The sequence below is a fragment of the Nitrosomonas oligotropha genome, assembly GCF_900106555.1.
GTDB classification, from domain to species: domain Bacteria; phylum Pseudomonadota; class Gammaproteobacteria; order Burkholderiales; family Nitrosomonadaceae; genus Nitrosomonas; species Nitrosomonas oligotropha_A.
The window spans coordinates 1-57,671 of sequence record NZ_FNOE01000017.1 but is presented as its reverse complement, the minus strand read 5'-3'; the positions used below and the strand labels follow the sequence as shown (position 1 = coordinate 57,671).

Below are 57,671 nucleotides of genomic sequence, written 5' to 3'. Positions count from 1 at the left end.
CGGCACACCGACGCTGTACGATTATCAGATTCACGCCAAGAATGACTCGATGTACAACACCCCGCCCACTTACGCCATGTACATTACCGGTCTGGTATTCGCCTGGTTAAAAAAACAGGGCGGGCTGGCGGCGATGGAAAAAATCAACATCGCCAAAGCCAAATTGCTGTATGACTTGCTCAACAGCACTGATTTTTATCACTGCCCGGTGGCGATAGCTGACCGGTCGCTTATGAATGTGCCGTTCACGTTGAAAGATTCCGCGCTGGACGGTGAATTTCTCAAACAAGCGCAACACAACGGTCTATTGCAGCTGAAGGGGCATCGCTCGGTCGGCGGCATGCGGGCATCGATTTACAATGCCATGCCGGTCGAAGGTGTCGCGACGCTTGCCGCTTTCATGAAGGAGTTTGCCAGCCGCCATGCCTGAACAACAACTCTTTAAAATTCTGACACTCAATTCGATTTCTTCGCACGGACTCAACCGTTTTCCCGCGGAGCGTTATCAGACCGGTCATGATATCGAGCAACCGGATGCCATCTTGGTACGCTCGCATAACATGCTGAATAGCGTCATCCCGGAAAGCGTGAAAGCGATCGGACGCGCCGGAGCGGGTACCAACAATATCCCGGTCGACGCGATGAATGCGCGCGGTGTGCCAGTTTTCAATACACCCGGCGCTAACGCCAATGCCGTCAAGGAATTGGTGCTGGCCAGCTTGTTCCTAGCGGCGCGTAATCTGGTACCGGCATTGCAATTCGCCGGCAGCCTGCAGGGTGACGATGCCGCGCTCAACAAGCAAGCCGAAGACGGCAAAAAACGTTTCTCCGGTATCGAATTGCCGGGACGCACGCTGGGCGTGATCGGCTTGGGCGAAATCGGCCGCCTGGTTGCCAATTCGGCTATCAGGCTGGGTATGAAAGTCATCGGTTTCGACCCGAAAATCACCGTCGAATCGGCCTGGAGCTTGTCGGCGGAAGTCAAGAAAGCCAACAGCCTGGAAGATTTACTGCGCCACAGCGAATTCATCAGCGTGCATGTGCCGCTGCTCGATTCGACGCGGCATTTGATCAATAACGCTAGCATACAATTGATGAAGCATCATGCAATTGTGCTGAATTTCTCGCGTGGCGCGATCGTCGATGAAGATGCGATCCTGCAAGCCATCGCCGCCAACAAAATCAAAACTTACGTTAGTGATTTCCCCAGCGAGAAACTGCAACACCAAAAAAATGTGATTACCTTGCCGCACCTCGGCGCATCGACTACCGAGGCAGAAGACAATTGCGCCGTGATGGTGGTGGATCAATTGATCGATTACCTGGAAAACGGCAATATCACCAACACCGTCAACTTTCCGGATACGCAGATGGAACGCGAAGTGCCTTACCGCGTCGCGGTCGCCAACGCCAACGTGCCGAATATTCTGGGACAGATTTCGACCAGCATGGCGCAGGCCGGACTGAATATTCATACCATGATCAATAAATCGCGCGGTGGCATGGCTTATACGCTGGTCGACACCGACAGTCCGGTCCCGCCGCATGTTTTGCATGAGATTGCATCGATCAGCGGCGTGCTAATGGCGCGTTATCTGCATCTTCCCGGATAAACACCAAGCACTACCGAATCGCCCAATGTTCAATGATTAACTAACCATGTCCGAAGAACTCAAACAACTCCGCGATCAAATCGACGCCATCGACAACGAATTGCTGCAATTGGTCAGCAAGCGCGCCGGATTGGCGCAGCAAGTCGGCAAAATCAAGAAAAGTGGCATTGTCTATCGCCCCGAACGCGAAGCGCAAATATTAGCGCGCATGCAGGAACAGAATCCCGGGCCGGTCAGCAACGAGCACATTAAACAATTATTCACCGAGATCATGTCGCTATGCCGCGCACTGGAAAAACCCATGAATGTGGCGTATCTCGGTCCTAACGGCACCTTCTCCGAAGAAGCGGCGCTGAAACGTTTCGGCAGCGCCATCACCGGAATGGCATGTGATTCGATCGACGACGTGTTCCGCATGGTGGAATCGGATGCAGCGAATTATGGCGTGGTGCCGGTGGAAAACTCTTCCGAAGGCGCGATCGGCAGAACGATGGATTTACTGCTGCAAACGCCGCTCACCATCTGCGGTGAAATTCAGTTACCGGTGCATCAGTTTCTGATGGCGCAGCAAACCGATCTGGCGCACATCAGCAAAATTTACTCGCACCCGCAATCGCTGGCACAGTGCCACCATTGGTTGAAAACCAATTTGCCGCATCTGCCCGATTCCGCGCTGATCAACGCCGCCAGCAATGCCGATGCAGCCCGGCAAGCCGCCGCTGACAAACAGGCCGCGGCGATCGCCAGCCATAGAGCCGCCGAATTGTTCGGGCTCTCCATCTGCGCGGAAAACATCGAGGACGATCCGAGAAATACCACGCGTTTTCTGGTGATCGGCAAACAAACCGTAGCGCCTTCTGGAAAAGACAAGACCTCACTGGTCATGACGACCAATAATCGTTCCGGCGCGATCTATACCTTGCTCGAACCGCTGGCGCAGCATGGCGTCAGCATGAGCCGCCTGGAATCGCGCCCATCGCGTACCGGTCTGTGGCAGTATGTTTTCTTTGTTGATCTTGAAGGACACCAGCAAAACGATAACGTCGCCGCGGCAATGACAGAGTTGCGTGACAAAGCCGCTTTCTTGAAAATCCTGGGATCATATCCGGCCGCCTGACGGCTCACCACTGCTAAATAGCCGCATTATTCAATTCACACCATTTTCTCTATTCTTTTTTATTCATTAACACATTTAATCTTATGAATCTTTGCGATTTTGCTCCGGAATATATCCGCTCGATCCAACCCTACCAGCCCGGCAAACCGATTTCCGAACTGGCACGCGAAATCGGACTGGATGAGTCCTACATCATCAAACTGGCGTCCAATGAAAATCCGCTCGGAACCAGCCCGCTCGCACTCGACGCGATGATCAATACACTGCATGACATCGCGTTGTACCCGGACGGCAGCGGTTACGAATTGAAAGCCGCGCTATCGAAACGCTATGGTGTTGATCCGGCGCAGATCATTCTGGGCAACGGCTCCAACGACGTACTGGATCTGGCCGCACGCGTATTTCTCAAACCGGGTGCCGCCGCAGTGTATTCACAGCATGCCTTTGCGGTGTATCCGCTGGTAGTGCAAATGATCGGCGCCAACGGCATTGCGGTTCCCGCCCGCGACTACGGGCACGATTTGCCCGCGATGCTGGACGCCATCACGCCGGAAACACGCATCGTCTTTATCGCCAGCCCCAACAACCCGACCGGCACCTTATCGGGCGAAGACGAATTGTTCCGTTTCATGGAACGGGTATCGCGTGATGTGCTGGTCGTCATGGACGAAGCGTATTACGAATACCTGCCCGAAGCCAACAAACCGGACAGTATCAAATGGCTGAAGCAATTCTCCAATCTGCTGATCACGCGTACTTTTTCCAAAGTTTACGGTCTTGCGGGCGTGCGTGTCGGATTCGGCTTGACGCATCCGGACGTGGCCAACCTGATGAACCGCGTGCGCCAGCCGTTCAATGTCAGCAGCATTGGCCTGGCCGGTGCACTGGCCGCGCTGCAAGATGCCGAGTTTGTGCAGAAATCGTATGCCTTGAACCGCGCAGGCATGCTGCAACTGACCGACGGCTTCCGCAAAATGGGCGTGGAATACATTCCGTCGTACGGCAACTTCATCAGTTTCCGTGTCAAAGGCGATGCCGCCAACACCCCGAAAGTGTATCAAAGCTTGTTGCGTCAAGGTGTCATTGTGCGTCCGTTGGGAATCTACGAAATGCCGAACCACCTCCGCGTAACCGTCGGACTCGAATCGCAAAACAAACGATTCCTGGAATCGCTGGAGCAAGCCTTAAGCGAATTGAATTAATTACCATCAAACAGCAATAGTCATGGCAACTATCACGGCACTGAATAAACTGGTCATTGTCGGCGTCGGCTTGATCGGCGGGTCATTTGCGCTAGCGCTGCGTAAAGCGGGTTTGGTCAAGCACATTACCGGCGTCGGGCGCAGCCAGGCCAATATGCAGCGTGCCATTGAATTGGGCGTGATCGATGAAATTGCCACTGACATCGCCTCCGCGTTGAACGGCGCCGATCTGGTGTTTCTGGCTATGCCGGTCGGGCAGACTGCCAGCACCCTAGAGAAAATCGCGCCGCATCTGCACGCCAACACCCTTGTCACCGACGCGGGCAGCACCAAACAAGACGTCATCGCCGCAGCCCGCCACCATCTTTCCATGCAGAACCGGCACCACTTCGTTCCCGGCCACCCGATCGCCGGTGCCGAGCACAGCGGCGTGCAAGCGGCGCAAGCGGATTTGTATGCCCACAAACATGTGATCCTGACGCCATTGCCGGAAACCAGTATGGCAGCTGTCGAACGCGTGCAACAATTATGGCAAGCCTGCCATGCCCAAGTCTCGCTGATGCCCCCGGACGAACACGACCGCGTACTCGCCGCCACCAGCCACCTGCCGCATATTCTGGCGTTTACCCTGATGAATCACCTCAACCACAGCACCGATGATCCGGAAAGCTTACTGCGCTTCGCTGGCAGCGGTTTCCGCGACTTCACCCGCATCGCCAGCAGCTCCCCGGAAATGTGGCGCGACATTTGTTTGGCCAATCGTGAGGCGTTGCTTACGCAGATTGAGGCGTATCAGACCGAGTTGAACAGCTTGCGAGAATTATTGAAGAAGAATGATGCTGACGCACTGGAACAGGCTTTTTCGCAGGCAAGAGATATACGGGAAGGTTGGTTAAAGAAAAAAACTAAAGATTAAAATACATACAAATTCTTTCAATACACAGAAGCTAGCACATGAATCTCTGGGAGATTATTCTCATTTCATTTAGCAGTAACACAATCCTCCTAGGCGTATTAGGTTGGCTTGCTCGATCATTACTTGGTCAGCTCGTTGCAAAAGACCTGGAGCGCTTCAAGTCAGAGCTAACCAATACATCAATTGTCACTGCTGAGAAACTGAAACATGAACTTCATCTTATTGCTCAAGAACAGCAAGTCTTAGTCTCTAAGCTTCATGAAAAGCGCGCGCAAGTTATAGCAGAAGTCTATGGTTTACTCGTCGAAGCTCAATGGGCTGCGCAAGACTTTGTATCACCAATGGAATTGGTAGGAGAACCGAGTAAAAGAGAAAAGTATATTACCGCAATGAACAAAGCTGCAGAGTTCTACCGATGCTTTGACAAAAACCGAATCTATCTTCCTTCCAGCTTATGTGAAAAGCTCGATGCTTTTATTAAAGCAATGCGAACTAAAGTAATAGATTTTGGAGTGTACATTCGTCTAGATGAATCCAAAATGTCAGAACGGACTCTTGAGAAAAAGTATGAAGCTTGGGACAATGCTTCAGAATATTTCAACACTGAAGTCCCAAAAGCACGTACCGCCCTAGAATTAGAGCTCCGAATTATCATTGGTGTGAATCAAAAAGGGAACAATGAAGCATGTTAAATGAACTATGCAAGCAAATACACCTCCACTGTTAACTACTATCACTCCAAGTTGAATGTTTGGAATTGACTAGAATTCCTATGCTATTGATTATATTTCAATGATCAGCGAACAAAAAACTAAACTTCAACCTGTTCTCATCTATTGTCCGCCAGATTTAGCAGGCTGCTTACCCGCCGCCCGCAAATCGACAATCTTATTCAGCAACTGAAACCAGAATGGTGCACCGAGGGATCCGGCGAAAGTTGTGATCAGGATGCCCATAATTTTGACGATCCATCCCATTAAATCTAATTCCTTACATATCCAAACTTCCTTTCCGTTTTTCATTTCTTTCCAGCCAATCGGCAAATTTAATCCTCGGATTTGCTCGACTAGGGCACCGGCAGCCTTCGCAGATTGCTCAATTCCTTTGATTTCCGGTGCGTTTGAGATAGCAGTATCTACTTTTGTTTGATCGTTAGATTGTGCTGCTGATTGATCACCCTCGGCTATTGGCGGCTGCTGTTCCGATGACTGTCGCGGCATCAAACCAACAATATCCGTCGAAGAAGCCGCTTCAACCAACGCTTGCCTGAGTGCGATATCGGTCCACAAGGTCTGAGAAATTTTGATGGAATCGATGTTCAGGGCGATACATACGATCAGCGCAACGATAAAAATGACAGCCTGCGTTTTCTGCTTGTACCAGCCGCCCACACGATCCATCGCATCGTTGTACCAGCCTTCTAAGTTCTTGCGCGCTTTTTCAACATCGTCTCCGGCTTCATGCAATAACAGGATGATCGACTTGCCCGCTTCAGTTTTCGCAAACAAGCCTTGCTTCTCGATGGTCTCGATTAACGCTTTGTTGTCAGACGGCAGCTTACCGGTGTTGCCGGTCATGATGTCCATCAATGCCAAGGTAAAATTCTTCGGCGGGATATACGACGGTTTCTGCCCTGGTTTTGAAAGCCCGTTGATCAACGGATGCTTGTAGAGATCGTCCGCCAGTTTATTTCCCTCGCCCGATTGCAGCAGATTTCCCAATCCCGCCTCAAGATTCTTCGAACGCATGCGAAAAACTTGCGCGAGCATCTCGTTGACCGCGGAACACAACAAACTGACTAAAACAAACAGAAACACCATGCCCAAAGCAATATCCAGAATTGAAGAATTCAGCATTTTTCCTCCCGCAATTGATAGTCGTCACACGTCATCGATCAGTTTAGCGCACGGAACCGGAGATGGGTTGCTTCGTTTGACAGCTTTCCGGGTTTTCAGTATATTCTGGATTGAAGCGGGGTTATTATTTTTCTATTTCAACAGAAAAATGAAATACGAACAAAGGGTTAATGTTTCATCAATAAAAATTAATAACACGCATACCCACCTAAAAAAACCCTACACCGGAACAAGTATCCAGTCGGCAAATCGGTTGCTGATTAGTAAGGATTAGTAAGTTCAGTCAAATTAGAAACGTAGTAACAAAATCCACCCATAAGGGGGATTTCCGTACCAGCATCACCGCATCTGATCGTTTCAAGTCATCTTTGATGATAAGCGTAAGTTGAATAATTAAGCGCATCACTGAGTGTATCTCATCAGTTATGGCTTTATTAATAGGTGGTTACTATGACTGCAAATGCCTCGTTCAAATTGACCGGCCACTCGGGCGCTTTGGTTGAGCATCACCTTGATGCCGCTTTGCCGCGTGTCGGCGCAGCCATTAGCAATTTAAAAGGCATTTATCAATTCCACCACATCAACGTAGGCCTGGGCACGCTGGGTTTCCTGGCAGTCAAACGTAACGCTCCGGATGGAGAATCGCTGGTGCTGGTATCCAACCAGCATGTTCTGTTCGCCAACGATGCGGAACACGACGAAATTATTTTTCAGCCCGATTACGAAGAACAAGATGATCATGTCATTTTCGACGCGCCGCACTTAAATGCCATTGCCAAAATCGACGGCGAAGGGTTGTGCGGACATTTCTCCTTTGCTTATCCGGGAGAACCGGAAAAACCCCATTACATCGATTGCGCAACAGCCAGCCTGCTGCTGAAGCAAAGCAAAAACCCGCAGCGGATTCAAGGAAGAACCCGCCACTTCGCAAAGATCGGCCGAGTGCATCCGCTGGATACGCTGAGAGGACGGGAACTCAAAGTACGCTTGTTAGGCCGCCCTGATTCAACGTGGGGAAAAATCATTGACAGCGCAGCCACGGTCGAGACTATCCATGGCGAACTGTGCCGCAACACGTTGATCATCGAAGCGTTACCCGATCGCCACGGCGTTAGACAGCCGTTCTCACGTAAAGGCGATTCCGGCGCTTTACTCGTCGACCAATACCAGCGCGCGGTAGGATTGCTCTGGGGCCATCACATGCACAATCCCTATATTTCTTATGCGTGCCACATTCATCCGGTACTCAGTTGTTTGCGGATTACGCCTTGGTACTTCGATTTTTGCGCGCCCCGGTCTATCAATAAGGACTAACGCTATGCCACAGAAAAAATGCATTGTATTCGCACACTGCTGGCCGACTGGATGGAGGTAATGTAATGGATCAAAAAGAACTGGCTGCATTACACGCGGAAGCCGAAGTCGAATTGAAAAAAATTCCCGGCGTGATCGGTGTCGAATTCGGTCTGAAAGAAATCGGCGGTAAAACCACGAACCAGATTTCGTTTCGTGTATTCGTCAAAGAAAAACGCAAACCGGAAGACTTGAATCCCGCCGAGATCATCCCGAAGGAATACAAAGGCATTCCAACCGATGTTCTTGTAGTGCCGGATATCACACCTGTACATTGCCAGGATATGGATCATCACTCACCACTGATTGGTGGCATTTCCATTTCAGGCTTTAGAACCGACTCAAATAATCTGTACGACAATGGAACTCTGGGTTTTTTTGCCACTTTGAACGGTGTCAGCGGACCGGAAAATGTAGTATTAGTGTCGAACAATCATGTATTGACCTTTGGTGGAGCGACTGTAAGTGATACCGTATATCAACCAAAATTTGTTGAACAAAATGGCCAGGTGGCCATAGTACTTGACCAAGAGCAGCGGCACCCGATCGGCAAAATTAATAATGCTGGCAAAGAGGGCATCCACTCATACGCTTATCCCAGCGAAGCTGCCGTAGATTTTTTTGTAGACGCTGCTACCGCAAAACTCGATATTTGTATCTCAAGCTGGTGCAACACCAATTGCGGGGTTTCGTATAAGAACGAAATCCGTGGCTTGAACATCGGCGGTAACAGCAAACTGGAAGACGTGGATCGTGTTAAGCAAACTGATCTTGGCGTCAGCGATTATGTCGTCTATAAAGTTGGCCGAAGAACCAGCAAAACAAAAGGTAAAGTCATTGGTATCGGCGATCCTACCGGTACAAAAGGATGGCACATCACAATTGAAGCGACTGAAGCCGACTGTGATGGCATTATTCGCTTTGTCGAACATGGCGATTCCGGTTCGGCCCTGGTAAATGCGCAAAATAAGCTGGTTGGCATAGTCTTCGCTAAATCCGGCAGTAATCCGGCAATTGCCTATGCTTGTCATATTCATCCAGTCATCGATTTACTCAGTATCACCCCCATCACCACCGCCAACCCGCCAGTCGGTCCCGCCGGGCAAACATTAAACGATGTCGAAGGTATATTCACCGGCATCAACCACACCACCGAAGTACGCGAGCGTTTTCTGAACACGCGCAAAGGCGCTGAGATTTACCAGCGGATTCTCGATCATCGCCAGGAAGTCGTCGCGCTCGTCAATCACCGTCGGCCTGTCACCGTGGCTTGGCATCGCAGCAAAGGCCCCGCATTCCTGGCGCACTTCGTCAACAATGCGCGCGATCCCGCGCATCTGATTCCGTTTGAAGTGGAAGGCATCACGCGTGACCAGATGATCCGGCGTATGGCCGAGGTGCTCACGCAGCATGGCAGCGAGTCTTTGCAGCAAGTCATTCAGCGTTACTTTGGCGAAGTAATGGGGTTCATCAACAGTTTTGACAATCTGCACGAATTTGTTAAGCAGTTTGAGAATGCATCCGGCTCCAATGAATTCAGCGATCACACCGCACGCATGGAGGAAACCATTGATGTCAAATGAAGTGGATACCTTACAGCGTGTTTTGCTGCAAATCTCCAACGTATTGGAGCCGCTGGAGCGTGAGCTGAATAGTACGCGCGCGGTGCAAACATTCGCCGAACTCGGCATTACGCTCAACAGCGGACAGGTATCGTCGCTGGCTTCACCGATGCAAGCGCTGGTTGCCAGCAGCAAAACCGTGTTGCAAAAAGCCGGGGATCTGACGGAAGCCATCGAAGCGGAAAATATCGAGCAAATTGTCACCATCAGCGTAAAACTGATCAGCCAAGTCATCACCGCGATCCAGAAAATCGACCAGTTGCAGACCGCCTTGCAGGGAATCGGCGGTATTCCGGCCAGCGTATCCAGTCATTTTGCCGAACGGCTGTTCAACTACTTGCTCGTCCGCGCACTGGATGCCGCCAACGGCGTCAACGAGTTTCTCGAGTTGCTGGGCATACTTGAGCGGCAGCGTAACAATGTCGGCTCCACCGACCCGGGCAACCCGGAATTCACCATCTCCACTTTTCATTTCAACGAACTGGGCAAATGGCTGGAATCGCCGGTGACCGCCTTGCAATCACATTACAACTGGGGCGGCAACAGCCTCGACGCGGCGAATTTGTTGCAGCGGCTCGAACGCTTGCTGCTGCATCTCAAAGCACCGGTCTTCTATGACGACACCGCACCCACGCCGATTCTCGAGGCAGTCATTTTTCAACTGCGGCCGCGCACCGACCTCAATCCCAATGGCTTGAGCCTGTCGGTCCGGCAGAATCTTAGTCCCGGTAAAATCGAATTTGCCGCCGACGATTTAAAAGTCATCCTGGATTTGCAAGCCACATTGCCGTTCGGCGCTGAGTTAGTCATCCAGCCGCCCGCCAAATTCACTTTTCATACCTCCGCAGCAGATACGGTTTCCGGTTCATTGAACCTCAGCGTCAACGCCGACCGCACGCAAGCGGCAACACCGTATCTATTGATTGGCGATCCGGACGGCAGCCGATTGGAAGTCGGTAAATTCGGCGTCAACTTCGGCGGCCGGATTCAAGGCAACGGCGGACAGTCGGCCGCCGATTTTACCGTCGGCGGTGAAATCGGCGCTGGCAAACTATCGATCTCGTTTGCCGATGGCGACGGTTTTATCACCGACATTTTGAGCGGTGTCCAGCTCAATTCCGATTTCGGCGTGGCGTTCGGTTACAACAGCAAGGACGGTCTGTTTTTTACCGGCAGCAGCGCACTGGAAATCCAATTGCCGCTGCACTTGAATCTCGGCCCTGTGGAAGTCAGCGCATTAACCTTTTCCGTCGGTATCGAAAACAATAAATTCCCCACCGCCATTTCAACGGATATCAAAGCCGCGCTGGGCCCGCTCGCCGCTGTCGTGGAAAACATCGGCTTGGCGATCGATTTCGCCTTGGTCGATAACCGCAGCGGCAATGCCGGACCGGTCGACATCAGCTTGGGCTTCAAACCGCCGAATGGTGTCGGATTGTCGCTCGATGTCGGTATCGTCAAAGGCGGCGGTTATCTCTACTTTGACTTCGACAAGGAAGAATACGCCGGTGCATTGGAATTGATGTTCAGCGGCATCGTCACCGTCAAAGCGATCGGCCTGATCACGACGCGCATGCCTGATGGTTCCGAAGGTTTCTCGTTGTTGATCATTCTCAGCGCCGAATTCGGCACGCCGTTCCAATTGGGTTTCGGTTTTACGCTGAACGCCGTCGGCGGATTGCTCGGTCTGAACCGTACCATGGAACTGGAAGTGATCGCCGCCGGAGTGCGCACCGGATCGATCAACAGCATCATGTTCCCGGACAATATCATCGAAAATGCGCCACGCATCATCAGCGATCTGCGTCAATTCTTCCCACCCGCGCAGGATGTGTTTCTGATCGGCCCGATGGCTAAGCTGGGTTGGGGAACACCGACATTGGTCAGCGCATCGCTCGGCATCATCGTCGAAATACCGCCGGGCAATATTGCCATTCTCGGCGTGCTGAAGGTCGCGCTGCCCGATGAGGACGCAGCGTTGATCATCATTCAGGTCAGTTTCATCGGCGCGTTGGAAGTGGATAAACAGCGATTGTGGTTTTATGCCAGTCTGTACGATTCGCGGGTGATTTTTCTGACCATCGACGGCGATATGGGGTTACTGATCGCTTGGGGTAACGATGCCAATTTTGTCATCAGTGTGGGCGGCTTTCATCCCTCCTTCAAGCCGCCTCCACTGCCTTTTCCTAATCCCAACCGGATTGCGATCAATATCCTGAATGAATCCTTCGCGCGCATCCGCGTGGAAGGTTATTTCGCCGTCACCTCCAACACCGTGCAATTCGGCGCCAAGGCGGAAGTTTATTTCGGCCTCAGTGCGTTCAATATTTCCGGCCATGTCGGCTTCGACGCGCTGTTCCAGTTTTCGCCGTTTTATTTCATCATCACCATTTCCGCATCGTTCGACGTCAAAGTGTTCGGCGTCGGTTTGTTCGGTGTGCACATGCGGGGCGAGCTGGAAGGCACATCGCCGTGGCACATCGAAGGCGAAGGCTCCATCTCCCTGCTATTCTGGGATATCGACGTACCCTTCAGCCACACCTGGGGCGAGGACGAAAACACCACGCTGCCGTCCATCGATATCATGCCGCTGATCACGGCGGAATTCGACAAACTGGATAATTGGACGGCCGAATTACCGGCATCCAGTCAATTGCTGGTATCACTACGCGTCATCGAAAGCACGAGCGATTTGATTTTGCATCCAGTCGGCGTGTTGCGCGTCAACCAGCGCGCCATCCCGCTCGATCTCGATCTCGATAAAGTCGGCAATCAGAAACCGAAAGACGCCAAACGGCTGACCGTCGAAGTGATCGACACCGGCTTGGCCAAGGTGGCGGATACCAAGGAATCGTTCGCCACCGCACAGTATAAAAACTTGAGCGATGCCAATAAATTGAACGCGCCCTCCTACGAAAAACAAAACGCCGGTATCGAACTGTCGGTGAGCAACCAGCAACTAAAATCGTCCGCGGCGGTTAAGCGTGTGGTGCGTTACGAGCAAAGTATCATCGATAACAATTTTGTTTCATTGCTGATCCGTTTTGTCGCCATCGGCGCCGAATTCTTCAATCACTTTTTAGGCCGCAACGCCGCGTCGAAATCAGCACTTTCGGCAAATTACAAGGCGCAAAAAGCACCAGTCGAGCAGAAAGTCATCGTAAAAGAAACCGGTTACGTGGTGGCTTCGACCATAAATAACAGTCCGCATAGCAAAGACGCTTATTTTGCCACGCACGCGCAAGCGCAAGACTTCCTGCGTAAGCAAGTCAATCAATCGCCCACGCTGCAAGACAATCTGCATGTCATCCCGAGCACGGAAGCAACACCTTTGCAGGAGGCGGCATAATGGCGATCGGCACGTATACCTTTCTACCGTGGCTGCGGCAAGGCGTCGCCAATAATATCCAATCAGCGGATCTGGATGCTTCGGTCAAAACACGCACCAGTGTCGCCGTCAGTCTGAATATCAAAGGCAGCGGCGGCGAAGGCGGCGATGTAGCCGCTCCGGTCAATAAGAACGTTGCCCTGTACGGCCCCGGCGATATCGTCGGTATTGAGTCGAGAGCGATTATCAAAACCGAACCGCTCAACTGGATCACCAACTTCGAACCGAATTACCTTTGCCACATCGAGTTTTACGATGAAGATTTTCCCTGGCGTTACACCCCCGCCGCACCGGCGGGATCGCGGTTGCGGCCTTGGGTCACGTTGATCGTACTCACCGAAGCCGAGTTTGCCGAAGGCGGCAATATTTCCGGCAAGCCGCTGCCCTTCATCGATATCAAAGCCAATCCGCTCACAACGGTATTCCCCAAAGCCGAGGAACTGTGGGCGTGGGCGCATGTGCACGTCAACAAAAATATCGCCGGTAACCAGGATGCGCCGCAAGCGCCGGACATCAACACTGCACTGTCGCAATTGCAAACTGTGCTGGCGCAAAATGCCGACGAAGCCTATTCGCGCATCGTCTGCCCCCGTAAATTGACGCCGAACGAACGCTACCACGCGTTTCTGATTCCGACCTTTGAAACCGGCCGTTTGGCCGGACTGGGAATGAATCCCGACGACGCGCCGCATGCAACGTTCTCCGCATGGGGCGAAGGCCGTCCGGCACCGGCGCAGTTTCCATTTTATTACCGTTGGTTTTTCCGCACCGGCTCGCAAGGCGACTTTGAGTATTTGGTGCGCCTGCTCGAGCCAAAACCGGCGGATAGCCGCGTCGGCCGTCGCGATATGGATGTACAAAATCCCGGTTCCAATATCAGCGGCATTCAGAATCCGGATCTCGAAGGCGTACTGAAACTCGGCGGCGCGCTGCTTGCACCACTCAGCAGCGAGGCCGAACAGGAAATCGCCAAGTGGGAAAATTGGGATCAGCCGTATCCGCATGTCTTCCAGCAGGAATTGGCAGCTTTTCTGAATCTCTCCGATGATTACGCCCGGCTTGCCGCCGATGCGGCTCACCAGAACACTGATCTGCCCACGGAAATCCAGACCGATCCCGATCCGTTAATCACTCCGCCGATTTACGGCCGCTGGCACGCGCTCAGAAACCGCGTACTGAAAGAAGCCGATGGCAGCGATGCACCGAACAATGATAACTGGTTGCACGAACTCAACCTCGATCCACGCTGGCGCAGCGCCGCCGGTTTCGGTACCGATGTCATCATCGCCAATCAGGAGGAATACATGGATGCGGCGTGGGATCAGGTCGGCGACGTGCTCGAAGCCAACCGCCAAATCCGTCTGGCACAACTGGCTAAAATTACCGCCAATAGCTGGTATCAGAAACAAGTGCTGCCGTTGCAACAAATCAGCCACGATAAAATTCTGCTTATGACAGCACCAGTGCAGAAACGCGTCATTAGCCAAGGCATCACGGTTTCTCATCGAATCAAACAAAGTCCGGTCACATCCGCGCTGACCTCCGCGCCGCTACGGCGCATGCTGCGACCGAATGGCCGCTTGCAAAAGCTATCCACTTTCGATGAAAGTATTCACCCGAACAATTTAATCACGCGCGTCAACGATGGCATCGTTACCGCTGCGCCGCCGCACGTGATTCCCGCTACGTTGCCGTCGCTGGATAATCTTTCGCAAGATGCGCAGCCGAAGAACGTGCCATCCTGGCTGCTGGATTTGCTGAAACGCTATCCGTTCATTCCTTACCTTTTACTGGCATTGATTCTGCTGCTGGTCGTCGTGCTGGCGATCACCGGTGTCAGCACCGGAGTCTGGGCTGTGGCGGCGGCAGTGAGCGCGGGATTATTGTGGGCTTACCGTACCGCGCAGCGTTTAATTACACAAATGAATCAGGCCGATTCGGTATCCGAAACCGCGCAAACACCGGCTGCGGTCGACGCGATGCCGCCCAGCAGTAACTTTGTGCTGACGCCGGAACTGAATCCTTTAGCGCTGGATCCGGCCAATCCGCCGCAACCCGCTAGCGCCGGTGGAACCGACAGCATTCAATCGAGCCGCTTTAAAACAGCGCTGAAAGACTCTTACACAGTGCTGCAAAACGGCCTGCAAGCCGGTGTCATTCCGGCAACCGTACCGGTCAATATGGCTCAGTTGGCAACGGATACGCTGGTTAAACTGAATCCGGCGGTGACGATTCCAAAATGGACACTGGGCAACATCCTGCTACCGGCGCATATCCTCGAATTGATCGGCGAGAAATTTGTTGAGGCAATGGCGTACCCGGAATTCGATGTCCCCATGTACAAACCACTGGTCGACAAATCCACCGAGTTGTTTGTGCCAAACCTGAATTTCATCGCACAAAATACCATCACGTTATTGAAGACCAACCAGCCATTCATCGAGTCGTACATGGTCGGCCTCAATCACGAATTCGCGCGCGAGTTGTTGTGGCGCGAATATCCGACTGATCAGCGCGGTTCCTACTTCCGTCAGTTCTGGGATGTCAGCGGTTTCTTGAGTCCGACCGAGGACAGCAAACAACGCCGCGAGGAATTGAAAGACATTCCGCCGATCCACCGCTGGTCACGATTCTCCAAACTTGGCGAGCACGATCACCGTGAGCAAGGTTTGGAAAACGAAGAGGAATTGGTACTGGTGATTCGCGGCGAATTGCTGAAAAAATACCCCAATGCGGTGATTTATGCGCAAAAAGCCAAATGGCAGCCGATCAGCAAGACCAATCCGGCACCGAACAAAAAAACCGAACGGGTATTCGACGACAGCGTGCCGATCAAAACACCGCTGTACGAAGCCCAAGTCAAACCGGATATTTACTTTTTTGGCTTCGATTTAACCGAAGAGGAAGCGCGCGGCAATCCTGAAGTTGACAACGAGCCGGGCTGGTTCTTCGTGATCAAGGAACGGCCGGGCGAACCACGCTTCGGCTTGGATATCGATCGCGAAGGCCCGATCCAGGTTTGGAACGATCTCGCCTGGACCGATGTCGCGCCCGGTATCAGTGACGGCGAATTTATCGACATCGCCGCCGCACCCGCGCGCAGCCTGCCAAACACACAGCCGGGCGGCACCGCACAGGAAAAAGCGGAGCAGTGGAAAGAGGATCATTTGCTGAGCTGGACCAATAATATCAATTCGGCGGAACTGGCTTATATCCTGTTCCAAGCGCCGGTGCTCGTCGGCGTGCATGCTGCCGAAATGCTGCCGCGCGATTAAGCATGGTTACATAAGTACAAAATCTCAACCGACAGAAATGGCTTATGACTCAATTTAAAGACACGCAAGAGCAGATCGATCAAGCACGGCGTCAGCACCGGCAAAGCCGGTTGAATTGGTCTGCCGCCAACGAGAAGCTGCAAAAAACCGAGCGCTTGATCGCAGCATTGCGCCGTCGCTCCGACGGTGCAGCCAAGGAACAATTGCAGACTTTGCTGCGCGAGCAAGAAGCATTGCGGGCTGATACTGCCAAGCTGCAAGCCGAACTTGAGCGCAACCGGCAAGTATTGATCGACCGGGAATCGCTGTTCGAGACTTTTTCCGATCCGACCCAAAATATCGGTCAATTGAACGATATCCATCCGATCCTGCTGTTTCCGATGCGCATCGAGACGCGCTTCAAAAAAGTCACCGGCCCCGGCGGGCGCGATGTCAGTACCGATCAACTATGGGTGCGCATCTACCCGGATGACATCAGCGTCGATACTTTTGAAGAAATTCCATCCGAAGTTGAAATCAGCAACACCCGCGTGTATTGGACCAATATCTGGAAAGCGGGCGGTGCCGATAGCGAAAAACGCGCGGCGTGGCAAGCGCTGGTGAAAAGCCACGGCACGGGCCGGGGGTATTGGTTGAGTCAATTATTCAAGCCGCTGAATCTGACTGAAGAACCGGTCAAAGCGGATGGTGATTATATTTTGGTGATCGTTTCGGAACAGCCGCTGCCCGCCGCGGAGAAACCATTCGTACAACAATACTGGCAGGCTGTTTTCAACGCCAATAACGATGCCACGGCGTTGGATGCGGCGTATACCAAACTCAAAAACGATCTCGGCGAAACACGCGCGCGGGAAATCATTGCGTCGTACCAGCCGCAGAATCTGAACGTCAAACCCGCACAATCGCAAATTATCACCAAGGTGCGCGTCGAATTCCTGGAGTTACCCGTCGTCGATGGAGTCGATACGCAGCTACAGGCTTGGACCAATCCGGCACGCGTGGCGCTGTTGCCGGAACGGTTCGTGGTGATGGGTTTCAATGGTAAAGAACAAACACTGCTGCACATCGGCCATCCGGTGCCTTCGGAGCTGATCGTAGGCCCCAACCCCAACGCACCGCAGGATCAGCAATTACGTCTCGAAGACGACGAACTGATCGTACCGGACGAAATGAAATGGATCACTGATTTTGACGAAGCGGTCGCCAAAGGCATGGGCTTCAAGATTAATCTGAACGATATCCAGGCGCGGCGCGGTTTCGACCGGTTGTTCGTGCTCGGTGTGCGGCTCAGCGCCGATGTCGATAAAAGCCGTGAGCAATTGCAGCAGTTGATTCAGCATCATCAGCGCAGCCGCAAAGGATTCAGTTTCCTGATGCAAGGCGCGCCGACCAACAACGTCGAAGATCAGGAAAGCGGTTATACCTGGTTCAGCGACGCCGATGCCAGTTACGATCACTATTTCAATCAATACGCCAGCGACGACGACCCTGCCGATTGGCGCACGCGCAAAGATGGCCGTTGGCTGGCGCAGAGCTTGGGTATCGACGCAGCGATCCTGAAGCTATCACCGCAGTATTACGCTAACGATCAGATGGAAGCCCGGGCGATGAACGAAGCGCTGTGGCCGGCAACGCTCGGTTATTTCATGGAACAGATGATGGAGCCGGTGTTCAGCGACGGCACCATCACCAGCACGCGCAACTATTTCAACCGTTATGTGCTGGGCCGCGGCACGCTGCCCGCGATCCGCATCGGCAAACAACCATACGGTATCTTGCCAACCGCACCATTCTCACGCATGGCGTGGATTAATCGCAAATTGTTCAACGACGACCGGTTGGAGCCGCACATCTCCGGCTCATTCCTGTTCCTAACCCGGCTCTACAGCCTTATCAAGAAGGCCGATGAGCGCTGGACTTCACTGCTGCCGCAGGTATCGTACGTCGGCAAGCCGCAAACCGATCCGCAACAAGCCTTGCTCGACATCGTCGGTCTGCACCCCGCATCGGTCGAGTTTTATCAACGCTACGCGGAAAGTGCCGAGCAGCCCTACAACCGCTATAAAACTTCCGGTATCAATGGCGCGATTTACGCCACGATTGCCTCGCTGTTTTATACCCAAAGCGGCCTTGCGCTGCTGGCGCAATTGGGTTATTCAGCGCAGGACAACAGCAAAATTCCCGACATTCTGAACAAATTTTTCACGCTCGCCGCCAACCTGCTGAAAGGCCCGCTGATCGACGATCGAACGCTGTCCGAATTCAACCCGGTGCGCGCTTATCGCCCCGACGGCACGAATTACCTGCAGTGGCTGACTGCGGCAGCGCGCGATTCGCACAACACCTTGCGCCTGCAACAAGGATTTATCGACGATAAACCGCCGGTTGCCTTGCTCTATTTGATGCTGCATCATGCACTCGATTTATCGTACCTCGATACCAGTCTGCGCCTGCACCTGGAAGCGAATGTGCTGAACCAACAGCAATTCTCATTGGCGAAACGCGAACCGAAGTTCATGCATATTCAGGAAGTTGAAGACGACAAAGGCAGTCCGTGGCAGTACCTGTACAAAGCGGAACCGGCGATCACCAGTCAGCCGAATTTGCAAATCGCCGACTTCATTCCGCAAATCCTGACGCTACGCAACCCTTACCTGAATACCCAAATCAACGCGCTGGAACGTTTGCAGCACACACCGACGGCACGGCTGGAGCGGATTTTCGCCGAACACATCGATTGCTGCAGCTACCGTCTCGATGCTTGGTGGTTAGGGCTGCTGAACGTGCAACTGGACATCATGCAGCAAATTGCCGGGCAAGCGCAGCCGGAGTCCGGCACGACACTGGATCATGGTAACGCTGCCAACTCGCATGGTTGCTACTTGGGCGCTTACGGCTGGCTGGAAGATGTCCGGCCGGAAAACAAAAATCTGACGCCGGTCAAACTGACCAAGGAGCTCAATAAAATTTTCAACAAGCCCGGTCAAGCGCCGTTGACCGCGGACGATAAGAATTTTGGTTATATCCACGCTCCGTCTTTAAATCATGCCGTCACCGCTGCCGTATTGCGCAACGGTTATCTGGCCAACGCCACACCCAGTAATCCCGATAGTCTGGCGATTAATCTCACTTCCGAACGCGTGCGGCTGGCGATGAACGTCATCGACGGCATGCGCAACGGCCAGAGCCTCTCGGCGCTGCTGGGTTATTACCTGGAGCGCGGTTTGCACGACGCCGGTGATTTATTTCTCGATAGCATCATTTTCGATCTGCGTAAGCAATTTCCACTCGCGGGCGACCGGTTATCGACTACCGCAACTCCTAGCAACACACCGATCAGCGCCGTGGAGGCGCGCAACGTCGTCGACGGGCTGGCGCTGATCGAGCATGTACAAGCACAAACCGGCGCAAAGCGGAATTATCCGTTCGGTATTGCGCAACTTCCGGCGATCACCGAGCAGAACAAACTGGATGCCATTAACCGCGAAGTTCAACACATCATGAATATCAACGATGCAGTTGCCGATCTGGCGATGGCGGAAGGCGTCTATCAAGTGGTGCGCGGCAATTACGAACGCGCCGCCGGGACACTGGATGCCTTCAGCAAGGGACATTTCCCGCCGGTACCGGAAGTAGTGCAAACACCACGCAGCGGTGTCACGCTGACGCATCGGGTCGGTTTGCACTTGCGCGCCGGATTGAACCCCGCCGATCCCGCCAACAGCACGCCACGCGCCATAGGCGAACCGGCCATCAATCAATGGTTGACGCAGCTGCTGCCGCCCATGAGCGATATTTTCTGTACCATCGGCTATTACAATCAAGGCAACGCGCAACAGGAGCAACAAACGATCAGTGCGCAAGATTTGGGCTTGCTGGCAATCGACCTGATGTACATGCTATCCAGCGATCAGCAGCAAATGACTGCGCTCGACGACCGTATCCTGACCCAGGCTTATGCGATTCCCGGCGTGCGGGTCGATAGCGATATCAAAATCCAATACCGCGGCAAACAAGCCGGAAAATATTCGTTCTTTGAAGTGATGCCGATGTTGCACGATCTCAAGGCATTGATCACGCAATCGCGCCCGCTTAAAACCACCGACGTCAAACTGCCGAACGAAGCATCGCAGCAAGAAGATAGCGTCGCAGCGATCCGTGCGGAAAAAGTCACCGCGGTGCGCGATTTGCTGCTGCCGCAACAAACGGCCCTGAACGCGTTGAAAGCACAAATCGATACCTGGTTGAACGATCCCGACCCGGCTGTCGCGGAAAGCAATGCCCTCACTCATCTGGATGAAATGATCAGCGCTTATCTGCCGCTTGCGCTGGCGGTCAATCGATTCGGTTTGAGCGGTGCGGCAACCGGTTTTGTGTACGATTGGCGGCGAACCCAATTCCTGGCGTTGCTGGAAAAACTGCAAGGCATCGTCACGCGCTGGCAAGCGGCGCTGCTGGAATTCGAACAGCGCATCACCGATTTTGCCACGCTCGATCCAGCGACACCGGTCGAAGACAAAATGCAGTATCTGATGCAAGCGGCGTTATTGATCGTTACCAAATCGATCCCGATCCCGGCATCGAACGATCCCAACGATTTGCTCACCACGCTGAACACCACGCATAAACCGAATTTTCAGAGCAGCCTGAACAATCTTGAAAATCTGCTGGCAAGCGCCAGCCAGGTTGGCGCGTTGTATGCATCGCTACAAGCCAAGGAAAGCGATATTGCATTGCACGACACGCAAACATTGGATATTACCGGCAACAAAGCGGCTCTCGTTAGCTTTGCACAAACTTTGCAAGCCAAAGTGACGGGCTTGGCGGCGGATATCGACAAACGCCTGGCGGCGGCAAACAGCCTGATCACCGGCGACGCTTCAGCCACTGTCGAGCAACGTATCGACGAACTGACACAAGCGATCCGGCAGTTGACGCATGACGATTTCGTCATTCTGCCCGAGTTTAATCTGGCCGCCGCGCACGGCAGCGAGTGGCAACAAGGCTACGACAATCGTGCACAGTTGCTGAGTTATCAAAAAAATGACTTGAGTGTGGATTTTCCCGAGGATAACTGGTTATACGGCGTTGCACGGGTGCGGGAAAAATTACAGCGCTGGGAAAGCGTAACGCAGTTTGGCGAAGCATTGAACAATGTCAGTTTAAGTCTGACGCCGTTGCAGTTTCCTTATCACACCGGCAATCACTGGCTGGCATTGCAATACCCCGATACCCAGCCCGGCACCGGCGAGCCGTTTGTGATCGACAGCGATAAATTGCTGTACACCGCGCATTACGTCGATACTTTTGCACAGAACGCTGCGATTTGCGGGTTATTGCTCGACGAGTGGACCGAAGTGATTCCCACCACCCAGGAAACCACCGGATTGACGTTTCACTACGACCGCCCTAACTGTGAGGCGCCACAGTCGTTGTTGCTGGCGCTACCGGCCAACTTCACCGGTCACTGGCAGTGGCAGGATTTGGTCGATACCCTGCACGAAACCTTGGATATGGCCAGCAAACGCGCCGTTGAACCGGCGCATTGGAACGAAACCGAGTACGCGCGCTTCCTGCCCGCCGTGGTGTCTTCGGTGACTCGCTATCCGATTATGATGGCGCTCGATCTAGCATTCAATAACGCGGTGCAATTCAAATCCAACGCAGAGAGTTAATCATGAACGATTTTATTGCGATAAAAAATATCCAGGAAGTCATTGATCGCAAAGTCTTGTTACCTACGGTGGTGCTATGGAACCGCCTGGAAGGACGGCCGCGCACCAAAAACTTTATTCGCGCATTGCGCGCTGAAATCCGCGATCCGCTGTGGATGCTATGCAAACAGTGGCAAACCGGAGAATTCAAAGGCGACGATGCCGGATCGCCGATCTTCGCCAAGGTACATATGGCCACCACCGAGCTGACCAAATATCAACCGGGGGATGCCGCCGCGCAGGATTTCGACCGATCGGCGCCGCTGGAGGCGATCGTCGAACAACGGCCGCTGCCCTACAACGGGCAACAGCACATTCTGTCGCTGGATATCCGTTTGCTGATGGGGCGGCAATGGCTCAAGTATTTGCAATCGGCCGGTTTATCCGCATTGAAACCGCAATACCTGCAACATCCAAGCTATCGCATTGCCGAACCCGATCCTGCCAGCCGCAGCGATGCTTTCCTGACCGCGCATCCGGCAGTGTGGCAAAGTCTCTCGGCCATGGCAGGGCGCGCCATGGATGGTGCCAATCTGTATTTTTATCTGAAAGCCGACAACTCGCATCACGCTTACGACGGCATCACCTTGGCCAACGACGGCGATAAAACGACCATCGACGGCTTGGCCGGAAAATTCGTACAATGGTACGAGCAGTTGTTCTATCAGCCGGATCAAGGTCAAAACGATGCTTGGCTGCCGCAGCAACTGGAATATCAGTTTGCGGTGTCGGCACCGCAACATGGTGCGGAAAAAATCATGACCGCCGAGGAGTATTACCAAGGCCGGTTGGATTGGTACAACCTGGATGTTGATCCGGCCCGGAAAAGCTTAGGTGGCGACAGTGGCAATCCGGTGGAAGGAGCCACCACGCTATCGTTCTTCCCAACCGCGATTCAGTTCGAGGGCATGCCGAATACGCGCTGGTGGACGTTTGAAGAAGGTAAAACCAATTTTGGCGACATCAAACCCGATACCACCGACATCAACAAATTGCTGCTGATGGAATTTGGCTTGGTGTATGCCAACGATTGGTTTCTGGTTCCTTTCCAGTTGCCGGTCGGCAGTATCGCCGATGTGCAAGGGCTCGCAGTGACCAATGTGTTCGGTGAAAGAATCTGGGTCACAGCTTCCGGATCGGGCAGCGATGAAAACTGGCAACGCTGGGCGATGTACAACCTGTCGGTCAAAGGCAGCAATGACGTGCGCGCCGATACCTCGCTGTTGCTATTGCCAACCGTGCCTAAGATTCAGGAAGGAAAGCCGCTCGAAGAATTGTGGTTCGTGCGCGATGAAGTTGCCAACATGGTGTGGGGGATCGAAAAAAATATCCCATTGGCAACCGGTCGCAGCAAACCGGGCAATGAGGCAGGACGCGAGCTCTTCAGCCGCCTGGAAAGTATTCTGGATGGCGAAATCGAGGGTGGATTGGTTGTTCCGGACATTCCGGAAGCAAGCGCCGCCATCCGTTATCAACTGATGCAAGGCGTACCGGAAAATTGGATTCCGATGATTCCCGTGCATCTGGACAACAACAACCGAGAAATTCAATTGCAGCGCGCGTCAATGCCGCGCATCATCCTGGGCGATCCCAATCCGCCGGAAAAAATCAAACCGCGCACGGTATTATTGCGTCAAGGACTCGATCAGCAAACGCCGCAACCTTATTTTCTCCACGAAGAGGAAGTACCTCGGGCCGGGATTCAAGTCACGCAAGCGTATCAGCGCACGCGCTGGAATAACGGTCAGGTCTTTTGCTGGCTCGGCGTGAAAAAACAAACCAGCCGTGGCGAAGGCAGCAGCGGTTTGGCTTTTGATCGCGTCAAACCGGTTAATCAGCGCTTGCGGCACGCACTGCGCGGTCGATGAGCAGATAATTACTTTTATCTGCCGGAACCCGCCTCCGTAACAACCTTTCCCCCAGCTCGCGTTGTATACGCTCGACGGCAATGCGCGGAGTCGGGCCTATCTATAGTCATGGCAAATCCTTGGTTGACCGCAAGTCTCGCTGGCAAGCTGAAAAAATTACTGTCATCAGTATATAATTTCCCCTTTCATTTTTTCTTCGCTCAAACAAAATGCAGGAACCTGAACCACCGGTTATACAACCATTCACTTTTGTTTTCAGTTGGCGGCGTTTTCTCGTGCACAGTGCAATCATGAGTATCTGCATACTGCTGGGCTTGATGACGTGGTATTTTGGTAAACCGCCTAGCATCCGTTTTTATGAAACAAAATCCGAAGATACCCTGGTCACTACGATAGCACCCGGTATCAACATGGCACTCGATACGCGCAGTTCCGTCGCGGTAAAAGAAAGTCAGCCGCTACAAGTCGAGCTATTTAAGGGAAATGTTTATTTCGATATCAAAAAGGATACTATCAATCAACTTGAAGTCAAAGTTGGCAATGCCATCATCAAGGATTTCGGCACTCGCTTCAGCATCGAGATGCATAAAGATGGCATCAGTAATATCGCAGTCGCGGACGGACACATTAAGATCCAGGTCGCTTCAGGAACTTATCAGATCAACGCGCTTGAACAAGCTGATTTTGATGACACCAGTATCAGTAAACACCGGTTAATCACAGAACGCGACATTGCGCCTTGGCGCTCCCTGCCGCAGTAAAAATTAGAGGAACCTAAGCTCCTCTAATTTCCAGAACAGAATTCTCTTTAAGAAATCTTACGGCGGCGTGCCATGAATCCTAATAAGCCTAGCCCTGCCAACAACATTGCATAGGATTCAGGTTCCGGCACCGGGGTCAGGATTGCTGCAGTTAGAAAAATTCCATCTTCCGGCTGATTCGGGAAGGTACCGATAACACTGGTACTAAATGCCCCGGCCGCACTATCCCAAAATATATGGTACATGTTGTGATTGCCTTCATCGGTAATCACTGCATCACCTTTGTAAGCTGAAAATTCGCTTGCACCGGCTTTAATCACATTAACGGGATAATCCGCAGCATAAAAACCCTCCAGCGGATTGCCGCTGTCACCTAAGTTTAAGGGCACAAAGCTCAGCATTTCAGGTGTACCAAAGTGGAGTCCCAAGTCTTTTTCTGTGCCATCGGGGGAAATAGCTGTCAATCGCCCGGTACCTTCCGAGACAACGACCAATGTATGCGCTGGAATATCGCCAAATGCCTGAGGTGTAAAATCCAAACCTTCAGCATCCGCACCGACATTGGCTAATAAAGTGGCGGAACCCGAGCTATCGACTCGATAGACATTACCCGTCTGTGTTGTCACCACCATATTGAAACCATAGTTGCCATAAGGATCAAAAGCGATCCCGCGAACATCCCCGTTCAATCCGGTAGCAAACAGCGATTGCGTTGATCCGTCGTTTGAAAAACGGTAAACATTGCCCGCCGCTTCTGATCCGGCAAATATATCGCGCGCGTCAGTCGATCCGAACCCGCCCAGTCCCAAAGAACTGGAAACATATATTTCACCAATGCTGCCACTGCTGATAGGCAACGGCGCTCCGAAAGGCAGAAGATTGCCGCCGCTGAGATCCGTTTGATAGAGTTGATTGTTAAAATAATTCGAACCTACGAATTTATTGCCCGCATAGGCAAATCCGATGGGCGAACCGCCTGTACCACCTACAAAAGTACTGAAGCTGACCGCAAGCGCATTGCCAGTCCACAACAATGCGAGACTTCCTATCACTGATAATGACGTTACCAATTTCTTTTTCATTTTGTTCTCCTGTCGATCAAAGATAATTTGTTCTTATTGAGTGAATGATCATAAGCTTGAAGAGTCCCTTAAATAAGGGAAGTCCGTACCATTTCATCTAGGTTATTTGTCCTGCTTTCGGGGCATTTAATACCTAAAATCAAATAGTAATGACAGGAGTAGCTTAGCACAAATTTTACCGGCGGCCTATGATAGGCGGTTTCCGGTGTTGTCCAGCCAGTTCGATGGAAAAAATCGTTTTATAGGAACCTTACGATCGCACCACAAGACATCCCATGCCCTGCCGCACTAGACTCTGACAGGCCGTACGCGCTTGGTTTTCCTGCAAACCTACCAGACGCGCCCGGTACAATTTGCGATTACTGACTTCCACTTCGGTAATTACCACTTCGCCCGGTATCAAGCGTGCGGCAACCTGAGCTTGTGCACGCGCCCGGTTCGATTCCTGGTAAGAACCGATCTGCACCGCCCAGCCATCGTTCGGCAGCATAGCCGCCTTTTGCGGCTGAGATTGCGGACTGGCTGATGGTTTAACGGCCAGTTGTTGTGCCGCAGGTTCGGCTGTTTTCTGAGCAATCAGAGTGGACTTGGGCAGTGGAGCTTGGGTTCTGGCTTTCTCTTTCCGTTCGCTAGGCGATACTGTTGGTACGGCTCGGCTATCCGTGGTATTACTGGCCAAATGAACCGCACCCTGATTAAAACTGCGATCCAGCAATTGCGCCATGTGTTGATCGCGCGCCACCGCTGTGTTTCCTCCCATTACAACAGCAACCACGCGACGATCGCCGCGCTTGGCGGAAGTCGCCACATTAAAACCGGAAGCCCGGATAAACCCGGTTTTTAAACCATCCACACCCGGTGTATTACGCACCATGCGGTTGTGACTTTTATAAGTGATGCCTTTGTGGTTGAACGACTGCGTGGAGAAATAATGATAATACTTGGGAAAATCCTTGATCAGCCGTGCGGAGAGAGTGACCATATCCCGTGCTGTTGTCTTTTGTTCAGGATTGGGCAGACCTGAAGCATTGCGAAAGGTGGTGGAATGCATACCCAACTTACGCGCCTTCTCTGTCATCATGCGGCCAAAATTCGTTTCACTGGTACCCAAAGCTTCGGCCACCACAGCCGCCACATCGTTTGCAGAACGCACAATCAACGCCGGAATCGCTTCCCGCACACTGATACTATCCCCGGCGCGCAAACCGATATTCGTTGACGGCATCGATGCCGCATGCGCAGATACCGGCATGCGGAAATCCAGCGTCATTTTGTGTTGCTCGATCGCTTCAAACAACATATAAAGCGTCATCATTTTAGTCAATGAAGCCGGATAACGGCTGGCATCCGCATTGGATTCATGCAGCACGGCGCCGCTACTGGCATCGATTACGATAGCCGCAGAACGCGGATTCGCTTGCGCCGGACTCACCATAGTCAATAAAACCGCGAGAACAAAAAAAACTTTCACTCCTATACGCTCCGGTATCGTCATACGATTCACTCCTTCTGAAAGTCTGTGCATAGAAAGAAGCTTAAATGACCGGTATAAAGTTTTTTTCACATGCCGGATCAACGCTGCTCCCGCTTGCTGAGATAATGACAAATATCCATTGATAGCTGCTTTTTTATTATTTATTTTGCTGATCATATATCGATGACTCAAAAATTTCCGTGGCGTAATTTCTCATCTGCACATTTTACTGGAGCAGCGTAGTTCTATATTTCGTAATAAATAGCATATTTCCCTCTATCTACAAAGTATTTTATGCTGCAACGCGCTGTTAAATGCGCGGCCATTGAACTTTTCAGATTCCAAAATAAGTAATCCAACAAAAAAGCATTTTGAGCATGACAATGGCAGGCTAGTAAAAACCAAGGCACTACAAGACTATCACCTTGATTCAAAGATCTAAATGACTACGGGATGAATATACTAACCGTGGTTGAACCGGCGGAATATTCGGCATGCACGGTGGGTGAGTGTGGAACAGAATGCGCTGACTGGCTCGCCAATCAGCGCAGCGCAAGGAGATATTATTTTCGGAAGGGATTGATCTTGCTGAATTACTACGGATAACAAACAAGAGCGCCGCCTCGCATGGCAGCGCTCTTGTACAAGTACTTAGAACTCTTCCCAGTCACCACCACCGCCTGCGGCAACCTTGCGCGGTTGAGATTCTGGTGCTGTCGAGCCCGAGTTGGGATTGGCTGCAATTTTTCTGGTAGCAGACCCGCGATTAGGTAGTTTGGTAACCGGCGCCGTTCGATTGCTTCTTTTAACCGGCGTGACTGCGGTACTGCTGCTGCCATGCGATAACTTGAAGGTGCTGACCGCTTGTGTCAGGGAGTGCGCTTGGTCTTGCATGGACTCGGCAGCGGCGGCGGCCTCTTCCACCAATGCTGCATTCTGCTGTGTTACCTCATCCATCTGCATGACGGCTTGGTTCACTTGCTCAATACCCGAGCTTTGCTCCTGGGACGCAGCTGAGATTTCCGCCATAATATCCGTGACGCGTTTCACAGCATTGACGATCTCATCCATCGTCGAGCCCGCCTCATCAACAAGGCGAGAACCGTCTTCCACTTTGGCGACAGAATCACTGATCAACTCCTTGATCTCTTTAGCTGCTGCCGCTGAGCGTTGCGCCAAGGTACGCACCTCTGTCGCCACCACGGCAAATCCACGCCCTTGCTCACCCGCGCGCGCTGCTTCCACCGCGGCATTCAACGCCAAAATATTCGTTTGGAAAGCGATACCATCGATGACACTAATAATGTCAACAATCTTTTTGGAACTTTCATTAATCGAACTCATGGTTTGCACAACCTGACCGACTACCGCTCCCCCTTTCACTGCGACCTCGGAAGCGCCTGCTGCCAGCTGATTGGCTTGACGAGCATTATCGGCATTTTGTCTAACTGTGGAAGTGAGCTCTTCCATTGAAGAGGCGGTTTCCTCCAGGCTGGATGCTTGCTCTTCGGTACGTTGGCTCAGATCCGAATTGCCGGAAGCAATCTCACCGGAGGCCGTTGAGATTTGATCTGTACCTGCACGCACCTTATCCACCAGATCCGACAGATTGTCATTCATGGTTTTCAGTGCTTGCAACAACCGCCCGGTTTCGTTGTTTGAATTGACTTCAATGCGGCTGGTCAGATCACCGGATGCCACGGCATTTGCCACTGCGACAGCTTCATTCAGAGGGCCGATAATTGCACGTATCAGAAGAAAACCGATGATTACTGCCAGCAGTATTCCTAATGCAATCACAACCACACTGGTGATAAAAATATTCTCGTAGTTTTTTTGCGATGCCGCGTATTCCTTAGCACCCTCATCACGCTGAAGATCGATTAATTTGAACATGGTGGCATGCGCCCCATCAAATTTAGGCGTTGCATTAGTAGCATTTACAATCGCCGCATCATAATCCCCAGCCGCTGCCAAGACCATTGTATGATTTCGAGCTTCCGTATAGGCTTTCCATTCGTGATTAAAGTTTTCTATCAGTGTTTTTTCTGCCGGCGTCAAATTGGTTTCCACGTACTTTTGCCATGCTGTGGCAATCTCGGCATCCCGCTGATCAGTCATTGCCTGCCGTTCTTTTACCACCTCAGGCTTACGCGCATAAGCGGACAATACTGCATTCAAACGCGTACGTTGCATCCGGTCAATAACCAAGCCCAGATGCCCCAGGGGCACAGCGCGATCCTCATATACTCCTTTGAAAGCATCGTTTGTTTGATTCATTCCATAGATACCCAAACCACCGATACCGGCCAGCAATATCGACAACAAACTTATTACAAACACTAATCGCGATTTTATTGTTAAGTTATTAAACACTGGTGCCTCCTTAAAGTTTCTCTATTAAAAATTACTTTACCTACATCAACCTATACTTCGTTCCAGCAAACCCATATCGCTATTACTCATCAGTCTCTCGATATCAATTAATATCAACATCCGTTCTGCAACAGTTCCCAATCCCGTGATATATTCGGTATCGATCACAGCGCCAAATTCAGGCGCAGGGCGGACTTGATTGGCTTCAAGTTCAATCACATCCGATACGCCATCCACGACAATCCCCATGACTCGCCCGGCGACATTCAAAATAATAACCACAGTGAATTGATTGTATTCCACACGATCCAGCCTGAATTTGATCCTCATATCGAGGATCGGGACAATGATCCCCCGCAGATTAACAACCCCTTTAATAAAATCCGGAGCATTCGCTATTTGCGTAACAGAATCATATCCTCTGATTTCTTGTACTTTGAGTATCTCGATTCCGTATTCTTCATTACCCAAGCGGAAGGTTAGAAATTCATTAGTCATGTGTTTAACCGCAGAACCGGGTGATTCAATGAGTACATTAACCGCTTGCTCTTGCAACATGTTTAGCTCCTCTACACACTAACTAAAAACTGAATCAGTCGATCGTTAATCAGTTTTCATCGATTCTTCATTAAGATTTCTTCATAAACTTCTTAATTTTCATAAATTCTTCTATTTCATAAAATGCAGTTCATTCTTACGGAATTCAAACCTATATATTTTGCCGGTCGATTCTTCTTTTATCCTAAGAATTAATGGCATGAGTTTGCAGGAATTATCTTACTTACTAAAATTCCATTCTGATAACACTGCAAAAATTATGAATATTACGATTCCGCTGAACAATTCTGACCACTAGAACTGCCGGGGCCATTGATGAATCTACAAACGCGAAGAGATACTTTTTATCAATAGAAATGGGGCTATGCGGCCCATGGAAAGAACGGATTGTCAGCAACCGAGTGTTCCGGGCCAAATTTCACTGGCACCTGGAAGACACACAATTTAATAGCTATTGATGAAAATTGAGTCTAAAAAGACTGCTTGATGGTGAAAAATAACTTTCAAGTACTACAGTTTTTTTTCAAAAGATTGTGTTTGAATAAAAAAACACCACCCGGAAATCCGGATGGTGTTCTTGAAACTACTCAGAAAGTTTTAGAACTCTTCCCAGTTATCGTCACCGCCTCCGGCAGCTACTTTACGTGGTTGCTCGGGTAACGTTCTAACATCCGGCTCGGATTTTACCGCCGTTCTTCTCCTTGCAGGACCGCGATTCGGCAGTTTGGTAACTGCGGTTGCGCGATTACTTCTCTTAACGGCCGTTGGTGTTGAGTAACCGCCGGATAATCTGAATATACTTACCGCATGAATTAATGCTTGCGCCTGTTCTTGCATGGATTCTGCCGCTGCAGCAGCTTGTTCCACCAAGGTAGCATTTTGTTGTGTGACTTCGTCCATTTGTGTCACAGCCTGGTTAACTTGCTCGATACCGGAGCTTTGTTCTCGCGATGCAGCTGAAATCTCACTCATGATATCGGTGACACGTTTGACTGCGTTGACAATTTCATCCATCGTCGTACCCGCTTCATCGACTAGACGCGTACCATTTTCCACTTTCGCTACCGAGTCACTGATCAATTCCTTGATTTCTTTTGCCGCTGCCGCTGAGCGTTGCGCCAACGTGCGTACTTCTGTCGCTACCACTGCAAAGCCACGGCCTTGTTCACCGGCACGTGCTGCTTCGACTGCGGCATTAAGAGCCAATATATTGGTTTGAAAAGCGATGCCATCAATGACGCTGATAATATCAACAATCTTCTTGGAGCTATCGTTGATCGAACTCATGGTTTGCACCACTTGACCAATCACTGCACCACCTTTCATCGCGACTTCGGATGCGCCTGTCGCCAATTGATTCGCTTGACGAGCATTATCCGTATTTTGTTTCACGGTGGAGGTTAGTTCTTCCATTGACGATGCGGTTTCTTCCAGACTGGATGTTTGTTCTTCGGTTCGCTGGCTCAAATCCGAGTTGCCGGAAGCAATCTCGCCGGATACCGTTGAGATCTGATCGGCTCTCATCCGCACCTTACCCACCAAGTCCACCAGACTATCATTCATCGTTCTCAATGCTTGCAATAAACGCCCGGTCTCATTCGTTGAGTTGACCTCAATACGGCTGGTCAGATCACCGGATGCCACGGCATTGGCTACATTGATGGCTTCATTTAAAGGATTTACAATCGCCCGGATCAACAATAACCCAATTACAATCGCCAATAAAACACCTACTATCATTGCCGCGGAAGACAGCTAGACGGGCCTTTATTGTCATGATCTCCTGTGTAATTTATTTCTCATGAGACTGTAGCTTTCTATTAATTTAAACTTTGTTCAATCAAGCCCATATCGCTGCTGCTCATCATTTTTTCGATATCAATCAATATCAGCATGCGTTCGTCAACTGTTCCCAGTCCCATAATATATTCCGTATCAATCACCGATCCCAATCCCGGCGCAGGACGCATCTGCTCCAGCCCCAGTGTGATTACATCCGATACTCCATCCACAACGATCCCCATCACCCGGCCCGCTACGTTCAAAATTATCACTACGGTAAATTGGTCGTACGTCGCACTTCCTAACCGGAATTTAATCCGCATATCTATAATCGGGACGATTATTCCTCGCAAATTCACTACACCCTTAATGAATTCAGGAGCATTCGCTATCTGCGTTATGGCGTCATAGCCTCTTATCTCTTGTACTTTTAGTATCTCTATACCATATTCCTCGCTTCCTAAACGGAATGTCAGAAATTCATTCGCCATTTGATTCATCGCCGAACCAGATGACTCAGTGACTTTATTTATTGCCTGCTCCTGAAACATAATTTAAGCTCCTCTCGTCTTCTATCTAAAATCGATTCAACAATCGTTAATAGATCGTATTTATGACTTCTTAATTAAACTAATGAGGTTTTTCTTACGGGAAAAGAAAAAATTTTCTTTAATCATTTTTAGAATTCCGATTGCAACACTGATTTATCATCATTGAATAGAAGACTTTTCATCATTTATTTACGAGTTCAACACGATGACAATTGAAGGAATGAATCATTTCACTGTAGTGAGCAATGATTTGGAAAGAAGCAAGGCTTTTTATATGAATATACTTGGATTGAAAGAAGGCTACCGCCCGCCATTTGCATTTCCGGGCGCATGGCTTTACGCCGACAATCAAGCGATTCTGCATATCATGGCGGGCAAGCCCATGCCGCTCAACGCAACCGGTGTAATCGATCACATGGCTTTTACGGCAACCAATCTGCAGGCTACGGTTGATTGCCTAAAACTGCACGGTATTCAGTTCGATTTGCACCGCTTGAAAGGGCTGGAAATCTGGCAATTGTTTTGCCATGATCCGGACGGTGCCAAGGTGGAATTGGATTTTCCGGCCAGTGAACCAGAACCCAAGTCTTAGATCGTTACTTAGCACACTTCGGATTCTTACCCGCAGCACGCGCTTGCTGCATCAATGCCGTAGCTTTGGGTAAATGCGCACGTAAATCGTCGATACGTGTTTCGTGTGAAGGATGGGTTGATAGGAACTCTGCCGGTTGCGCTCCCTGACTGGCTTGCGCCATTTTCTGCCATAACGTGACGCTTTCGGCGGGATTAAATCCTGCTTTTGCCATTAACTCAACGCCTATCATATCCGCCTCACTTTCGTGCAAGCGGCTGAACGGCATGATCACCCCATATTGCGCGCCAACTCCAAGTAGACTCACTGCCGTTTGTCCCATGGGCGTCGTTGGCGCAGCGACTGCGGCAATCAGTGAAATTCCCATTTGCGCGCCCAGCTTTTGCGACATCCGCTCATTACTGTGCCGCGCCTGCACATGGCCAATCTCATGACCGATTACCGAGGCCAGTTGATCCTGATTATCCACAAGCTCAACCAAGCCGGTGTGCACACCAATCTTGTTGCCCGGCAAGGCGAAGGCATTCAGGGTAGCATCTTCAAACACGACCACTTCCCAAGTACCGCCTACTTCACGGGTGATCGCATCGGTAACGCAGGTTACAAACTGGTTTTCTTTTGTGTCTTGACTGATTTTCTTTCCCTGCTTCAAATCCGAGAAAGCTTGCAACCCCATCGCGTCTACCTCATTGTCAGGCATAAAAACCAGCTGAGTTCTACCCATCGGTGAAGTGGCGCAGGCCGTCAAAGAAAATATAATCAACAAAGCACATAGTATTCTGAACTTCATATCAAACTCTCTCCATAGCGTGGATGTAAGGGATTTTTCTCGTCGCCGTCATGATATTCCTTTTAACCAGCAAAAAAGCAATTTTCTTTACCATCATTATATTAAGATTCAGACGTAGCAGATCACTTAAAGTATGATATAACGCATTTTTTAACAAACAAAAGGAGCACCAAAATGAGCGATCATGTGTACAAAGTTATCGAAATCGTTGGTTCGTCGACTAAAAGCAGTGATGATGCGATTCAGCAAGCCGTCGCTAAAGCGGGTACATCCTTGCATAACCTGGATTGGTTCGAAGTAGTGGAAACGCGCGGACATATCACGAATGGCAAGATTGCACATTACCAGGTTAAGTTAAAGATCGGTTTCCGCCTGGATTGAGGCGATTAGCGCATCGATAATACTGCAACAAAGCCTCAGAACCTGAGGCTTAATCCCAGCAAAACCTCACACTCTCCCGGTAGCGGTTTATTGATCAAGCATCACACCGCAAACAGCGCAAGTTGCTCCCTCTCGCACCCTCATTGCAGCGCTCTCTCTTCCACATGCCAGCGTCAAGCCCACCGGTTCGCGGTATAATCAAACAATTTACCCAATAAAAACATCGTTCCCATGCAAGAAAAATATCATCCCCAGGAAATTGAGAAAAAAACCCAGCAGCACTGGGAGCAAACCGCCGCATTTAAAGCCGTTGAAACCCCCGGCAAACCGAAATATTACTGCCTGTCGATGTTTCCCTATCCGTCCGGCAAGCTGCATATGGGACATGTGCGCAATTACACCATCGGCGATGTGCTGTCGCGTTACCGCCGCATGCAAGGTTATAACGTATTGCAACCGATGGGTTGGGATGCATTCGGGCTGCCAGCGGAGAATGCCGCAATGCAAAACAACGTCTCGCCGGCCAAGTGGACCTACGACAACATCGCTTACATGCGCAAGCAACTGAAAAGTCTGGGGTTGAGCATCGATTGGACACGTGAAATCGCCACTTGCGATCCGAGTTACTATCACTGGAATCAATGGTTGTTTTTGCGCATGCTGGAGAAAGGGCTGGCGTATCAAACCACCGGCGTGGTCAATTGGGATCCGATCGATCAAACCGTACTAGCTAATGAACAAGTCATCGACGGTTGCGGTTGGCGTACCGGCGCACCGGTGGAAAAACGCGAAATACCGATGTACTACCTGAAAATCACGCAATACGCCGATGAATTGCTGGCTGCACTAGACACGTTGGGCGGCTGGCCGGAGCGCGTCAGAACTATGCAGGCCAACTGGATCGGCAAAAGCTATGGCGTCGATATTACCTTTCCTGCCGATACCGGATCCGGCACACCGCAAGATCTGAAAGTATTCACCACCCGTGCAGATACGCTGATGGGCGCAACCTATGTAGCCGTCGCCGCCGAACATCCGATCGCCCTGCATGCCGCACAAAATAATCCCGCGCTGCAAGCCTTCATCCAGGAATGCAAACTCGGCTCCGCCAAGGAAGCCGATCTCGCTACGCAGGAAAAGAAAGGCATGGATACCGGTTTGTTCGTGATCCATCCGCTCAATGGTGAGAAACTGCCGGTATGGGTCGCCAACTATGTGTTGATGGGTTACGGCGAAGGCGCAGTCATGGCTGTACCGGCACATGACGAACGTGATTTTGCTTTTGCCACGCAGTACCGGTTACCAATCAAAGCGGTTATCAAACCTTTGGAAGGCAATCTGGCGCTACCGCTCACCGAAGCTTACACTGAACATGGCATCACATTCGACTCGGGCGAATTCTCAGGATTAGAATTTCAGCCAGCAGTCGATGCGATTGCCTCTGCATTGGAACGAAAAAACCTGGGCAGCAAACGCGTACAATATCGCCTACGCGACTGGGGCATTTCCCGGCAGCGCTACTGGGGCTGCCCGATTCCATTGATCCATTGCACCGATTGCGGCGTGGTACCGGTACCGGACGATCAATTGCCGGTGGTGCTGCCGCAGGATCTAGTACCGGATGGTTCCGGTAATCCGCTCGGTAAAACACCGTCCTTTTATGAGTGCGCCTGTCCTAAATGCGGCAAGCCCGCGCGCCGGGAAACCGATACCATGGACACGTTCGTCGATTCTTCCTGGTATTACGCCCGCTACGCTTGCCCGGACCAGCATAATGCCATGACCGACGAGCGCGTCAATTACTGGCTGCCTGCCGATCAGTATATCGGTGGTATCGAACACGCCATTCTGCATCTGCTGTATTCGCGCTTCTGGAGCAAGATCATGCGCGACCTGGGCTTGCTGAAACTGGACGAACCGTTTACCAATTTGCTAACGCAAGGCATGGTGCTGAATGAAATTTTTTACCGCAAATCCGGCAACGGGCGCATCACCTATTTTAACCCGACCGAAGTCAGCCTCCAGCATGACGAGCAAGGCAAACGTTGCGGCGCGATCTTACTGTCGGATAATCAGCCGGTCGAATCGGGCGGCATCGGCACGATGTCGAAATCCAAGAACAATGGCGTTGATCCACAAAAACTGGTGGAAGAATATGGCGCCGATACCGCGCGCCTGTTCATGATGTTCGCCAGTCCACCGACGCAAACACTAGAATGGGCGGACGCTGGCGTCGATGGCGCGTACCGTTTTCTGAAACGCCTGTGGCGGCAAGCCTTCTTGCATCTCCAAGATGGCGCGGTCCAAATCGACCCGGCATTGCATGCCACGCTGTCCGCGGAACTCAAAACCCTGCGCTGCCAGTTGCACCAGACCATCGCCAAGGTAACCGACGACCTGGAGCGCCGCCATACCTTCAATACCGCGATTGCCGCGGTAATGGAATTGATGAATGGCTTAGCAAAATGCCTGGACACCGGTGCCGCCAGCCGCAATCTGATGCAGGAAGCGCTGGAAAGCATCGTGCTGTTGCTGTCCCCGATCGTACCGCACATCTGTCATGAACTCTGGCGCGAACTCAGACCGGGCACCGAGCTGTCCGGTCAACCCTGGCCGCAGGCGGATAACGCCGCGATGGCGCAGGATGAAATCAAGTTGATCGTGCAAGTGAATGGTAAGCTGCGTGGACAAATCAATGTCGCCAAGGATGCCGGAAAAGAAGCCATTGAACGCACTGCCCTGGCCAACGAGCATGTACAGAAATTTATCGAAGGGCAAACAGTGAAAAAAATCATTGTCGTACCCGGCAGATTGATCAACATAGTCGTATAAAAATACTGACGCCCATACCCCTATGAAACTGAGTAAACAGCACATTCTTATCCTGGTGATCTTGCTCCTGTTGACGGCTTGCGGTTTTAAACTACGCGGGCAAATTTCCTCGCTGCCATTCAAAACCCTGTATATTTCCGCGCCGGGCGGAAACACCATCGGTATGAATCTGGAGCGTGCCATCGGCACGTCATCCACAACCAAGGTGGTTGCCAATGCGGAAGATGCCGAGGCTACTTTGGAGGTTATCAGCGCCACCAGTGAAAGGATCATCCTGTCGCTGTCCGGAGGCGGCCGGGTACGTGACTTTAACTTGCTTTACCGCGTCAGATACCGTCTTTACGACAAACAGAATGTAGAAATCGTCCCACACACGGAAGTTACCTTAACGCGCGTCCTCCCGTTCCTGGATGCGCAAATCCTGGCGAAGGAAGCGGAGGAGCGGCTGCTGCAGAAAGATATGGAAGCCGACGCGATTCAGCAAATGATGTGGCGTTTGTCGACCATCCAGCGATAGCTGACTCGCAGATCGGAGATCTCTCTGCTTTTAATCTACGCGGCGCCATCATGCGGATAAAACTCGAACAGCTTCACCAGCAGTTGCAGAAACAAACCGCCCCGTTGTACACGTTATTCGGCAGCGAACCTTTACTGATTCTGGAAGCTACCGATCAGATCCGCGCACACGCACGCCAGCAAGGCTATACCGAGCGCGAATTGTTCACAGTCGATCAGCATTTCGATTGGGCGGAGCTGCTCAATGCTGGCAATAACCTATCGCTGTTTGGCGACCGCAGAATCATGGATCTCCGTATCCCTTCCGGCAAACCCGGCAGGGAGGGTGGCAAAGCGCTCGAAACCTATTGCACCGCGTTACCGCCCGATACCGTGACGCTGATCACACTGCCGCGCATCGACAAACAAGGGCAAGCCAGCAAATGGTTCAAAGCACTCGAAACGGCGGGTACGTTGATCGCAGTTTATCCCATCGAACGCGATCAATTACCCGGTTGGATTGGTCAGCGTCTCGCCAAACAACAGCAAAAAGCCGATGCCGTCACCTTGCAATTTCTCGCTGACCAAGTCGAAGGCAACCTGCTCGCGGCGCATCAGGAAATCCAGAAACTTGTGCTGCTCTATCCTACCGGTAACCTGACATTCGAGCAGGTAAAAGACGTGGTGCTGAACGTCGCGCGCTACGATGTCTATCAGCTATCCGACGCCATGATTACAGGCGACATCGCTCGCTTTATGCGCGTTCTGACCGGATTACAAGGCGAAGGCACCGCCCCGCTGCTGATCCTCGCCACCCTGGCTGAACAAATCCGCCAATTGATCATTATCCGTAAAGGCTTGGATAGCGGTCAGCCACCTGCGCAATTACTGCAAGCGGCCAGAATTTGGGGCGACCGGCAAAAACCAGTCATGGCCGCCGCCCAGCGCATCAGCATTCAAGCACTGTTACAGGGACTAACCACTGCCGCAGAAATTGATCGGATGATTAAGGGCGTGGCACAAGGGGATGCTTGGGAGGGATTGTTGCAATTGGGGTTGAGTTTTACCCGCCACAAACTTAGCAGTTAACCACAACTGATCCCAGTGCATTCGATAGCCGCAAAAAATCAGTTATATTTCCCGCTACTTTTTCTGATCTTCAGCCTTTTTGTCCTTTGTAATCGGATTCTGCACACCATACCCAGCTTCCTTAGCCTTATAGCCACCGTACGCACCGGCTCCCCCTACCGCAAGAAGCCAACAACCCGATAGCATTGGGATCATGAGCAAAATGACCATGTAATGTAATAATCTCGCTCTCATCGCAACCTCCAAAAAAATTCATCGAAACCTTTACACTCGCTTTCTCATTCTATTACCGGCCCTTGTAACCAGGGAATAAGCATAATGCTTATTTTTAATTCTATACTTGACAAAGTATTTGAATAATAAAGAGAGTCAGCAAGTGCATTATGCAACATCACGCTCATAGCATCGCAAAAAAATGGGAGCCAAAGCTCCCATTTTTAATACACGATCAATCTGTGTTATTACACTTGCGCTGCTTTTCTACGGCGTGCGGCGAAACCCGTTAACACTAAACCAGCCAGTAACATGGCATACGTTTCAGGTTCGGGAACCGGAGTTACCTCAAATCCCGCATATCTCACATTTTCCTGTGAATTATTGTAGAAACCAAACTGTCCGGAAGTAAATGTAGTATCAACGACCGTAACGTTCCACAATTCGGTAGCACCTTGGCTTACAACAATATGAATTTCGCCTGGATTCACATTAAAATCAAGGTGGAAATTGTATAGCACATTGTCCGCCCACCCCTTAGAACTGGAGTGATTGGTAGCAAGAATTTCCATATCGCCAAAATTAGTCGTGTTTTCCCAGAACTCTTCCAACGACAAGTCTGCTAGGCCATTACCTGTAGCGCCATGAAATTCCTTAATGGTCATACCTTCCGCCGCGTTACGGCCAACATAGCCTTGCGCTACTTGTTTCCAGTCAAACAAATAAAAATTACTCGAATTCTGGTAACCAAAAACAAACCCCATGTAATCATCATCGCTTGTCGTCGTAACCTGCCATGAGCCGTCGACCGAATAGCTGCTAAGATTCAGGTTATTCAAAAAGAAAGAAGGGTCGGCATTAATGACTTGTTTAACTGCCGTATTGCCAGGTTCCAACACCCAGCTGCCAGCACCTTGCCCGCCTGGATAATTCAGCGTTAATGGTGTCCAGCTCGATAAATCGATCGGTGCAGCGTGAGTAGCGAGTGGAGTTAATAAGAATAATCCGGCTGTTGCCAGGTAACGTAAATTTTTTTTCATCATGATAGGTTCCTCTAAAAAGTTTTTATTATAACAAGGCACTCCCTCATCAATAGTATCTTATTATTATCAATAATTTACCTTGCATTTTCTGGTGTAAAATTAACTGTTATCAGTTTCACCAGTTGCGATACTAATACTTTCAGGTAATTAATTGAAGCAAAATTTACTGGTTTTCTGGGTTTCAGCGTACAAAATAACCGAAAAAAAACAGCACCAACACTTTCTACAGACGGTATATGCGAGCAAACCATGCTCGCATGGGTTTCTCACCAAATTACCGCTCGTACGCCAGTACCGGCGCCAGCCACCGCTCCGCTTCCTCCAATGCCCAGCCTTTGCGTTTGGCGTAATCCTCCACCTGATCTTTACCGATTTTTCCGACGGCAAAGAAAGTGGATTCCGGATGCGCAAAATAGAAGCCGGATACCGCCGCGGTCGGCACCATCGCAAAGGATTCCGTAATGATGATGCCGGTGTTTTCAGTGGCGTTCAACGTGGCAAACAGCGGGCCTTTTTCTGTGTGATCCGGGCAGGCGGGATAACCCGGCGCGGGACGAATACCACGGTATTCTTCGTTGATGAGTTGTTCGTTAGTCAGTGTTTCGTCCTTGGCATAACCCCAGAATTCGCGGCGCACGCGTGCGTGCATGTGTTCGGCAAATGCTTCTGCCAGCCGGTCGGCCAGCGCTTTGAGCACAATCGCGCTGTAATCGTCATGCGCTGCTTCAAACGCTTTGATGCGCTCGTCAATGCCGAATCCGGCGCCAACGGCAAACAAGCCGATGGTATCCTTGATGCCGGTTTCTTTCGGTGCGATAAAGTCAGACAGGCAGCGATTCGGTTTTCCGGACGGTTTTTGATCCTGCTGCCGCAAGCAGTGGTAAGTCATGGCGATTTTGCTGCGCGACTGATCGGTATAGATCTCGATATCGTCGCCAACGGAATTGGCCGGGAACAAACCGATCACCGCGTTGGCGCTGAGCCATTTTTGTTCGACGATTTTCTTCAGCATCGTTTGCGCGTCCCGGAACAACTGGCTGGCCGTTTCTCCGACCACTTCATCGGTCAGAATATCCGGATACCGCCCGGCCAATTCCCAAGCCTGAAAGAACGGTGTCCAGTCGATATACGGTACGATTTTATCCAGCGGATAATTGTTCAATGTGCGCACACCAATCAGTTCGGGTTGGTACGGCTGGTAATTACTCCAGTCGGTTTTGTATGCATTGGCGCGCGCCTCGGCGAGCGCCAGCAGTTTCGCCGGGCCTTTTTTGTTCTTGTGCTGCGCGCGCACTTTCTCGTATTCGTCCTTGATTTCCTGGATATAACCCGCTTGCAAATTCTGCGATAGCAGATTGCTGCACACGCCCACCGCGCGGCTGGCGTCGGGCACCCACACGGTCGGGCCGTTGTAGTGCGGGGCAATTTTGACTGCAGTGTGCACCCGCGAAGTGGTCGCACCGCCGATCAGCAACGGAATAGTGAATCCTTCACGTTGCATTTCCTTGGCCACATGCGCCATTTCCTCCAGCGAAGGCGTAATCAAACCGGACAGACCGATAATGTCAGCTTTTTCGCGCTTGGCCATGTCGAGAATTTGCGCACTCGGCACCATCACACCCATGTTGATCACTTCGTAGTTATTACATTGCAGTACCACGGTGACGATGTTCTTGCCGATGTCGTGCACGTCGCCCTTGACGGTGGCGATGACGATCTTACCTTTCGGCTTGTTGTCGCCCGATAATTTCTTTTCGGCTTCGATAAACGGCAGCAAATGCGCCACCGCCTGCTTCATCACACGCGCCGATTTGACCACCTGCGGCAAAAACATTTTTCCGGCGCCGAACAAATCACCGACGACGCCCATGCCTTCCATCAACGGGCCCTCGATCACCTGAATCGGACGCCCGCCCTGTTTTTCGATTTCCACCCGAGCCGCTTCGGTATCTTCGACAATATACGTGGAAATACCTCTGACCAGCGCATGCGTCAGCCGCTGTTGCAGCGGCTCATCGCGCCAGGCCAGATCTTCCACTTGTTCTTTTTTCTGCCCTTTGAAGTTCTCCGCGAATTCAACCAAGCGTTCGGTTGCATCTGGGCGCCGGTTCAGAATCACGTCTTCGACCTTTTCCAGAAGCTCTGCGGGAATATCCGAGTAAACACCAAGCTGTCCGGCGTTGACGATCCCCATCGTCATCCCGGCCTTGATCGCGTGGTACAGAAAAGCGGTATGAATCGCTTCGCGGATCGGTTCGTTGCCGCGGAACGAGAACGAAACATTCGATACCCCGCCGCTGATCTTGGCGTACGGCAGTGTTTGCTTGATAGCGCGGGTTGCATTAATAAAATCGAGGCCGTAGTTGTTATGCTCTTCGATACCGGTCGCTATCGCGAAGATATTCGGATCAAAGATAATGTCTTCCGGCGGGAAACCGACTTGATCCACCAAGAGACGATAACTGCGCGTGCAGATTTCCACCTTGCGTTGCAGCGTATCGGCCTGTCCCTGTTCATCAAAGGCCATGACAATCACCGCCGCGCCATAACGGCGTGCCAGTTTGGCATGTTTAATGAATTCTTCCTCACCTTCCTTCATGCTGATCGAGTTGATGACCGATTTGCCCTGCACACATTTCAAACCGGCTTCGATCACCATCCATTTGCTGGAGTCGAGCATAATCGGCACCTTGCAGATATCCGGTTCGGCGGCGATCAGATTGAGGAAAGTCACCATGGCTTTTTGCGAATCCAACATCGCTTCATCCATGTTGATATCGATAATCTGCGCGCCGTTTTCCACCTGACTGCGCGCCACATTCAGCGCTTCTGCGTAGTTATCGCCGAGAATCAGGCGCGCAAACGCGCGCGAACCGGTCACATTGGTACGTTCGCCGACATTGACGAACAAGGAATCGTCGCCGATGTTCAAAGGCTCCAAGCCGGATAAACGCAGCTTTTTAGGAATATCGGGCACTTTGCGTGGCGCGATAGCACTAACCGCTTGCGCAATCGCCTTGATATGCGCCGGTGTGGTGCCGCAGCAGCCGCCGACGACATTGACGAATCCCGCTTCGGCAAAACCTTTGATCTGATTCGCGGTATATTCCGGCGATTCGTCGTAACCGGTTTCGGAAAGCGGATTCGGCAACCCAGCGTTGGGATGCACGCTGGTGTACACATTCGCCACCCCGGATAATTCTTCGATATACGGGCGCATCAATTCTGCGCCCAGTGCGCAATTGATCCCGACCGACAACGGCCGGGTGTGGCTGATTGAGTTCCAGAATGCTTCCGGTGTTTGTCCCGACAGTGTGCGGCCGGATGCATCGGTAATCGTCACCGAAATCATAATCGGCAACCGTATGCCGTGATCCTCAAAGAATTGATCGATGGCGAACAATGCCGCTTTGGCATTGAGCGAGTCGAAAATGGTCTCGACCAGGAGAATATCCACGCCGCCATCGACCAGACCGCGAATCGACTCGGTGTAATCCGCGACCAACTGGTCATAAGTAATGCCGCGAAAACCCGGATCGTTAACATCGGGAGAAATCGACGCTGTTTTGGTGGTCGGGCCGATGACACCGGCGACAAAACGCGGCTTATCCGGTGTTTTTGCTTCAAAGCTTTGCGCGGCTTCACGCGCCAACTTGGCCGCGGCGCAATTCAATTCATACACCAAATCCTGTAAATGATAATCCGCCATCGAAGCCGCATTGGAATTAAACGTATTGGTTTCAATGATGTCCGCGCCCGCTTCCAGATAACCCGAGTGGATCGAATGAATGATATCGGGCCGTGTCAGCGTCAACAAATCGTTATTGCCCCTCAGATCATGCGGAAAATCAGCAAAACGCTGTCCGCGAAAATCCGCTTCGGTAAGCTTAAACGTCTGAATCATCGTACCCATCGCGCCATCCAAAATCAGGATGCGTTGCGCAAACAGGCTTTCCAATAGGGCAGTGCGGGATTCTCTAGTCATGGATGTTTATGTTGTGAAAAGATGAAAAGTCATTATACCTGAGCTGTTCCGCTCTATCGCGCAGGCTATCGGTTTTGAAAGCGGCTAAATACGCAGAACCCGCCTATAGTACGTTTATGATACACAATGAACTGTTACCTGGTTAACAGAGAATGAGCGATATTTTCATTGGTTATTCGAGCAATGACGGTGCAATTGCAGAGCAATGGTTGCAACAGACTGCGACCGGCTGATCCTGTACTGGCTATCGGATGCCGCTGCGCTTATCCCCTTACAAGTCCTCCGCTTCAATCCCGCTCAAATCCTCTACATCGGCCAGTTTAGCCAGTAACCGGGTGTAATTTCTCAATTGTGTTTGCAAAGCTTGCAATTCCCGGCGGAATTGCTGGCATTCCTCAGGCGAAGCGAAAGCGCTTTGCTGGCTTTTGCGGTGCCATTTAGCAGTAAAGGGACGCACGATCTGGTTCAGGACGACAACCGCGATTCTGGCGAATTGAATGCAATCCCGGCCATGATCCTTGAGTGTTTTGCGCGTGATACCGAACAAGGCGTGTATGCTGTCCAACGCGGTTTGTTCCACACCGTCTTCGTCCGGCAGCGGTTGTGTTGTGATGCGGGTAAGCAACTCCACATAGAGATCCCAAGCGGCGGCTTTGTCGGGATCGGATGGCTTCCACTCCAAATCCAGGAACGGCGCTTTGATTCTGACTCCGGTCAGATTCCAGTCTGCAAATAGGTCTTTGATCTTCATGATTTTATCCACTGGATTAAACGACTATTGATAGTTCAAGGATACAACAGCAATAGGCGATAGCCCAAGGCATTCAGCTGGCTGCTGTCAAAATCCAGGCGGATATCCATTTCATGCCGAGGTGCAATGAATGTCAGGGTTTTATCGTCTTCCAGCAAATAATCCTGCGCGCTAAAAATTCGGCTGGCGATGACTTGCTCCTGCGCGTCCAGCAACAACAGTTGCAATGCCGGGAAAGCTTGCGGGAAAGGCGCGTGATTGCTGATGATCGCGCGCATGGTGGTGACTTCCGGCTGGCGCGCGGGATTTTTCTGCAAATCGGATGATTCGATACTGAGCTGCTGGATATCTTGCGCGTAAGGCACCTGACAGCCGACAAACGCGCAATAGCGCTCCCAGTACGGTCTGGTTTCCGGTGCGATAATGGTCAATTCAGTGCGATAGCTATACGCGATCTGTCCGAGCAACAGCAATAACAACAATACATTCGCCAATCCCCACCAACCGTATGACTTTTTGACGGGCTCTGCATCGAAGAGATCCACCGGGGATTCCGCGGTTTCTTGCTCCCAATCTGGAAGAACGGGTTGATCCATGCCGTTATTCACATGCGGCATCAGCGCGCGGCTTTCCAACGGTGATCCTGCTTGTTCGTCTTGTAGATCGTCCTGCGGTTGCGACGGCGGCGGATATTCAATCGCCGATTCATGCACGGTGATCAAGGTGGCAAACCCATTGAATACCCGCTGACACTGGCCGCAGCGCACATCGCCTCCGTGCGCCTGCAATTGCGCGGCATTCACGCGGAACGTCGTGCCACAACTGGGACAGAGTGTCACCAACGCCATGGGCTACTTGCTGTATTTATTCGCATTGATATCACCGGTTAATAGGTAACTGGATCAGGTATCGGCAGGGTTATGACTGATTTACCTGCTTTCAACCGGCGGCAAATTACTTCACCTTTTGATTCCAGTCAACAACACCCAGCCTTCCTGCTCGCGGGCGATGCGCATATCGAACCACTGTTGATAGACAGCTTTGACTTCTTCGGCCTGCTCCTTGAGAATCCCGGATAGCACGATATGGCCATGTTTCCGGGCAATTTGCATCAGCAGCGGCGCTAATATGATCAACGGATTGGCCAGAATGTTAGCGACGACCACATCCGTTTGCTCTTCCGGTTGCATACTCCGTTCCGTGGCTTGATGTGCTGTCGCAAAATGAAATTTTTCCGGATCGCACTGATTGCGCAGCGCATTTTCCTGACTGGCTTTGATCGCCTGTGGATCGATATCGATACCGGTGACAAACCGCGCACCGAGTTTTAAAGCGGCAATAGCGAGTATTCCGGAGCCGCAGCCATAGTCCATAATTTTGTCGCCCGGCTGCAGATTCTGATCCAACCAACCCAAACATAGTTGCGTCGTAGGATGGCTGCCGGTGCCAAAAGCCAGCCCGGGATCGAGTATCAGATTGATGGCCGCCGGATCGGGTGATTGGTGCCAGGTCGGCACGATCCATAAGCGCGCTGAGATTTGAATCGGATCGAATTGCGACTGGGTCAAACGCACCCAATCCTGCTCTTCGATGCGCTCGATACGGTAGCCGAGCGGCTGATCCGATTGTATTATCTGCGTGACATTGCGCAGGATTGCCACAATATCCGCATCCTGATCAAACAGCGCGGAAACCTCCGCGTTTTGCCAGATTTCCCCGCTGGGCTCTCCCGGTTCGCCGAACAGCATTTGCTCGTCTTGCGTATCGGCGGCGGCATCATGAATATCCACCGACAATGCACCTTGTTCCAGCAGCGCATCGCTCAGTACCTCGGCATGCGCCGCATCCGTTTCGATAATCAGTGTCACCCAGGACATGCCGCGTAATGAGGATTGTTAATGGATGGATCGGATTCGATACGCCAGTCTGTCAATTCGATTTGTTATGCAGTGCGAGCTTTTGCTCTAAATAGTGAATCGAAGCGCCGCCACGCAAGAAGGAGGCGTCATTGAGCAAGTCCCGGTGCAGCGGGATATTCGTTTTAATACCAGTAATCACCATTTCAGACAAAGCAATGCGCATACGGGCAATGGCCTGTTCGCGTGTATCCCCGTACGTGATGATCTTACCGATCATAGAATCGTAATACGGCGGCACCATGTAATTTTGATAAATATGCGAATCCACGCGCACACCCGGTCCGCCCGGCGCGTGATATTGCGTGATACGCCCGGCCGATGGCGTTAACTTATAGGCATCTTCAGCATTGATACGGCATTCGATCGCGTGCCCTTTCATGACGATATCTTTCTGCTTCACCGGCAGCACAATACCGGCTGCGACGTTGATTTGCGCTTGCACCAGATCGATGCCGGTCACCGCTTCGGTCACCGGGTGCTCCACTTGCAGCCGCGTATTCATTTCAATGAAATAAAATTCATTGTTTTCATAGAGAAATTCAAATGTGCCAACACCGCGGTATTTGATGCGGCGACAGGCTTCCGCACAACGCTCGCCGATTTTGTCGCGTAATTTTTCCGGTATGCCGGGTGCAGGCGCCTCCTCGAGAATCTTTTGATGGCGGCGCTGCATGGAACAATCCCGTTCCCCCAAATGCACGGCATTGCCGTACTCATCAACCAGTAATTGAAACTCGATATGCCGTGGATTCTCCAGAAATTTCTCCGCGTAAACCACCGGATTACCAAAGGCTGTTTGCGCCTCATTGCGTGTCACGATAATCGCATTGGATAACGCAGCTTCGGTATGCACCACCCGCATACCGCGCCCGCCACCGCCACCGGCGGCTTTAATGATGACCGGGTAGCCGATTTCGCGCACGATCCTTTTGATCTCATCGATATCTTCCGGCAATGCGCCATCCGATCCGGGAACACAAGGCACGCCAGCTTTTTTCATGGCGTTCTTTGCACTGACTTTGTCACCCATCAGACGGATGGTTTCCGGGCGCGGACCGATAAACACAAACCCGCTTTTTTCCACACGCTCGGCAAAATCCGCATTTTCGGATAAAAATCCATAGCCGGGATGAATCGCTTCGGCGTCGGTCACTTCAGCCGCGCTGATAATCGCCGGCACGTTTAAATAACTGTGCGTTGCCGCAGCCGGGCCGATACAAACCGATTCGTCGGCCAGCTTGACGTATTTCGCTTCGGCATCCGCTTCGGAATGTACCGCCACCGTCTTGATACCCAACGCACGACAGGCGCGCTGTATCCGCAAAGCGATTTCGCCGCGATTGGCAATAAGAATTTTCTCAAACATAGTGATCTGGCCTTTATTCAGACGATCATTGGATAACGAATAAAGGCTCGCCGTATTCGACCGGTTGACCATTTTCCAGCAGGATTGCTTTAACAATCCCGCCTTTATCGGCCTCAATTTCATTCAGCAGTTTCATGGCTTCAATGATGCACAAAGTATCACCTTCCTTGACTCTTTGCCCAACTTCCACAAATGCGTTCGCACCTGGCGATGGTGCGCGGTAGAAGGTGCCGACCATCGGAGACTTGACGACGTGGCCGTCGGGTATCGCGCTTTTATCGGAACCATTGCTTTCACCGGCTTTCGCATCGCCGTTTTTATCTCCATCCGGCGCGGACAGTTGCTGTTGAACCGGCGCCATCACCGGCTGCATGGCAGGCGGCATGAACGCATAATTTTGCACGCCAGAGCCGGACTTACTGATACGAACCTTTTCTTCGCCTTCGGTAATTTCCAGTTCCGCAATACTTGATTCTTCAACCAGCTCGATGAGCTTCTTAAGCTTTCTTAAATCCATTTTCAATCTCCCGAGACCATGCCTCGTTAAAAGGTAGTGTTATAACTAGAAAACAAAATACTGCGTGTAAAAATGCGCAAATTACGGCAACGTAAAAAGAATTTCACCTAATGCATCAAATGTAACCGGTTAATGAGATGTTATTGCGTATTCCAGAGCAAGTTCGTAGCCCTTGGCACCCAAACCGCTGATGACACCAACCGCCAGATCCGAGAAATAGGATCGTTGCCGGAAAGATTCACGAGCATAAACATTTGATAAATGCACTTCGATAAAAGGCCGTTTCACCGCAGCAAGCGCATCGCGCAATGCCACACTGGTATGCGTATACGCAGCTGGATTGATGATTATAAAATCCGTCCCGTCATGCAGGGTTTGCTGAATCCGGTCAATCAACGCGAACTCAGCGTTACTTTGAAAAAAATCCAGATGAATGCCTTGATTTTCGGCTAATTGACTTAAGTTTCTGTTAATATCTTGCAATGTAGTAGCGCCATAAATCTCCGGCTCGCGAAGCCCCAGTAAATTCAAATTCGGGCCATGCACGATCAGAATATTTTGCACTTTTACATTCTTGGAATCCATCCAATAATTATGGACTCTTATCGCAGAAATGTACAGATTTTTGGCGAAATTCGCCGAACTTAGACGAAAGTCAGTCAAAAAATATGGAATAGGATTGTGCAATAAACAATTTTCAATGAAGAAAAAGCACAAACAATTGAATTCAACTCTTTATCATTTGCCCGTAATTCCCCAACCATCTATAATACGCCGCTTGATTTAAGCAGGGCTGTTGTAGCTCAGTTGGTAGAGCAACTGATTCGTAATCAGTAGGTCGGAGGTTCGACTCCTCTCAACAGCACCAATTATCAATAACTTAGAAACATAACTGAATCTGTTTTACTTCGATTGTGCCAAATTTGTGACATTCAGCACGCCATCCAAGACCCGGGCATGTTGAGCAAATTGCTCAGGTGCAAGGTGAGCATAACGCCTCACCATCTCAGCAGATTCCCATGCGCCCATTTCCTGAATGACATTCAACGGCACGCCATTCTGAGTCAGCCAGCTTGCCCAGGTATGACGTAAATCATGCCAGCGAAAATCTTCGATACCGGCACGTTTTAACGCCTTATACCAAGCTTTTGTATTCACTTGCGTGATTGGCTTGCCCTTGTAACTAAATACTGATCTGGGATGCTTGCCAATTTGCCTAGTCAATACCGCTATTGCCGTAGCATTCAGGGTTACATGGATCGGTTTTCCTGCTTTGGCCTGATCGCCATGTATCCATGCAACATTTCTCTGCATATCCACTTGTGACCATTCCAGTTTTGTGACGTTCGACCGTCTCAAACCTGTAGCCAATGAAAATGTCACCATATCCCCTAAATGCTGCGGCAATTCCTGAATCAGAATACTAGCCTGTGTTGCACTCAGATAACGCACCCGTCGCTTTGCCTCACGATACAGCTTAATCACTGGGGGTTTATCAATCCATTCCCAGTCAAGAGCCGCACGGCGCAGGATTGAACGGATCAGAGCCAATAAACGGTTGGCAGTCGCCGGACTCGTTTCTTTTCGCTTTAATTCGCCAATCCCTGCAATAACATCGCGCGTCAATTCATCGAGATACTTGCCCCTAAAGAACTGTTGGAGCCAGTTTATTTTAGCCACGTCATCATGATGTGTCTTTTTATCCTGTGTTTCCATCAGCCATTTATAGGCCGCTTCATCCCAAGTGCGTTTTGGCTTATCCCCCAGTTTCACGACCCGCCAAGATTCAGCTTTCAGCTTGTCGTGGAATTCCTGTGCTTGGGTTTTATCTTCTGTTGCAGCAGAGCATCTAACTCGCTCGCCGCTTGGTGTGGTGAAACTAATCCACCACGTCTTACCGCGTTTAAAGAGTGACATAATTGTTTTTCTCCATGTCCCACTTGCAACGCTTGCCGGGGAGTAGCATATAACGAGCGCAGACAGGTAACAAGGTCGTCTTCAATAAATACCCAGCACTTACCCATCTTGGCACCGGGAATAATTCCCGCTTTGGCGCGACGGCGCAGTTCTTCAGGATGGAGTTTGAGAAATTGAGCAGCTTCATTTAAGTCGAGTGTCTTCATTCACCATCCGATTCCTTGCGGTAATCTTTGGCAGCTTTATCAATCGTGAGCCGCTTTTGTTCCGCTTCATTAACATTCAGGATGGTGTTGTACTCTTTTGCACGAAGACGCACTCTTTCAAGAATAAAATCTTCTGCAGATAAACCAATGAATTCTCCGCATGTAGAGAAATGCTGATGCAGCGCCAAGATGTAACGATCCAAACCTTCATCAAAATCGGTAATGCCATGCTTGGCCATGAAGCAGGCCATTGAACTGGCGCCTAATGTCAGTATCCGTTTATCTTCAGGTAATCTTGTTGCCTTAAATGATCTAGAAAGCGTGTTTAAGTCTGTTTCCCAGTCAACAGATGAGATATACCCCCATAAGGGATGAATCGGCCAGCGTGAGCGCGTTTGATCATCGGGATTAGGTAACGTAAGACGCAGCCATTCTGTTGAAGCATAACTCCATAGGCCGTTTAGATTGGCCAGTACAGTATCCAGGCTAATCAAACCATGTTCTACCAATACATCGCGCATCAACTGAAATTCAACACGCCAGACGGGTTCATCCTCTTGCCATCCGGCTTCTTTCCATAACGGAACAAGATCGGTTCTGCCACTGGTATGAATTTCTAACAGCTTGTTATACAACCGACAGGAAATCTTGCCACCCAGGCCAATCGACCAGCCTGTGAATTTCTCATTAACTGCATGGGCATCAATTTTCTTACCGCGCGTTATCCATGCTTCCCGATCCCAGGATTCCATATTTTCATGGGAAACGAAATCAGCACAGAGATCGATGCGGCTGACATGGGCAGAACTTTCCAATGTGCCCAGTTCATTCAAAATCTGGCGCAAGTGCATTTCAGCTTCGATTGGCTTGATGCTGCATAGATACCGGGAGGATAGCTTCACATACGCCATCGGTGTTTTCTTGCTGGTTCTGGATAGGCTGATGCGGAATGCGCCATCTTCCATCACATACGGAAATATTGATGAGCCTTTATCCTTAACTTCAAAGATATGTCCGGCAATGGCATATTGGGCTTGCGCTTGTTGATCTATCTCGGAATGTTGCGCCAGTTGCTTAAGCTTGGTTAACCGTTCTTTAACTTCCGGGAATAATTCACCTTGATAGGATAAATACAGACTATCAACACAAAACCTTAAAAGCTTGAAATACTCATTATTGCAGTTATAGGGTACTGTGTTACTAGGCGGCGTACCCTGTGAGAATGAAACTGACTGATGCAAGGCATCCGTCAAATCGCTTTCCACCTCACCATCGCAACGCACAACCTCGCTGCCGCTCGTAATGCGATGCGCTGGCTCGGCGGTATTATTTTGTTGGGGTGTTAAAGCATCAGGTAAAACATTAGCTTCTTCCTTCATGATAAAAAATCCTTATCCGATGGCGACCATGCGAATGCTTGTCGCAACGGATACGAACTTTATGGATCAAGACAAAAAATCTGAATGCACTAAAAATTATTTTCAGTGCATTGACTAAAAGCCAATTTTCTGCTTCTTGCGATATTCCAAACGACGCTTGATTAAATAACTTTCATCTTCTATTCGATTCTGGTAACGATCAAGCCTAGCATCATCACATACGTCCAGAATCTCAGTCGCTGTAAAATCATCCAGCCATTTAAAGCCATCCAACACAGCAAACAACATATACAGTGCTGGAAATCTTATTTTTCCCTGGATAGGAGGACGATTTAAATGGGATGCAATCGCCTTCAGGAATTTTGGATCTTCTCCTGTTAGCAATCGCGCATAAGTGTCTCGAAAATAAGGATGACCTGTCAGTAAATTTCGATCTATTTGCACAGCTTTGCAGAATGCCTTCTGGTTTCCTTGCAGCGCAAGCGGAACCAGTGTTGTTAGTTTCTGCCCATGCACCATAAGCGCGATATGATTGTAAAAATAAGCATAGAAAAATGCGAAGAAAAGCTGAATCTGGCTAAGAATCTTTGCTTTCTCATCTTCAGATATTGATTCCCATTCTTTTTGAGCAGTTTCACATGCTTTAATAGATTCCCCTTCAGTCTCTAAAGATGACTCTGAAAGATTATCGTTCTCCAATTCATCTAATAATCTTTCTACCAGCTCTAATTTGTCTTTTTCAGCAGTAGCAATCAAAGCATCATCAAATTCTTTTAATTTCTTGACGGTATCTTCAGGGCAAAGAAACTTCATTAAACAAGATAAGATTCTAGGTTCTGCCTCATAAGCAAGCACATACGCATCACCTAAGCCCGAATGCTTGCGTATCTGTTCTATCTCTTCGGGCATTTTAATCCAGCCATCACGCTTGGCACGGTACAATGACAATACTTCTCCACATTCAGGCGCAAACTTCACAACCAGTAGTCGGGCAATTGATTTTTCAACGCGTGATTGCATGTACGTATTAGGAGCCCGTTGATGGGATTCAAGGTTCGGGTTAAAAGATAAATGCATCCGGTTTTATTAAATATCCAGGCATTTCACTTTTTATCGGACTAAATTAGTGTTTTATTGAGAATCGACACAACAGCTTTGCTTATTGTGTCTGATATGGCAACAGACTAACTATGCCGAATAGATACGTATTGGCTCCATACTCTCTAATTAATAAGAACTGTTGCAAATACTCAAATTTCTTAGTGATGTTAGTCGAAATACGCCTTGTGTTGTCTGAATCATGCCTTTCTGATAGTTACAACTAAGATCTGAGTTGTTTGACATCTCAAAACTTTCGCAAAATTCGGTCACATGACTAGCCATTTTTCATAAATGGCTGGCTTAATCTATGCAGAAAAAATATTTTCTGGAATACTTGTCTGTGTATTTGACTGCATAAGGGATTCTTGATACTTTTGCAAGAAAATGGAAAGGTTTTTTTCTCAATATCCTGCCTACATATTTATTCCATGATGCCAATAACTCAGGTATTTTATAGCAACCGTTACTCTACTGATAACCGAATTCATTCAGCGACAAGCACTACGCTTAGTAGCTAACTAGGTAGTTTATCTCACGACGATGTCACTTTCGCAAAATAGTCAGCTTTTGGTGAGTGCGCTTGAAGCCATACCACTATTGAATGGACGATTTGAGAAGATCAAATTGATTAACGTTAATTCATTTAATAATGAAAAGCGCGGCTGTTTCTCATTAGTGTTTTCAGCACACGACATCATTGAGGATGCCCCAGTAGCGCTAAAGTTTTATGATATTCATCCTGATTTGATGAACGATGATTATCGTCGTGCATGTTTCCGACGTGAGCACGATATTCTTCAAATTTTAATAAATAAAAGTCGCTGCCTTCAATTAGTTTCAGCATTGTCTACCTTTAATCTCATTATTCCATTTGAGAATGGATCTGAAGTAACTCTTCCATGCGAATACTTCGCCGTAGAATGGATCAATAATGACATTGACGATTATTTTTATCGTCAAGAAAATTTTGACCCATTGGACAAACTTCAATTATTCAATGAACTTACTCTTGCGATTGAAGCACTTCATCGACACGAAGTTTTTCATCGAGATTTAAAGCCAGATAATCTACGTCAATATCAAGATGCACTTAAACGAATAGTAGTGGCTATTGATCTAGGTACGGCAGCACGTTTCTCTTCAGGTGCAATCCAGCAGCGTTATCAACATAATGTAGGGGCTCCTGCATATGCAGCCCCAGAAGCGATTATCGGTCTCGCAGGTCACAGGAAATTGGCACCATATACCGATTGTTACGCATTAGGATGTATGCTCTATGAGCTTTTTAATCGCGACATCTTCTATCGTGCGTTACTTGCTAGGAATCCACGTTGCCATGCAATTTACGCATGCATGAGTATGGAATTACAAGGTATTACTAATGAAGATGAAAAACTCAAAGCATGGAAGCAGGCAATAGGAAAATTTTCTTCTGGCATCGAACCTGTCCATATCGACGCTCCCGGTAACACGGTACCGCCAGGTATAACATCTCTTTTGAACGAAGTTCTAAGATTACTAACTCATATAGATTATTCAAAAAGACCAATTAATCTAGGATGGGTGCGTGCTCGTATTGGAGCCACCATTAAGATCTTAAAGCACGAAAAGCTTTACCAAAAACGGCTTGCATCGTCTAGAGAAATGCGTCTCAAACGTATGGAAAAGCAACAAAGAAAAATCAATTCTCTCCATAAATTTGTCTCATATAGAAACAATTATGCTAACGAATAATCTTCCTGCTCAGAGAGAAAATCTAGAAGTTACTCCTAGACCGATAGAGCTTATGCTTTCGGAAGACGGAGTACAACCTTTAACACTAATTCTGCAGCCACTTGAGGACATTGCTGAGATGCAGACTTACAGTAAAGTAAACTTTTCTCTAAAAGATTTTACGATAATTGAATGGGGAAAATGGGAGCAAATTTTTGTACGTGAACTGGAAACACTCAAATATAAAGAGGCTAGATTTCATGATTCCCCAATATTTTTTAACCGTCTGGCCAACATGGCCGAGCTTATCGGGGAACGAGATCGAGAAGAAAGCTATCTCTTACGTGTACGTGATCTTGTAAATGATGAGTTCACCGCACATCGTCTTGGTGACAATTTAATTGCACGCAATCTGTTTAATGACGCTGAAAGAATTTTTTCTGGTCTCAATCTCGAGCGGGATGTTTATGCAAATTTGCGACTTGCCTATTTTCATGTGCAACGAAGGGATTTAGATTCTGCGCTAGCATCTGTTAACCGTGCAGCACTAATTGATCCTCTCGATTTCAGTGTTCGTTTATTTGAAGGTTCTTTACATCTCGTGCGAGGTGAATATGAGCAGGCGATACAAAGTTTCCGATTTGCTGCTGAGGAAAGACAAACTTCATGTCCTTTGTTTACTAATCTTGCTCTGGCATATATCTACATAGGAAAAACAAAAAAAGCATTAGCAACGCTTCGCAAAGCTGCCGCCTTAGATCCATCAAATGAAAATTCAATTGCACTACTCGCTGATTTGGCATTCAGTGAGAAACGTAATGAGGATGCGATTCCAAGTCTTCGAATGTTTTTACAGTTCGAGCAGAAGAATCCTGCTATGTGGGCTAGACTCGCACGTGCACTTCTTGAAATAGGCAAGACTGATGAAGCAATAGCTGCCTTGAAACGGCAAGGAAGCATTGAGAGTACCAGTCTAGTCTGGAACAACCTTGGTGTAGCGTATCACAAACGCCGTGATAAAAAGAAAGCATATGAAGCATTTAAGTACGCAATGCAATCAGAGACTAATTCGCGCTCTAGAAATTTTTTCCTTGCTGCAAGAAATATATCTGCATTGCTTGTGGAAGATCGCGCCTATAAGGATTTACTGACCTTCACTAGAAGCATCCTTTCCGACGACTGCAGCCAGATGGTACTAGGTGATTCTCAATTGGCTGAAATGTACATATTTTACGTCAGCTCACTTCATTATACTGGCGACAGTAAGAATGCTGTACGCGTTGCTGAGCAACTATTATCCAAGACGGGTGTAGCACCCAACATCGTTGCATGGTTGGCGGCATCGCAAATCTCATACTATTCACTCCAAGTTGAAACCCTTCCAACAGCTCTTGAGTTGGCCAGGTACTATAAAGGATTGTTAACCTCCTTGCATCCCAAACACTCCGGAATCAAGAACATGCTGACAAATAATATTGCATTTTCTTATCTAGAAGCGAATCAAATTGACACCGCCAAACAATATTTGCAGAAACTTAGCCATGTTATTCACAAGGAACCATACTCAACTGCAACGCTTGGCTTGCTCCATATGCGGAAGGGTAATGTTAATCACGCTGAGAGCCTTTACGAAGAAGCTATTCACTTGGCCAAAAATCCAGAGGACAAGAAACGAATTCGGCAGAAACTAAATTTTGAGCTTGGGCTTAAGTTTTTTGATTCTGACCCATCGCGTGCTAAGCGCTATCTTCAAAAAGCTATTGAGTACGACAATTCGGTCCCACAAATTACTGCACGTGCACGCTCCCTTTTAAACAGTCTATCGCTAGGATAATGTAATCGCCTCATATCATTATTTTCAATTTAAGTATTAATAATTTTAATTACCGTATCTCAGATAACTTGGCTGGATTATGGAACAGAACTTCAGTGAAGAGCAATTAAAAAAAGAAGTGCTCCGCTTAGAGATACGAACCAGAAAGCTCCAAATATGGATTGCAATTTTGACACTTATTGGTATTTCTATAACAACACTTAGTACTCTAATACTTAGCCGGATTGATGATGTAAAAATTCTTCTTACTGAAAAGCCACTCGAAGGAATTTGGCAATATTCCTCAAAATATGAAAACTACTACGATGAGCCAGATCCAAATATGCTTAATGGATCTGGTAAGGCAACTATAATATGGAAACGTCAAGAGAAACGGTACGATGTCCATGTTAGTTATGGGATACAAAGATCACATATATCAGATAATTCTCAGCCACTTGTTGTATTGTCCCTACATGGCTTTCTTGATGCTAATGATGACGGTTGGCCAGAGAGAGAAAATTTCAAAATAGATAGCTTAACAATTATCAACCGCCTACATTATAAAAATTATGTCCCCAGCCTTCCAATTTATCAATTTAGTAACTGTGATCTAAATAAGAGAAACCATCGGCCGGAAAAAATTACTTGTGATTTTGAAACACCACAGACAAAATCCAAAATTACATTGAAATGGTCCAGACCTTTACACTAACCTCCCAAAAAATCTGGGATCCTTGCACCGATTCAATAATACTATGATAACTCTTGATAATTTCTCCAGATAAAAATCTCTCGTGCAAAAATTAATTGTGTCAAATTTGTGCCAGCCTATGCTGCGAATATTATTGTTTGTGACTGTATGACACTGCTTTTATGTATGGCAAACATTGCAAGTAATTGATTTGTATATTACTGCAATTCCTGGTTATGTTTCGTAATCAGTAGGTCCGCGGTTCGATTCCGCGAGCTATGATCTTTTCTGGTGTATGACAGTAGAGGAGAAAGCGGTGTAACCTGTTGGTAAAGATCTGGGCAGATCAACCAATAAAAAGGAAAAC

The 57,671-nt window shown here is 49.8% G+C and carries 40 protein-coding genes, 1 tRNA gene and 1 pseudogene (1 of these 42 running past the window's edge); 22 read left to right on the top strand and 20 right to left on the bottom strand.

What is annotated here, in order from left to right; genetic code table 11:
* From serC to BLU57_RS10165, 6 genes are all read left to right on the top strand, one after another.
* A protein-coding gene (gene serC / locus BLU57_RS10190) for a 3-phosphoserine/phosphohydroxythreonine transaminase (protein WP_090320153.1) crosses the window boundary here: on the top strand, positions 1-430 show its 3' portion. It extends 650 nt beyond the left edge of the window; 430 of the gene's 1,080 nt are visible here — the last part of the coding sequence; its start codon lies beyond the left edge, outside the window; it ends in the stop codon at positions 428-430.
* Positions 423-1,613: a 3-phosphoglycerate dehydrogenase family protein gene (locus BLU57_RS10185; protein ID WP_090320149.1), complete on the top strand. Its 1,191-nt coding sequence runs from the start codon at positions 423-425 to the stop codon at positions 1,611-1,613. The genes serC and BLU57_RS10185 overlap by 8 nt, the downstream gene beginning before the upstream one ends.
* 46 nt (positions 1,614-1,659) lie before the next feature.
* The gene (pheA, locus tag BLU57_RS10180) at positions 1,660-2,730 is read left to right on the top strand and encodes a prephenate dehydratase (RefSeq protein ID WP_090320145.1); all 1,071 of its coding nucleotides are present in this window, start codon (positions 1,660-1,662) and stop codon (positions 2,728-2,730) included.
* An 83-nt stretch (positions 2,731-2,813) separates the two neighbouring features.
* A complete protein-coding gene (hisC, locus tag BLU57_RS10175; protein WP_090320142.1) occupies positions 2,814-3,932 on the top strand; it encodes a histidinol-phosphate transaminase in 1,119 nt (372 codons plus the stop codon).
* A gap of 22 nt (positions 3,933-3,954) precedes the next feature.
* A complete protein-coding gene (locus BLU57_RS10170) occupies positions 3,955-4,848 on the top strand; it encodes a prephenate dehydrogenase (protein WP_176776416.1) in 894 nt (297 codons plus the stop codon).
* Between the two features lie 38 nt (positions 4,849-4,886).
* Positions 4,887-5,540, top strand: a complete 654-nt coding sequence (locus tag BLU57_RS10165; RefSeq protein WP_090320139.1) for a hypothetical protein — start codon at positions 4,887-4,889, stop codon at positions 5,538-5,540.
* Positions 5,541-5,681: 141 nt separating this feature from the next.
* On the opposite strand, the gene BLU57_RS10160 is transcribed toward BLU57_RS10165, so the two are convergent.
* The gene (locus tag BLU57_RS10160; protein WP_090320136.1) at positions 5,682-6,704 is read right to left on the bottom strand and encodes a hypothetical protein; all 1,023 of its coding nucleotides are present in this window, start codon (positions 6,702-6,704) and stop codon (positions 5,682-5,684) included.
* A 450-nt stretch (positions 6,705-7,154) separates the two neighbouring features.
* Here BLU57_RS10160 and BLU57_RS10155 point away from each other — a divergent pair, with 450 nt between their 5' ends.
* The 7 genes from BLU57_RS10155 (at position 7,155) to BLU57_RS10125 (ending at position 24,685) form a co-directional block, all read left to right on the top strand.
* Positions 7,155-8,018 carry a hypothetical protein gene (locus BLU57_RS10155; protein ID WP_090320133.1) on the top strand — a complete coding sequence of 288 codons (864 nt, stop codon included), beginning with the start codon at positions 7,155-7,157 and terminating at the stop codon, positions 8,016-8,018.
* A 65-nt stretch (positions 8,019-8,083) separates the two neighbouring features.
* The gene (locus BLU57_RS10150; RefSeq protein WP_090320130.1) at positions 8,084-9,640 is read left to right on the top strand and encodes a hypothetical protein; all 1,557 of its coding nucleotides are present in this window, start codon (positions 8,084-8,086) and stop codon (positions 9,638-9,640) included.
* A complete protein-coding gene (locus BLU57_RS10145; RefSeq protein ID WP_090320127.1) occupies positions 9,630-13,028 on the top strand; it encodes a DUF6603 domain-containing protein in 3,399 nt (1,132 codons plus the stop codon). The genes BLU57_RS10150 and BLU57_RS10145 overlap by 11 nt, the downstream gene beginning before the upstream one ends.
* On the top strand, positions 13,028-16,342 hold the full coding sequence (locus tag BLU57_RS10140) for a hypothetical protein (RefSeq protein WP_090320123.1): 3,315 nt from the start codon (positions 13,028-13,030) through the stop codon (positions 16,340-16,342). Before BLU57_RS10145 ends, BLU57_RS10140 begins: the two co-directional genes overlap by 1 nt.
* Before the next feature lie 44 nt (positions 16,343-16,386).
* Positions 16,387-22,017, top strand: coding sequence for a coiled-coil domain-containing protein (locus BLU57_RS10135; RefSeq protein ID WP_090320120.1), 5,631 nt, complete (start codon positions 16,387-16,389; stop codon positions 22,015-22,017).
* A 2-nt stretch (positions 22,018-22,019) separates the two neighbouring features.
* Positions 22,020-23,924, top strand: coding sequence for a hypothetical protein (locus tag BLU57_RS10130; RefSeq protein WP_090320117.1), 1,905 nt, complete (start codon positions 22,020-22,022; stop codon positions 23,922-23,924).
* A gap of 290 nt (positions 23,925-24,214) precedes the next feature.
* Positions 24,215-24,685, top strand: coding sequence for a FecR domain-containing protein (locus BLU57_RS10125; RefSeq protein ID WP_256206147.1), 471 nt, complete (start codon positions 24,215-24,217; stop codon positions 24,683-24,685).
* A 47-nt stretch (positions 24,686-24,732) separates the two neighbouring features.
* Here BLU57_RS10125 and BLU57_RS16785 read toward each other — a convergent pair whose 3' ends face one another.
* The 6 genes and pseudogenes from BLU57_RS16785 to BLU57_RS10095 form a co-directional block, all read right to left on the bottom strand.
* Positions 24,733-25,767 (bottom strand): FxDxF family PEP-CTERM protein, encoded by a 1,035-nt coding sequence (locus tag BLU57_RS16785; protein ID WP_090449270.1) that lies wholly within the window; start codon positions 25,765-25,767, stop codon positions 24,733-24,735.
* 250 nt (positions 25,768-26,017) lie between these two features.
* Positions 26,018-27,262 (bottom strand): D-alanyl-D-alanine carboxypeptidase family protein, encoded by a 1,245-nt coding sequence (locus BLU57_RS10115; protein ID WP_090320205.1) that lies wholly within the window; start codon positions 27,260-27,262, stop codon positions 26,018-26,020.
* A 630-nt stretch (positions 27,263-27,892) separates the two neighbouring features.
* On the bottom strand, positions 27,893-29,617 hold the full coding sequence (locus BLU57_RS10110; protein ID WP_090320111.1) for a methyl-accepting chemotaxis protein: 1,725 nt from the start codon (positions 29,615-29,617) through the stop codon (positions 27,893-27,895).
* Positions 29,618-29,662: 45 nt separating this feature from the next.
* Positions 29,663-30,175: a chemotaxis protein CheW gene (locus BLU57_RS10105; protein ID WP_090320108.1), complete on the bottom strand. Its 513-nt coding sequence runs from the start codon at positions 30,173-30,175 to the stop codon at positions 29,663-29,665.
* A gap of 597 nt (positions 30,176-30,772) precedes the next feature.
* Positions 30,773-31,918, bottom strand: a pseudogene (locus BLU57_RS10100) (methyl-accepting chemotaxis protein); the annotation flags it as partial.
* A gap of 77 nt (positions 31,919-31,995) precedes the next feature.
* A complete protein-coding gene (locus BLU57_RS10095; protein WP_090320105.1) occupies positions 31,996-32,508 on the bottom strand; it encodes a chemotaxis protein CheW in 513 nt (170 codons plus the stop codon).
* Between the two features lie 205 nt (positions 32,509-32,713).
* Between BLU57_RS10095 and BLU57_RS10090 the strand changes: the two genes are divergently transcribed.
* Positions 32,714-33,100 (top strand): VOC family protein, encoded by a 387-nt coding sequence (locus BLU57_RS10090; RefSeq protein ID WP_090320102.1) that lies wholly within the window; start codon positions 32,714-32,716, stop codon positions 33,098-33,100.
* A 4-nt stretch (positions 33,101-33,104) separates the two neighbouring features.
* Here the strand turns inward: BLU57_RS10090 and BLU57_RS10085 are convergent, their stop codons facing one another.
* Entirely contained in the window at positions 33,105-33,800 is a 696-nt protein-coding gene (locus BLU57_RS10085; protein ID WP_256206146.1) for a M48 family metallopeptidase, read from the bottom strand.
* Positions 33,801-34,064: 264 nt separating this feature from the next.
* Between BLU57_RS10085 and BLU57_RS10080 the strand changes: the two genes are divergently transcribed.
* The 4 genes from BLU57_RS10080 (at position 34,065) to holA (ending at position 38,687) form a co-directional block, all read left to right on the top strand.
* The gene (locus BLU57_RS10080) at positions 34,065-34,271 is read left to right on the top strand and encodes a dodecin (RefSeq protein ID WP_090320097.1); all 207 of its coding nucleotides are present in this window, start codon (positions 34,065-34,067) and stop codon (positions 34,269-34,271) included.
* 231 nt (positions 34,272-34,502) lie between these two features.
* Positions 34,503-37,103 (top strand): leucine--tRNA ligase, encoded by a 2,601-nt coding sequence (gene leuS, locus BLU57_RS10075; RefSeq protein WP_090320094.1) that lies wholly within the window; start codon positions 34,503-34,505, stop codon positions 37,101-37,103.
* A gap of 22 nt (positions 37,104-37,125) precedes the next feature.
* Positions 37,126-37,620 carry an LPS-assembly lipoprotein LptE gene (locus tag BLU57_RS10070; RefSeq protein ID WP_090320091.1) on the top strand — a complete coding sequence of 165 codons (495 nt, stop codon included), beginning with the start codon at positions 37,126-37,128 and terminating at the stop codon, positions 37,618-37,620.
* The gene (holA, locus tag BLU57_RS10065; RefSeq protein ID WP_256206145.1) at positions 37,593-38,687 is read left to right on the top strand and encodes a DNA polymerase III subunit delta; all 1,095 of its coding nucleotides are present in this window, start codon (positions 37,593-37,595) and stop codon (positions 38,685-38,687) included. The genes BLU57_RS10070 and holA overlap by 28 nt, the downstream gene beginning before the upstream one ends.
* A gap of 461 nt (positions 38,688-39,148) precedes the next feature.
* Here holA and BLU57_RS10055 read toward each other — a convergent pair whose 3' ends face one another.
* The 8 genes from BLU57_RS10055 to aroQ all read right to left on the bottom strand — a co-directional run bounded on the left by BLU57_RS10055 (position 39,149) and on the right by aroQ (position 49,066).
* Positions 39,149-39,943, bottom strand: coding sequence for an FxDxF family PEP-CTERM protein (locus BLU57_RS10055; RefSeq protein ID WP_256206144.1), 795 nt, complete (start codon positions 39,941-39,943; stop codon positions 39,149-39,151).
* A 274-nt stretch (positions 39,944-40,217) separates the two neighbouring features.
* Complete coding sequence (metH, locus tag BLU57_RS10050) at positions 40,218-43,928, bottom strand: methionine synthase (protein ID WP_090320082.1); 3,711 nt, start codon at positions 43,926-43,928, stop codon at positions 40,218-40,220.
* A 271-nt stretch (positions 43,929-44,199) separates the two neighbouring features.
* Positions 44,200-44,679, bottom strand: a complete 480-nt coding sequence (locus BLU57_RS10045) for a hypothetical protein (protein ID WP_090320079.1) — start codon at positions 44,677-44,679, stop codon at positions 44,200-44,202.
* A 35-nt stretch (positions 44,680-44,714) separates the two neighbouring features.
* Positions 44,715-45,527 (bottom strand): zinc-ribbon and DUF3426 domain-containing protein, encoded by an 813-nt coding sequence (locus BLU57_RS10040; protein ID WP_090320077.1) that lies wholly within the window; start codon positions 45,525-45,527, stop codon positions 44,715-44,717.
* A 111-nt stretch (positions 45,528-45,638) separates the two neighbouring features.
* The gene (gene prmA, locus BLU57_RS10035) at positions 45,639-46,556 is read right to left on the bottom strand and encodes a 50S ribosomal protein L11 methyltransferase (RefSeq protein WP_090320074.1); all 918 of its coding nucleotides are present in this window, start codon (positions 46,554-46,556) and stop codon (positions 45,639-45,641) included.
* Between the two features lie 52 nt (positions 46,557-46,608).
* Positions 46,609-47,964 carry an acetyl-CoA carboxylase biotin carboxylase subunit gene (gene accC / locus BLU57_RS10030; RefSeq protein WP_090320071.1) on the bottom strand — a complete coding sequence of 452 codons (1,356 nt, stop codon included), beginning with the start codon at positions 47,962-47,964 and terminating at the stop codon, positions 46,609-46,611.
* Positions 47,965-47,989: 25 nt separating this feature from the next.
* Complete coding sequence (gene accB / locus BLU57_RS10025) at positions 47,990-48,481, bottom strand: acetyl-CoA carboxylase biotin carboxyl carrier protein (protein WP_090320067.1); 492 nt, start codon at positions 48,479-48,481, stop codon at positions 47,990-47,992.
* 129 nt (positions 48,482-48,610) lie between these two features.
* Entirely contained in the window at positions 48,611-49,066 is a 456-nt protein-coding gene (aroQ, locus tag BLU57_RS10020; RefSeq protein WP_090320066.1) for a type II 3-dehydroquinate dehydratase, read from the bottom strand.
* A gap of 207 nt (positions 49,067-49,273) precedes the next feature.
* Between aroQ and BLU57_RS10015 the strand changes: the two genes are divergently transcribed.
* Positions 49,274-49,349 (top strand) — tRNA-Thr (locus BLU57_RS10015).
* A gap of 35 nt (positions 49,350-49,384) precedes the next feature.
* Here the strand turns inward: BLU57_RS10015 and BLU57_RS10010 are convergent.
* The 4 genes from BLU57_RS10010 to BLU57_RS10000 all read right to left on the bottom strand — a co-directional run bounded on the left by BLU57_RS10010 (position 49,385) and on the right by BLU57_RS10000 (position 53,003).
* Complete coding sequence (locus BLU57_RS10010; protein WP_256206155.1) at positions 49,385-50,365, bottom strand: tyrosine-type recombinase/integrase; 981 nt, start codon at positions 50,363-50,365, stop codon at positions 49,385-49,387.
* Positions 50,275-50,604 (bottom strand): helix-turn-helix domain-containing protein, encoded by a 330-nt coding sequence (locus tag BLU57_RS16585; protein ID WP_143026963.1) that lies wholly within the window; start codon positions 50,602-50,604, stop codon positions 50,275-50,277. The genes BLU57_RS10010 and BLU57_RS16585 overlap by 91 nt, the downstream gene beginning before the upstream one ends.
* The gene (locus tag BLU57_RS10005) at positions 50,601-51,983 is read right to left on the bottom strand and encodes a replication initiation factor (RefSeq protein WP_090320060.1); all 1,383 of its coding nucleotides are present in this window, start codon (positions 51,981-51,983) and stop codon (positions 50,601-50,603) included. Before BLU57_RS10005 ends, BLU57_RS16585 begins: the two co-directional genes overlap by 4 nt.
* Positions 51,984-52,097: 114 nt before the next feature.
* A complete protein-coding gene (locus BLU57_RS10000; protein ID WP_143026962.1) occupies positions 52,098-53,003 on the bottom strand; it encodes a hypothetical protein in 906 nt (301 codons plus the stop codon).
* A gap of 621 nt (positions 53,004-53,624) precedes the next feature.
* Between BLU57_RS10000 and BLU57_RS09995 the strand changes: the two genes are divergently transcribed.
* The 3 genes from BLU57_RS09995 to BLU57_RS09985 all read left to right on the top strand — a co-directional run bounded on the left by BLU57_RS09995 (position 53,625) and on the right by BLU57_RS09985 (position 57,325).
* A complete protein-coding gene (locus BLU57_RS09995; RefSeq protein WP_090320055.1) occupies positions 53,625-54,818 on the top strand; it encodes a serine/threonine protein kinase in 1,194 nt (397 codons plus the stop codon).
* Positions 54,805-56,631 carry a tetratricopeptide repeat protein gene (locus tag BLU57_RS09990; RefSeq protein WP_090320052.1) on the top strand — a complete coding sequence of 609 codons (1,827 nt, stop codon included), beginning with the start codon at positions 54,805-54,807 and terminating at the stop codon, positions 56,629-56,631. Before BLU57_RS09995 ends, BLU57_RS09990 begins: the two co-directional genes overlap by 14 nt.
* Positions 56,632-56,710: 79 nt before the next feature.
* Positions 56,711-57,325: a hypothetical protein gene (locus BLU57_RS09985; RefSeq protein WP_090320049.1), complete on the top strand. Its 615-nt coding sequence runs from the start codon at positions 56,711-56,713 to the stop codon at positions 57,323-57,325.
* Positions 57,326-57,671 lie beyond the last annotated feature (346 nt).

What these genes read in the sequence shown, in the direction of transcription:
- BLU57_RS10185 (WP_090320149.1), top strand. Translation starts at nt 423, where the DNA reads ATGCCTGAACAACAACTCTTTAAAATTCTGACACTCAATTCGATTTCT.
- pheA (WP_090320145.1), top strand. Translation starts at nt 1,660, where the DNA reads ATGTCCGAAGAACTCAAACAACTCCGCGATCAAATCGACGCCATCGAC.
- hisC (WP_090320142.1), top strand. Translation starts at nt 2,814, where the DNA reads ATGAATCTTTGCGATTTTGCTCCGGAATATATCCGCTCGATCCAACCC.
- BLU57_RS10170 (WP_176776416.1), top strand. Translation starts at nt 3,955, where the DNA reads ATGGCAACTATCACGGCACTGAATAAACTGGTCATTGTCGGCGTCGGC.
- BLU57_RS10165 (WP_090320139.1), top strand. Translation starts at nt 4,887, where the DNA reads ATGAATCTCTGGGAGATTATTCTCATTTCATTTAGCAGTAACACAATC.
- BLU57_RS10160 (WP_090320136.1), bottom strand. Translation starts at nt 6,704, where the DNA reads ATGCTGAATTCTTCAATTCTGGATATTGCTTTGGGCATGGTGTTTCTG.
- BLU57_RS10155 (WP_090320133.1), top strand. Translation starts at nt 7,155, where the DNA reads ATGACTGCAAATGCCTCGTTCAAATTGACCGGCCACTCGGGCGCTTTG.
- BLU57_RS10150 (WP_090320130.1), top strand. Translation starts at nt 8,084, where the DNA reads ATGGATCAAAAAGAACTGGCTGCATTACACGCGGAAGCCGAAGTCGAA.
- BLU57_RS10145 (WP_090320127.1), top strand. Translation starts at nt 9,630, where the DNA reads ATGTCAAATGAAGTGGATACCTTACAGCGTGTTTTGCTGCAAATCTCC.
- BLU57_RS10140 (WP_090320123.1), top strand. Translation starts at nt 13,028, where the DNA reads ATGGCGATCGGCACGTATACCTTTCTACCGTGGCTGCGGCAAGGCGTC.
- BLU57_RS10135 (WP_090320120.1), top strand. Translation starts at nt 16,387, where the DNA reads ATGACTCAATTTAAAGACACGCAAGAGCAGATCGATCAAGCACGGCGT.
- BLU57_RS10130 (WP_090320117.1), top strand. Translation starts at nt 22,020, where the DNA reads ATGAACGATTTTATTGCGATAAAAAATATCCAGGAAGTCATTGATCGC.
- BLU57_RS10125 (WP_256206147.1), top strand. Translation starts at nt 24,215, where the DNA reads ATGAGTATCTGCATACTGCTGGGCTTGATGACGTGGTATTTTGGTAAA.
- BLU57_RS16785 (WP_090449270.1), bottom strand. Translation starts at nt 25,767, where the DNA reads ATGAAAAAGAAATTGGTAACGTCATTATCAGTGATAGGAAGTCTCGCA.
- BLU57_RS10115 (WP_090320205.1), bottom strand. Translation starts at nt 27,262, where the DNA reads ATGACGATACCGGAGCGTATAGGAGTGAAAGTTTTTTTTGTTCTCGCG.
- BLU57_RS10105 (WP_090320108.1), bottom strand. Translation starts at nt 30,175, where the DNA reads ATGTTGCAAGAGCAAGCGGTTAATGTACTCATTGAATCACCCGGTTCT.
- BLU57_RS10095 (WP_090320105.1), bottom strand. Translation starts at nt 32,508, where the DNA reads ATGTTTCAGGAGCAGGCAATAAATAAAGTCACTGAGTCATCTGGTTCG.
- BLU57_RS10090 (WP_090320102.1), top strand. Translation starts at nt 32,714, where the DNA reads ATGACAATTGAAGGAATGAATCATTTCACTGTAGTGAGCAATGATTTG.
- BLU57_RS10085 (WP_256206146.1), bottom strand. Translation starts at nt 33,800, where the DNA reads ATGCCTGACAATGAGGTAGACGCGATGGGGTTGCAAGCTTTCTCGGAT.
- BLU57_RS10080 (WP_090320097.1), top strand. Translation starts at nt 34,065, where the DNA reads ATGAGCGATCATGTGTACAAAGTTATCGAAATCGTTGGTTCGTCGACT.
- leuS (WP_090320094.1), top strand. Translation starts at nt 34,503, where the DNA reads ATGCAAGAAAAATATCATCCCCAGGAAATTGAGAAAAAAACCCAGCAG.
- BLU57_RS10070 (WP_090320091.1), top strand. Translation starts at nt 37,126, where the DNA reads ATGAAACTGAGTAAACAGCACATTCTTATCCTGGTGATCTTGCTCCTG.
- BLU57_RS10055 (WP_256206144.1), bottom strand. Translation starts at nt 39,943, where the DNA reads ATGATGAAAAAAAATTTACGTTACCTGGCAACAGCCGGATTATTCTTA.
- metH (WP_090320082.1), bottom strand. Translation starts at nt 43,928, where the DNA reads ATGACTAGAGAATCCCGCACTGCCCTATTGGAAAGCCTGTTTGCGCAA.
- BLU57_RS10045 (WP_090320079.1), bottom strand. Translation starts at nt 44,679, where the DNA reads ATGAAGATCAAAGACCTATTTGCAGACTGGAATCTGACCGGAGTCAGA.
- BLU57_RS10040 (WP_090320077.1), bottom strand. Translation starts at nt 45,527, where the DNA reads ATGGCGTTGGTGACACTCTGTCCCAGTTGTGGCACGACGTTCCGCGTG.
- prmA (WP_090320074.1), bottom strand. Translation starts at nt 46,556, where the DNA reads ATGTCCTGGGTGACACTGATTATCGAAACGGATGCGGCGCATGCCGAG.
- accC (WP_090320071.1), bottom strand. Translation starts at nt 47,964, where the DNA reads ATGTTTGAGAAAATTCTTATTGCCAATCGCGGCGAAATCGCTTTGCGG.
- accB (WP_090320067.1), bottom strand. Translation starts at nt 48,481, where the DNA reads ATGGATTTAAGAAAGCTTAAGAAGCTCATCGAGCTGGTTGAAGAATCA.
- aroQ (WP_090320066.1), bottom strand. Translation starts at nt 49,066, where the DNA reads ATGGATTCCAAGAATGTAAAAGTGCAAAATATTCTGATCGTGCATGGC.
- BLU57_RS16585 (WP_143026963.1), bottom strand. Translation starts at nt 50,604, where the DNA reads ATGAAGACACTCGACTTAAATGAAGCTGCTCAATTTCTCAAACTCCAT.
- BLU57_RS10005 (WP_090320060.1), bottom strand. Translation starts at nt 51,983, where the DNA reads ATGAAGGAAGAAGCTAATGTTTTACCTGATGCTTTAACACCCCAACAA.
- BLU57_RS10000 (WP_143026962.1), bottom strand. Translation starts at nt 53,003, where the DNA reads ATGCAATCACGCGTTGAAAAATCAATTGCCCGACTACTGGTTGTGAAG.
- BLU57_RS09995 (WP_090320055.1), top strand. Translation starts at nt 53,625, where the DNA reads ATGTCACTTTCGCAAAATAGTCAGCTTTTGGTGAGTGCGCTTGAAGCC.
- BLU57_RS09990 (WP_090320052.1), top strand. Translation starts at nt 54,805, where the DNA reads ATGCTAACGAATAATCTTCCTGCTCAGAGAGAAAATCTAGAAGTTACT.
- BLU57_RS09985 (WP_090320049.1), top strand. Translation starts at nt 56,711, where the DNA reads ATGGAACAGAACTTCAGTGAAGAGCAATTAAAAAAAGAAGTGCTCCGC.